The organism is Devosia sp., from assembly GCF_036406155.1.
Lineage (GTDB): Bacteria > Pseudomonadota > Alphaproteobacteria > Rhizobiales > Devosiaceae > Devosia_A.
The window spans coordinates 1-40719 of sequence record NZ_DASWVV010000028.1 but is presented as its reverse complement, the minus strand read 5'-3'; the positions used below and the strand labels follow the sequence as shown (position 1 = coordinate 40719).

The window sequence follows — 40719 nt, the reverse complement described above, 5'->3', positions numbered from 1 at the left end:
GAGCACGAGGCGACGACCTCGAAGATCTCCGAGGACCAGCTCTTCTACTGCCGGCAGCGCGGGCTCGATCCCGAGGAGGCGACGGCGCTCATCGTCAACGGCTTCGTCAAGGACGTGCTGCAGACGCTGCCGATGGAGTTCGCGGTCGAAGCGCAGAAGCTCATCTCGGTGAGCCTGGAAGGCAGCGTCGGGTAGGCGCGCGCCTAGGAAAAGGCGGGGCTTCCCGTCAACATCGAGTTTGTACGCTAACAAGGCTGAGAAGAAGAATGACCACCGCAATGCTTGAAATCCGCGATCTGCGTGTCCGCATCGGCGAGCGCGAGATCCTCAAGGGCGTCAACCTGACCGTGCCCAAGGGGCAGGTCCATGCCGTCATGGGCCGCAACGGCTCGGGCAAGTCGACGCTGAGCTACGTGCTCGCCGGCAAGGAAGACTACGAGATCATCAGCGGCGAAGTCCTGCTCGACGGCCAGAACATCCTCGAGATGGATCCGTCGGAGCGCGCCACTGCCGGGCTGTTTCTCGCCTTCCAGTATCCGATCGAAATCCCCGGCGTCGCCACCATGACCTTCCTCAAGGCGGCGATGAACGCGCAGCGCAAGGCGAACGGCCTGGCCGAGCTGTCGACGCCCGATTTCATGCGCGAGGTGCGCGAAGCCGGCAAGACGCTGCAGATCGACTCCGAGATGCTCAAGCGCGCGCTCAATGTCGGCTTCTCGGGCGGCGAGAAGAAGCGGGCGGAAATCCTGCAGATGGCGCTGCTCAAGCCCAAGATGTGCATCCTCGACGAGACCGACAGCGGGCTCGACATCGACGCGCTGAAGATCGTGGCCGAAGGCGTCAATGCGCTGCGTGGCCCGGAGCGCTCGATGCTGGTCATCACCCACTACCAGCGCCTGTTGAACCATATCGTCCCCGACGTGGTGCACGTGTTCTCCGACGGCCGGATCGTCGAGAGCGGGGGCAAGGAACTGGCCCTCGAGCTCGAGGCCAAGGGCTACGCCGGCTTCGACGAAGCCGCCGCCTAGAGCCGCTGCCCGATGCCGTCGGCACCGCCGTTCCCGCGGCGGTGCCTGCCCTGGAAACGTCCCGCCCTGGCGGGGCAAGCCAACCGGCCCCAGCGACCGGTCTATTGAGGATGACGAAATGAATGTCCCTGTCCGGCTCGGCCCGGCCGAACTGAAGCTCATCGAGCAGCTCAATGCCGTCGGCGCCCGCGCCGAGGCCGAACGGCTGGGCGGCGCCGGGCTGCCGACCCGCCGGGTCGAGAGCTACCACTACACCGACCTCAAGATGCTGCTGCGCAACCTGCCCGACCTGGCCGAGACGCCGCAGGCGGCCAGCGCCCCGGCGTTGCGCGTGGCCGGCGCCTACCAGGTGATGATCGCCAACGGCAAGGTGCAGGACGCCGGCACCGCGCCGGCGGGGGTCATCGTGGGCAAGGCCGACGGCAGCGCCCTCAGCCAGCGCGACGACGTCCTCGTCCGGCTCAATTCGGCGCTGGCCAGGGAGAGCCTCGTGCTCACGCTCGAGGGGTCTGTGGACCCGGTCATCCAGATCGACCGGCGCACCGAGGGCGGGGCGGCCCATGCCGCAAGTTCGGCGCGCATCTTCGTCGCCGACGGCGGCAGCGCCACCATCCTCGAGACCTATTCGGGCAGCGAGGAGGCGCACGTCTCCAACCACGGCACCTACCTGGCGCTGGGCAAGGGGGCGAAGGTCACGCACATCACCGTCAATCTCGCGAGCGCCAAGGCAACGCATTTCGCCACCAACGAGTACCTGCTGGCGGACGGCGCGCAGCTGCGGACGCTGATCATCCACGCTGGCGCGGCGCTGAGCCGCACGCAACTGTTCCCCAACTTCGCCGGGCCGGGCGCCCATGCCGACCTAACCGGGCTCAACCTGGTCAATGACGGCCAGCACTCGGACATCACCATGGACGCCAACCACGCGGTTCCGCATACTTCGAGCACGCCGCTGTTCAAGGCGGTGGCGCGCGGGCGCTCCAAGGCCGTCTTCCAGGGCCGGCTGGTGGTGGCGCGCGACGCCCAGAAGACCGACGCCAAGCTGATGAGCCAGGGGCTGATGCTGTCGGACGAGGCGGAGATCCTGTCCAAGCCCGAACTCGAGATCTACGCCGACGACGTGGTGTGCGGGCACGGCTCGACCTGCGGGGCCATCGACGAGGAGTCGCTGTTCTATCTGGAGACGCGCGGCATTCCGCGCCCGGAGGCCGAAACCATGCTGGTCCGGGCGTTCCTGGCCGAATTGATCGACCCGATCGAGGACGAGGCGCTGCATGAGGCGCTGGAGGCGGTGATCGAGGACTGGCTGAAGGCGGAGTCTGAATGACGCCCTCGGCTTCCCCCCTCGCAACCTCCCCCGCAAGGGGGGAGGTGACGCTCAGTGCATCTGGCCCGGCTGGCGGCATCATGGCTTTTTCAACGCCCCCCTCCCCAACCCTCCCCGCAAGGGGGAGGGCGTACCTCAGTGGGTCTGGCGGGATAGGGCCACGGGAACTGGACGACACCTCCCCCCGTGCGGGGGAGGGTGGGAGGGGGGCGGAATGAGTTTCGACCTCGCCAAGGTTCGCGCCGATTTCCCGATCCTGGCCGAGCCGATCCACGGCCACCGGCTGGTCTATCTCGACTCCGGCGCCTCGGCCCAGAAGCCGGAGGCAGTGCTCGCCCGCATGGAGCACGCGCACCGGCACGAATATGCCAACGTGCATCGCGGCCTGCATACGCTCGCCAACCGCGCCACCGAAGCCTATGAGGGCGCGCGCGAGCGGGTGCGGCACTTCCTCAATGCCGGGCGCATCGACGAGATCGTGTTCACCAAGTCGGCGACGGAGGCGATCAACCTCGTCGCCGCCTCGTTTGCCGGCCCGCGCCTCGGGGAGGGCGACGAGATCGTCCTCACCATCATGGAGCATCACTCCAACATCGTTCCCTGGCACTTCCTGCGCGAACGGCAGGGCGCGGTGCTCAAATGGGTGGACGTACGCGACGACGGCAGCTTCGACCTCGACGCCTTCGAGGCGGCCCTGTCGCCGCGTACCCGCATGGTCGCCGTGACGCACATGTCTAACGTGCTGGGCACGGTGACGCCGATCGACAAGGTGGTCGAGATCGCCCATGCGAGGGGCATCCCGGTCCTGATCGACGGCAGCCAGGGCGCGGTGCACCGCAAGGTCGACGTGCAGGCGCTCGGTGTCGATTTCTACGTCTTCACCGGCCACAAGCTGTACGGCCCCACCGGTATCGGCGCACTCTACGGCAAGTACGAGCACCTCGCGCAGATGCGCCCCTACCAGGGCGGCGGCGAGATGATCGAGACGGTGACGATGGACGCGATCACCTACAACACGCCGCCGCACCGGTTCGAAGCGGGGACGCCGCCGATCGTGCCGGCGATCGGACTGGGCGCGGCCATCGACTATGTCGACGGGCTGGGGCGGGAGGCGGTCGCCGCGCACGAGACCGAAGTGACAGCCTATGCCAGCGAGCAGTTGGGCCGGATCAACGCGCTCAAGCTGCTCGGCACGGCACCGGGCAAGGGCGGCATCTTCTCCTTCGAGATCGCCGGGGCGCACGCCCACGACGTCTCCACCATCCTCGACCGCTACGGCATCGCCGTCAGGGCCGGTACCCATTGCGCCATGCCGCTGCTGACACGATTCGGCGTGACCTCTACCTGCCGGGCGTCGCTGGGCCTATATAGCGGCAAGGACGATATCGATGCGCTGGTGGAGGGCATCGCAAAAGCAAGGACGTTCTTCTCATGAGCGACGACACCACCCAGGAGACTGCAGCAGCTTCGGCCCCGGCCGATGGCGCGCGGATCACCCCGACGCACAGCGGCACCCTGCCGGAGGCCGAGGTCGAGCGCATCACGCAGGACCTGATCGGCGTGCTGAAGACCGTCTACGACCCGGAGATCCCGGTCGACATCTACGAACTGGGGCTGATCTACAAGGTCGACCTCGATGACGACCGCAACCTGAAGATCGAAATGACGCTGACGGCGCCCGGCTGCCCGGTGGCGGGCGAGATGCCCGGCTGGGTGGAAAACGCCGCGCGCTCGGTCGAGGGCATCCAGGATGTTACCGTCAACATGGTGTTCGATCCCCCCTGGGACCCCAGCCGCATGTCCGAGGAAGCGCAGATCGCGCTGAACTGGTGGTAAGTCGGGCCGGGTCGGTCTATATATCGGTGACCAACGATAGAGTGGTTGAAAGATGTCCGTGAAGATCATGAGCCTCACCGATGCCGCCGTCGCGCGCATCAACGAGATCATCGAGGAGAGCGGCAAGCCGGTCGTGGGCGTCCGCGTCGGCGTCAGGAACGCCGGCTGTGCCGGCATGGCCTACACGCTCGACTACGTGAGCGAGCCGGTGCCCGGCGACGACCACGTCGAGGAGAAGGGCGTCAACGTCTATATCGAGCCCAAGGCGACGCTGTTCCTGCTCGGTACGGTCATGGACCACGAGGAATCGATGCTGTCCGCGGGCTTCACCTTCAAGAACCCCAACCAGACCGGCGCCTGCGGCTGTGGCGACAGCGTGCAGCTGCAGCCGGCCGACCTCAAGGCGCTGGCCGAGGCAAGGGCGCACGCCCATCCCTGAGGCCCGCGCCCCGGCGGGCATGCCGCCGCCGCCCTTGTGTTTGTGACCGGGCCATGCCATCGCACAGCCCATGCACGCGCCAATGACATCGCTGACCATAACCCCGCCTGGGCATCCGCTCACCGGCTCGGTGACGCCGCCCGGCTCGAAATCCATTACCAACCGGGCGCTGCTCTTGGCGGCGCTGGCGAGGGGGACGAGCCGGCTGACGGGGGCGCTGAAGAGCAAGGACACGGCGCTGATGGCGACGGCGCTCCAGCAGATGGGCGTGGTTGTCGAGGAGCCGGATGCGACGAGTTTCGTCGTTACCTCCGACGGCACGTTCAAGGCGCCGGCCGGGCCGCTCATGCTGGGCAATGCCGGCACGGCGACGCGGTTCCTGACCGCCGCGGCGGCGCTGGTCGAGGGGCGGGTCGTGGTGGACGGCGACGAGGACATGCGTCGGCGTCCCATCGCGCCGCTGGTCGACGCCCTGCGCTCCCTGGGCATTGCGGCGACCACCGCGACCGGCTGCCCGCCCGTGGTGATCGAGGGCAGCGGCCGCTTCGGGCGCGGGCGCGTCGCCATCGACGGCGGCTTGTCCAGCCAGTATGTGTCGGCGTTGCTGATGGCAGCGGCCTTTGGCGACGGCCCCATCGAGGTAGCACTGACCGGGCGCGAGATCGGGGCGAGGGGCTATGTCGACCTCACCGTGGCCGCCATGCGCGCCTTCGGAGGGAAGGTGGAGCAGCTCGACGAACGGAGCTGGCGGGTCGAGCCGACGGGCTACCGCGCCACCGACTACCGCATCGAGCCGGACGCCTCGGCGGCGACCTACCTGTGGGCGGCCGCGGCGCTGACTGGAGGCAATATCGACCTCGGCGTGCCGATGTCAGCGTTCACCCAACCCGACGCCGCCGCAGCCAGGTTCATCCGGATGTTCCCCGACCTGCCGGCCGTGATCGACGGCGCGCAGATGCAGGACGCGGTGCCGACGCTGGCGGTGCTCGCCGCGTTCAACCGGACGCCGGTGCGCTTCGTTGGCATCGCCAATCTCAGGGTCGAGGAGTGCGACCGCGTGTCGGCGCTGTCGACCGAGCTCAACCGCATAAGGCCAGGGCTGGCGCGGGAGGAGGGCGACGACCTCGTGGTCGAGGCCGATCCGGGCCTCGCGGGACAGACTCTGCCCACCGCCATCGAGACCTACGCCGACCACCGCATTGCCATGAGCTTTGCGCTGGCGGGGCTCAGGATCGCCGGCATCACCATTCTCGACCCCGACTGCGTCGGCAAGACCTACCCAGGCTACTGGGACGCGCTGGCTTCGCTCGGCGTCGAATTCAAGCGGAACGGGGCGTGAGGCCTCAGGCGGCGGCAATCTCCTGGGGCTTGAGATCGCTCTCCGGCAGGACCCGGTTGCGGCCGCCGTTCTTGGCGGCGTAGAGGCAGCGGTCGGCGCGCTCGATCAGCGTCGAGGGCGTGTCGCCGGCGCGGAAGCTGGCAACCCCGAAGGAAGCAGTGATGCGCCCCAGCTTCTCGTTGGTCGAACGCTTCAGCAACTCCTTGGACTGGATAGCCTTGCGGATGTTGTCGGCGACGATGACGGCCCCCTCCAGATCCGTCTGCGGCAGGATGGCGGCGAATTCCTCGCCGCCGTAGCGGGCGGCGATGTCGCGCCCCTTGATGTTGGATTTCAGCGTCATGGCGACGAGCCGGAGCACCTGGTCGCCGGTCTGGTGGCCCCACGTGTCGTTGAAGCGCTTGAACTCGTCGATGTCGAGCAGGATCAGCGACAGCGGGCCGCCGCCGTCGGCGGCGCGGACGATGGCCTTGACCAGGCCCTCGTCGAAATACTTGCGGTTGAAGAGCTTGGTCAGCGGGTCGAGCATCGCCTCGCGCCGTACGTCGTCGAGGTCGCGCTGCAAGGCCGCGACGTCCTCCCGCGAGGCAACGAGCTTTTGCTCCAGCTTGTGGTTGGCGTCCTGCATGCGGCGCGTTTCGGCGAGCAGGCGCTGCGCCATCGCCTTCACCGCATCGGAATCCATCTCTCCGGAAAGCCCGGCGTCCGCGTGCTGCAGCACGCCGGAAAAGTCGCTCGCCGTGGCCAGTGCCGTGTCGATTGCCTGATGCACCGATTCGATGCGGGCGGACATGCGTTCGGAGACGCTGGAGATGCGTTCGGTCGCATCCTGCGCGCGCAGGAACTCGTTGTAGAGCCGCTCGGCAAGGTCGATGGTCGGATCGCCCTCGCGGAAGATGGCATTGATGCGCGCGTTCAACCCCGGATTGACGCCGGTCGCGTAGGTGTACAGCAATTCATAGAATTGCGGGTAGGGCGGTATCGTCGCCCGCTTGAGTAGATCAATCGCAGCGTTGGCATAGCCAAGCGCGCGTTTGAATTCCTGCTCTGACACGGCGCCCCCTCCCCGTCCGAGTGTACTATTGTCTCCGGTATCCAATTAATAGGTGGTTAAGGCGCGCCCTTCGGCACAATAAAACAAGGATAGAACCGGCTATATTGGCAATTGCCGGGCACGCTGGACGATGTCAGCCGGGCCGCGCCGGGCGCAGCAGGAAGGCCGGGATCGGGCCGTCGGTCCCGAACGGCGAGTCCTCGACGATCCCGATGTCGTCATCGTGCCGTGGCTTGGGCGCCTGTTGCGGCCTGGCTTTCGTCCGCGCCGGGCGCTGCTCTTCGGCCGCCGCTGCGGGTGCTTCGGCCGCCTCCTCGCGGGGGCGGCGCTCGCTGCGGGTGCGCGAGCGACGCTCGGTTCCGCCAGTCCCGGCCGGGGCGGGGTGCGTACCGCCGCCGTCGACCGACAGCTCGGGAATGTCCCGCTGGATCAACTTCACGATGGCGTCGATGTACTTCCCGTCGGCCGGCGTCGCCAAAGTAATCGACGTGCCGGCGCGCCCGGCGCGCCCGGTGCGGCCGATGCGGTGCACATAGTCCTCCGCGTGGGTCGGGGCGTCGAAGTTGAAGACGTGGCTCACCGCCGGAATGTCGAGCCCGCGTGCGGCAACGTCGCTGGCCACCAGCAGCGTGAGCTTGTCGGACTTGAACGCATCGAGCGTCTCCATCCGGCTCTTCTGGTCCATATCGCCGTGCAGCGCGCCGGCCCGGAAGCCATGGCGCTGCAGCGAGCGCGCGAGCGTGGCGACGTCGCGCTTGCGGTTGCAGAAGATGATGGCGTTGGTCAGCGAGTCCTGGCTGCGGATCAGCTGGCGCAGCACGGCGCGCTTTTCATCCGGCTTGTTGGACACTCGCACCAGCTTCTGGTCGATCGTCTCGGCCGTGGAACTGCGACGCGCCACCTCGATGCGGACGGGATCGCGCAGGAAGCGGCTGGTGAGCTTCTGGATCTCGGGCGGCATGGTGGCGGAGAAGAACAGCGTCTGCCGGCGCGCAGGCAACAGCGAACAGATGCGTTCGATATCCGGGATGAATCCCATGTCCAGCATGCGGTCGGCCTCGTCGATGACGAGGATGTCCACTCCGGAGAGCAGGATGCGGCCGCGCTCGAACTGGTCGAGCATCCGGCCCGGCGTGGCGATCAGCACGTCGGCGCCCCGGTCGAGGATCTTGTTCTGCTCGTCGAAGGACACACCGCCGATGAGCAGCGCGACGCTCAGCTTGTGGTTCTTGCCGTATTTCTCGAAATTCTCGTGTACTTGGGCCGCCAGCTCGCGCGTCGGCTCGAGGATCAGCGTGCGCGGCATGCGCGCCCGCGCCCGGCCGCTTTCGAGAAGCGTGAGCATGGGCAGCACGAAAGAGGCCGTTTTCCCCGTGCCGGTCTGCGCAATGCCGATGATGTCCTTCTTTTCAAGGACATGGGGGATGGCCTGGGCCTGTATTTCGGTGGGCTTGGTGTATCCGGCGGCCGCAACCGCGTCGATCACCTTTGCGCTGAGGCCAAGCCCGGAGAAGTCATTGGTCAAATCTTTTAGTCCACTCAGGTTACGTGGCGGGAAGTCGCCGGGCTGCTCATCTGGCCGCAAGTCTGGGAGTGGTCCGTGACGGGGCGGAACATAGAGGAAACACCTTCCGAGTCAACGGGTTTCCCGCCGGCAGGCCGAATGCGGCGCCATCGGCCGGAAAATCGCCGGCCAGCATGGCCCGGCAACGATATCAAACGTCGAGGCCGGTGACGAATTCGGCGTTCGCCTGAATGAACTCGAAACGCGCCTCGGGCCGGTTGCCCATGAGCCGGTCGACGCTCGACATCGTGTCGGCGCGGTCCTGCAGGACACGGACCTGGAGCAGGGTCCTCGTCCTCGGATCCATGGTGGTTTCACGCAGATGCGCGTGCGGCATCTCGCCGAGACCCTTGAAGCGGGTGATGTCGACCTTGCCCTTGCCGGTGAACTCCGTGGCGAGGAGCGCGTCCTTGTGGGCGTCGTCCATGGCATAAAGGGTCTTGGCGCCCTGGCTGATGCGGTAGAGCGGCGGCTGGGCGAGATAGAGGTGGCCGGCGTCGATCAGCTTCGGCATTTCCTGGAAGAAGAAGGTCATCAACAGCGAGGCGATGTGCGCGCCGTCGACGTCGGCGTCTGTCATCAGGATGATCTTGTCGTAGCGCAGATCCTCCGCGCGGTAGCGGTCGCGGGTGCCGCAGCCCAGGGCCTGGATGAGGTCGGCGATGGCCTGGCTCGACTGCACCTTGTCGCGGCTGGCACCGGCGACGTTGAGGATCTTGCCGCGCAGCGGCAGCACTGCCTGGCTGGCCCGGTTGCGCGCCTGCTTGGCGCTGCCGCCGGCGGAATCCCCTTCGACGATGAAGATCTCGGCGCCATCCCGGGCCGTCTGCGAGCAATCGGCCAGCTTGCCGGGAAGCCTGAGCTTGCGGGTCGCGCTCGCCCGGTCGACTTCCTTCTCCTTGCGGCGCTGCAGGCGGTCCTCGGCGCGCTCGATGGCCCAGTCGAGAAGCTTGCCCGCCTGGTTGGGCGAGGCGGCGAGCCAGTGGTCGAAGGCGTCGCGCAGCGCCGTGTCGACGATGCGGGTCGCCTCTGGCGAGGACAGCCTGCCCTTGGTCTGGCCGACGAACTCGGGCTCACGCACGAACACCGACAGCATGGCGCTGCACGAGCCGAGCACGTCATCGGCGGTCAGCGCCGAGGCGCGCTTGTTGCCGGTGAGGTCGGCATAGTTGCGCAGGCCGCGGAGCAGGGCGGTGCGCAGGCCCTGCTCGTGCGTGCCGCCGTCGGGGGTGGGGACGGTGTTGCAGTACGAGGTGACGAAGCCGTCGCCCACGCACCAGGCGATGGCCCATTCGGTGGCGCCGTGGGCGCCCGGCTTGCCCGAACGGCCCGAGAAAATCTCCTCGACGACCCGTGTCTCGCCCTCGATGCGTGAAGCGAGGAAGTCGCGCAGGCCGCCCGGGAAGTGGAACGTCGCCTTGGTCGGGACCTCGTCGGTGGCGTGCACCTCGTCGCAGGACCAGCGCAACTCGACCCCGCCGAACAGATAGGCCTTGGCGCGGGTCATCCGGAACAGCCGGGCCGGGGAGAACTCGGCCTTGCCGCCGAAAATCTCGGGATCGGGGTGGAAACGCTGCGTGGTACCGCGGCGGTTCTGCACCTTGCCGACCACTTCGACCCCGCCCAGCGGCTTGCCACGGCTGAAGCTCTGGCGATAGAGGACCTGGTCGCGGGCCACCTCGGTGACGAGGGAGTCGGAGAGTGCGTTCACCACCGAGACGCCCACGCCATGCAGCCCGCCCGACGTCTCGTAGGCCTTGGAATCGAACTTGCCGCCGGCGTGCAGCGTGGTCATGACGATTTCGAGGGTGGAACGGCCCGGGAAGCGGGGATGGTTCTCGACCGGGATGCCGCGGCCGTTGTCGGTCACCGTCAGGTAGCCGTCGGCGGAATAATGCACCTCGATGCGGTTGGCATGACCCGCGATCGCCTCGTCCATCGAGTTGTCCAGCACTTCGGCGAACAGATGGTGCAGCGCATTGGAGTCGGTGCCGCCGATATACATGCCGGGCCGGCGACGAACCGGCTCGAGGCCTTCGAGGACCTCGATGTCGGCGGCCGAATAGGATGGCTGGGCTGCCGCGTCGGCCGGGCTCTCGTCGAGCCTGCCCTTGCTTCTGGGCGCGCTGGTGGCCCGGGCCGAGGTGGTGTCGCCGAAGAGATCGTCAGTCGCCATTGGTATCCTGTCACCCGCCGAATCGGGTTGCGTGCAAGCACTAGCATAATCGCGAAGCCGCGTGGTCGCGGCGCATTTGCGCCCGAGGAGCGGGCAAATCAAGGGCCTGAACGCCGGCTGAACATGCGGTTCGGAGCCGGTTCAACGCGGATCGGGCAGAGGCGGGGCGAGACTGCCGGGCGCGCCGCGCCGGATCAGTAGGCAGCATCCGGCCCGGGTCCCGGCAGTCTCGCCCGGCAACCATCTTTGTCGCGACCCGTCGCGGGTGTTGGCTCCCCAACATGAACCGCAGATGAACGGGCAGTTCCGCATGCGTTCACGGGGGAACCTTTAGGGAGCAAGCACGCTTCTAATCCGGCGGCGCAAGAAGACCCAAGGAGACTTCCATGACCCAGATCCTGTCAAAGCTGAAAAAGAGCGGCAAGGCCGCCGCGCTGGCCCTCGCGCTCGGCACCGCCGCCATGTCCGCCGTGCCCACGCCGGTGCTGGCGCAATCGGCGCCGTCGTTCGATTTCCGGCTCGACCTCGGCGGCAATGACCGCGGCCTGACCCTGCGTTTCGGCAACGACGATCGCCGCGTCCGGCACTGCCTGACCAACGCCGAGGTCCGTCGCGGCCTGCGCGTACATGGCTTCCGCAACATCGACATCGTGCGCGAGCGCAACCGCAACCGCGTCGAGGTGGTGGCGTCCTACGGCAACCGCTGGTACCGCCTGGTCGTCAACAAGTGCACCGGCCGCGTTCAGGTCCTCGAGCGCATTCGCCGCGGCGTTCCGGGCGGCTTCGGCCTGCAGTTCAACTTCGGCATGTGACCCGACCCGGTCGGCAAGCGCCTCCACTTGCCGCGCGTCCCGGCCCCGAGCACCGTCTCGGGCCGGGTCGTCCTGTTCCCTTGGGGATGAAAGGAGTCCGACCATGGCAGGGCAGAAACACAAGGCCTGGCTGCTCGCGCTGACGGCGGCGCTGTTCCTCGGGGCCATGCCGCAGGCGGCCCAGGCGCAGGGCTTCGTGTTCGGCTTCGGCCCCGAAGGCCATTTCCGCCGGCTGCCGCCGCGGCTGTGCATCATGACCGACAGCCAGATCCGGCAAGCGGTGCGCCAGCGGGGCTATCACGACATCTACCTCAACGTCGCCATCGACAACCGCATCCAGGTCCGCGCCACGCGCGGGGAGTGGGTCTACCTGCTTCGGGTCAGCACCTGTACCGGGCGCATCCTCGAGCGGGAACGGCTGCGGCCGAGCTGAACGGGCGGCAGCCAGAGTGCCCGCGGCCGCTCCGTTTTGGGGCGGCCGGTTTACACATCGTTTGCTTCTCGGAAGCACTTTCTTAAGCCGGCGCTGCTAGAAGACATTCATACGGTCGTTGTTTGGAGTAGCCGTATGCGCGACTTGCCGGCCAACAGTATTGCGTCCAGCCCGGCAAAATTGTCGCAAGTCCTGAAGTATTGGTGGCTGCAGGCCGGGTTTCCAAGTTCTGCGTACCGGCTTGCCCATCTCACCCTGCCGCGCCCTGTGGCCGGGCTTCTGCTTCTCGCCATATTCTACCTGGCCTGACCACCGCCGCGTCCCGCACGCGCCGGGCAGCGCTGGTTTCGCCGTGGGCGCGAAGGGGCGCGCGGCCCCTTCGCTCGGTTGTGGCGCCCACCCGTCAGGCGGAGTAGTACATCTCGTACTCGACCGGGTGCGGGGTGTGCTCGAACTTGATGACCTCGGTCATCTTGAGGTCGATATAGCTGTCGATCTGGTCGTCGTCGAACACGCCGCCCGCCTTGAGGAAGGCGCGGTCCTTGTCGAGATTTTCCAGCGCCTCGCGCAGCGACGCCGACACGGTCGGGATCTGCTTCAGTTCCTCGGCCGGCAATTCGTACAGGTCCTTGTCCATCGGATCGCCGGGGTGGATCTTGTTCTTGATGCCGTCGACGCCTGCCATCAGCATCGCCGCGAAGGCGAGGTAGGGGTTGGCGAGCGGATCGGGGAAGCGGACCTCGATGCGCTTGGCCTTGGGCGACTGGCCGAACGGGATACGGCAGGACGCCGAGCGGTTGCGGGCGGAATAGGCCAGCAGCACCGGAGCCTCGAAGCCGGGGACCAGGCGCTTGTAGCTGTTGGTCGTCGGGTTGGAGAAGGCGTTGATGGCCTTGGCGTGCTTGATGATGCCGCCGATGTAATAGAGGGCCTCCATGGACAGGCCCGCATACTGGTCGCCGGCGAACAGCGGCTTGCCGTCCTTCCAGATCGACTGGTGGCAGTGCATGCCCGAGCCGTTGTCGCCGTAGACGGGCTTGGGCATGAAGGTCACGGTCTTGCCGTAAGCGTTGGCGACCTGCTGAATGACGTATTTGTAGATCTGCACGTCGTCGGCCGACTTGATGATCGGGGCGAACTTGATGCCGAGCTCGTGCTGGGCCGAGGCCACCTCGTGATGGTGCTTCTCGACCACGACGCCCATCGCGGCCATGGCCGCCAGCATCTCGCCGCGCATGTCCTGGGCGCTGTCCAGCGGCGGCACCGGGAAGTAGCCCTTCTTGAGCCCGATATGGTGGCCGGTATTGCCGGACTCGTATTCGGTGTCGTTGTTGATCGGCAGTTCGGAGTGGTTCACCGCGAAGCCGACCTTGTAGGGCGTGTTGGAATAGCGCACGTCGTCGAAGATGAAGAATTCGGGCTCTGGGCCGAAATAGACGGAGTCTCCGAGGCCAAGCTCCTTCACGTATTTTTCGGCCTTCTTGGCCGTGGTGCGCGGGTCGCGGCTGTAGGGCTGGTAGGTCAGCGGCTCGAGGATGTCGCAGTTGATGGCGAGGGTGGAGGCGCTGAAGAACGGGTCCATATAGGACGAGTCCGGATCGGGCATCAGCACCATGTCGCTCTCGTTGATGGCCTTCCAGCCGGCAATCGAGGAGCCGTCGAACATTGTCCCCTCTTCGAAGAGGTCGTCATCGACGACGCTGGCGTCGAGCGTCACGTGCTGCAGCTTGCCGCGCGGGTCAGTGAAGCGCAGGTCGACATACTTGATGTCCTCTTCCTTGATCTTCTTGAGGATATCGCTTCCGGTGGTCATCTGGTTCCCCTGTTGAAAACTGTGTGGTGTGTGGCGGCGGGCGCGGCGCTAGAGCGCGGCGTCGCCGGATTCGCCGGTGCGGATGCGGATGGCCTGCTCGATCGAGTAGACGAAGATCTTGCCGTCGCCGATGCGGCCGGTCTGCGCCGCGGTGCGGATCGCCTCGATGGCCTTCTCGGCCAGATCGTCGGGGCAGACCACCTCGACCTTCACCTTGGGCAGGAAGTCGACGACGTATTCGGCCCCGCGGTATAGCTCGGTATGTCCCTTTTGCCGGCCGAAGCCCTTGGCTTCCGTCACCGTGATGCCCTGCAGGCCGACCTCCTGCAGCGCTTCCTTGACTTCGTCGAGCTTGAACGGCTTCACGATAGCCTCGATCTTCTTCATATGGCCTCCAAACCGGCGCTGCGGGCCGAACCCCAGCATCCTGTCATTTCCGTTGGGACGCGACCGCGTCCTTCGCCGCAGCGGGCGTCGCAAACGTGGATGCAGGCGGCGTGCCACCCGGAGAGCCGGGCGGAAACGATCAACAGAATAAAGACTTGCGTGGCGGAGTTCATGAACATGATGATGTCGCACCCAGGCGGGCTGCCCAAATCATAGGCAGACTGGCGCGACAATGACCTGTAGGCGGTCCACGTTGCCCCGTGCCTGCTGCGCGAATGGGCGCGGGCCCGCGGCCGCCGCTCCGGCCGGGCGGCCAACAAGGCTTTGACTGCCTCCTCAACATGCGTTAGATGCACGCGACCCGGCCGACGGGACGCCTTTGCGGGTGTGGCGGAACTGGTAGACGCACTGGATTTAGGTTCCAGCGCCGCAAGGCGTGGAGGTTCGAGCCCTCTCACCCGCACCAGCCAGAGGATCACCAGCAGCGGCGGGGAGTGGACCCAGGCCAACGAGACAGTTCAAACACGGGATACCCCAATGCAGGTCACCGAAACCCTCAACGAGGGCCTCAAGCGCAAACTCGCCGTGGTCATCCCGGCCAAGGACCTCAACGAGCGGCTCGACGCCAAGCTCGACGAACTCAAGGGGCAGGCGAACCTCAAGGGCTTCCGCCCCGGCAAGGTGCCGGTCGCCCACCTCAAGCGGATCTATGGCCGCTCGGCCATGTCTGAAGTGATGACCGACGCGATCAATTCGTCCGTCACCAGGACGCTGGAGGAGCGCGCCGAGCGCGCCGCCGCGCAGCCCAAGGTCGACCTGACCGAAGACCAGGCGGAGATCAACCGCGTGCTGCAGGGCGAGGCCGACCTAGCGTTCGACGTCAGCTACGAGGTGCTGCCCCCGGTCACCCTGATGGACTTCTCCACCATCAAGATCGAAAAGCCGGTGGTCGAGGTCGCCGAGGACGAGGTAGATGCCGAGGTCAAGCGGGTGTTCCTGCAGAACCGCGGTTACGAGGACAAGGGCGATGACGGCGTCGTCGCCGACGGCGACCGGCTGGGGCTCTCCTTCACCGGCAAGATCAAGGGCAAGCCGTTCGAGGGCGGCAGCGCCGACCATGCGCACGTGACGGTCGGCTCGGGTGAGTTCATCCCCGGCTTCGAAGAGCAGCTCATCGGCATGAAGAAGGGCGAGACCCGGGAGATCGAGGTCACCTTCCCGAAGGACTACGGCAAGGAAGAACTGGCGGGCGAGAAGGCCACTTTCGAGGTCACCATCCTGCACGTCGACGGCCCCAAGGCCGGCGAACTGGACGACGAGTTCGCCCAGAAACTGGGCCTCGAGAACGTCGCCGCGCTGCGCGATGCGGTCCGCGAGCAGATGGTGGCGGCGCTCGCCCAGATGAGCCGGCAGGCGGTCAAACGGCAGATCCTCGACGCCCTCGACGACAACCACAAGTTCGACGTGCCCGAGCAGCTGGTCGAGGCCGAGTTCAACACCATCTGGGAGCGCGTGAAGCACGAAGTCGAGCATCACGGCCGCACCTTCGAGGACGAGGGCACGACCGAAGAGGAAGCGCGCGAGCAGTATCGCAAGATCGCCGAGCGTCGCGTCCGCCTCGGGCTCGTCGTCGCCGAGGTCGGCAACATCAACAAGATCGAAGTGACCGACGAGGAGCACCAGCAGGCGCTGATCGCCGAGGTGCGGCGCTTCCCGGGCCAGGAGCAGCAGGTCTACGACTACTATCGCAAGAACCCGCAGGCGCTGGCCTCGTTGCGCGCCCCGGTGTTCGAGAACAAGGTGGTGGACTTCGTCACCGAACTGGCCAAGTCGACCGACAAGCCCATGACGCGCGCCGAGCTCGCCAAGATCATCGCGGCGGACGACGACGAGGTTCCGGAAGAGCATCACCACTAGGCGCTGCCGGAGTGGAATCAGGAGGGCCGCCGCTGCGCGGCCCTTTTTGTTTCCGCAGGGCGGCGTTAGGCTGCATGCATGACAGGATCGAACGGCGCCGAACTGCTGACGCCCGCCGAGATGGCCCGCGCCGACGCCCTTGCGGTTGCGGCTGGGGTCGCCTCGCGCACGCTCATGGAGAATGCGGGGCGGGCGGTGGCCGACGCGATCGGCGGCCGCTACGGCCCGTGCGCCACGCTGGTGCTGTGCGGTCCGGGCAATAACGGCGGCGACGGCTTCGTCGTGGCGCGGCTGCTCAAGGAACGCGGCTGGCCGGTCCGCGTCGCGCTGTTCGGCGAGCGCGGCAAGCTCAAGGGGGACGCCGCCTTCCATGCCGGCCTGTGGAAGGGCGACGTCGAACGCGCCGGACCGGCGGCGCTGGCCGGTGCCGAACTGCTCGTCGACGCCTTGCTCGGGGCCGGCCTCGACCGCGATCTTGGCGGGGATCTGGCGGCACTGGTCGAGGCCATCAATGCGGGCGGCCGCCCGGTGGTGGCGGTCGACGTGCCGAGTGGCGTCGACGGGGCCAGCGGCACCGTGCGCGGCGCCTCCCCGCGGGCGGCGCTGACCGTCACCTTCTTCCGCAAGAAGCCCGGACACCTGCTGTATCCGGGCCGGGCGCGATGCGGGGAACTGGTACTGGCCGACATCGGCATTCCGGAACGCGCACTCGCGGAGATCGAAGTCCGGACGTTCGAAAACCGTCCGTCCCTGTGGACCTTGCCGCGGCCGCAGCCGGAGGGGCACAAATACAGCCGCGGCCACTGCATCGTGGTCTCGGGCGGGCCCTTGCAGACCGGCGCCAGCCGGCTCGCCGCGACCGCCGCCCTGCGCAGCGGGGCCGGGCTGGTGACGCTGGTGGGGGCACACAACGCCCTTCTCATCCAGGCACCGCACGTCACCTCGATCATGCTCAAGCCCATCGACGGCATCGCCGGGCTGGCCCTGCTGCTGGAGGACCGGCGCATCACGGCGGCGGTCATCGGCCCGGCAGCGGGCGTCGACGAACGGACCCGCGCCAATGTCCTGGCGCTCCTCGCCAGCGACGCGGCGGCCGTGCTGGATGCCGACGCGCTTACCGTCTTCAAGGACGATCCCGACGCGCTGTTCGGCGCCATTGCGGCGCGGCCGAACCGCCCGGTGGTGCTGACGCCGCACGAGGGCGAATTCGTGCGCCTGTTCGGGCCGCTCGCCGGCTCCAAGCTGGAGCGGGCCCGCGCCGGCGCCCACCGCTCGGGCGCGGTGGTGATCATCAAGGGCGGCGACACGGTGGTGGCGGCCCCCGACGGCCGGGCGGCGATCAATGCCAATGCGCCGGCCAGCCTGGCGACCGCGGGAGCCGGCGATGTGCTGGCGGGGATCATCGGCGGGTTGCTGGCGCAGGGGATGCAAGGTTTTCCGGCCGCCGCGGCCGGGGTGTGGATCCACGCCGAGTGCGCCAACCGCTTCGGTGGGCCGGGGCTGATCGCCGAGGACTTGCCGAATCTGCTGCCGCAGGTGCTTCATGACCTGCCGCCGGCCGGGAGCCCTCGCGAAACGGCGGTCGCTCCGGGGGAATAGACATGCGCACGATGCTCGCACTTGCCACGCTGCTGGCGGCCACGCCGGCGGTCGCCGACGACGGCTGCATCGCGGACTATGAGAGCGTGGCCATCCGGCCGATTGCGGCAAGCGACCAGGCCTCTACGCTGAGCGCGCAGTCGCTCAAGTCCTACGAATGGGGCGACGGGCGCGACCTGCAGGTGGGCGAGCACGTCTATCAGAGGTTCGCCCTTCCCAGGGTGTTGTTCCCGGCAGAAATGAGCCTGTACGGCCACATGGACACGGTCCCGTTCGTGCGCGAAATCGGCACGACAGACGAGCCCCCGTACATGCTCTACGTCATGACGGATGCCCTCGAGTGCGAGTTCCAGCCCTACGCCCTAAAAGGCATGTAGCGCGGAAAGGTCGCAAGACTTCCGCAGCGCCGGAACCGCCACCCGCCGGCGGGGAGCGCGGGGTGTGGAATTATGCTTGCCCGGCGGGAAAACTCCGCTAGTGAATGGCCCTTCGACGACAGCCGGAGCGTAACACCGTGAGCGACCTCACCCTGACCGAAGCCGTGAACAACATCTACGCCTCGCTGCGGGCCGACAATGCCGACCTCGACACCCATATCGCGGCCCTCAAGGCAGCCATGGCGAGGGAAGGGGTGAAGGAGGCCGTCTTCGAGCCGGCACGCCTCGCGCAGAACAACCGGCAGGGGCGCAAGCTCATGCAGTCGTACTTTCGCAAGCGCGGGGTGGCGGTCAGTTTCGCTTCCTCGTCGGGGCCGGACGAAGGGGCGATTTGACCGCCCGGTCAAAAGCTCGTACATGCGGCGCCCGACCGGCCGTTGACCGGCTGCGCCCGGCAGGACGGGCCGCGCCGGCGCCGTCTTATTGAAGGACGCCCCGCGCGCGCCTATGTCTCGCTTTACCGGCCATTAAGGCCACACCAGATGCAATCGGCCATTCGTGCTGATTCGTTTCCAACAGGGGCAACCGGATGAGAGATCCGATCGATACCTACAACATGCTCGTGCCGATGGTGGTCGAACAGACCAATCGCGGCGAGCGCGCCTTCGACATCTATTCGCGGTTGCTCAAGGAGCGGATCATCTTCGTGACGGGCGTCGTCGAGGACAACATGGCGTCGCTGATCGTGGCGCAGCTGCTGTTCCTCGAGTCCGAGAACCCCAAGAAGGAAATCAGCATGTACATCAACTCCCCCGGGGGAGTGGTGACAGCGGGGCTGGGCATTTACGACACCATGCAGTTCATCCGCCCGCCGGTGGCGACGCTGTGCGTGGGGCAGGCGGCCTCCATGGGCTCGCTGCTGCTCGCCGCGGGCGAGGCCGGCATGCGCGGGGCGCTGCCCAACGCCCGGGTGATGGTCCACCAGCCCTCCGGCGGGTTCCAGGGCCAGGTCACCGACATCCTGATCCACGCCAAGGAAGTGGAGGGGCTCAAGCGCCGTTTGAACCTCATCTACGAGCGGCACACCGGGCGCTCCTACGAGGAGATCGAAGAGGCACTGGAGCGCGACCGCTTCCTGTCGCCGGAGGAAGCCAAGAGCTTCGGGCTGATCGACAGCGTCTTCGAAAAGCGCGCCATCCCCGAGGCCTCCTAAGAAATTCCGGCGTTAAGGTGAATCGGCGAAATCGACACGGGAGTGTGACCCTAGTGTAATTGCGCGGCCTCGGATCGGCCATTAAGGTCGGTTCCCATAACAACTTGTTTAAGTCTCGTGCGTTAGCCTGTCAGCGAGCGCACGGTTTGGGAGCAATGCTCCCGGGAGTGACGGGATGTCCAAGGACACTACCAGCGGCGAATCCTCCAAGAACACGCTCTACTGCTCGTTCTGCGGGAAGTCTCAGCACGAAGTCAGAAAGCTGATCGCCGGGCCGACCGTATTCATCTGCGATGAATGCGTCGAACTCTGCATGGACATCATCCGCGAAGAGAACAAGACGTCGATGGTCAAATCCAGCGACGGCGTGCCCACGCCGGCGGAGATCTGCCGGGTTCTCGACGACTACGTGATCGGCCAGGCGCGGGCCAAGCGCGTGCTCTCGGTCGCCGTGCACAACCACTACAAGCGGCTGCACCACGCCACCAAGAACCAGGACGTGGAACTGAGCAAGTCCAATATCCTGCTGGTCGGCCCGACGGGCTGCGGCAAGACGCTGCTCGCGCAGACGCTGGCGCGCATCCTCGACGTGCCGTTCACGATGGCGGATGCCACGACGCTCACCGAGGCGGGCTATGTCGGCGAGGATGTCGAGAACATCATCCTCAAGCTCCTGCAGGCGGCCGACTACAACGTCGAGAAGGCGCAGCGCGGCATCGTCTATATCGACGAGGTCGACAAGATTTCCCGCAAGTCCGACAATCCGTCGATAACCCGCGACGTGTCGGGCGAGGGCGTCCAGCAGGCGCTCCTGAAGATCATGGAAGGCACCGTCGCGTCGGTGCCGCCGCAGGGGGGGCGCAAGCACCCGCAGCAGGAATTCCTGCAGGTGGACACGACCAATATCCTGTTCATCTGCGGCGGCGCCTTTGCCGGGCTCGAGAAGATCATCGCGGCCCGCGGCGAGGGCTCCGGCATCGGCTTCGCCGCCGTGGTCAAGGACCCGCGCGACCGCCGCGTCGGCGACATCCTCAAGGACGTCGCTCCCGAGGACCTGGTGAAGTTCGGCCTCATCCCCGAGTTCATCGGCCGCCTGCCGGTGATCGCGACGCTCGAGGACCTCGACGAGGCGGCGCTGATCGAGATCCTGACGCAACCCAAGAACGCCCTGGTGCGGCAGTACCAGCGCCTGTTCCAGATGGAAGAGGTGGAACTGACCTTCCACGAGGACGCCCTCAAGGCCATCGCCCGGCACGCCATCGAGCGCAAGACGGGCGCGCGCGGCCTGCGCTCGATCATGGAATCGATCCTGCTCGACACCATGTACGACCTGCCTTCGCTCGATGGGGTGGAGGAAGTGGTGATCAGCGAGGAAGTGGTGAACGGCAAGGACGCCCGGCCGCTCTACATCTATGCCGAGCGCGCCAAGGACGAGGTGCCGACCCGGGCCTGACCGCCCGGACCGTAGATTGCAGGCCCGCCCGGTCCGCCGGGCGGGCCTTTGCTTTGCCGATGGCCGATGCTCATATGGCGGTCGCGGCAGCAGGAGGGCACGGCTTTGGCACCGAGGATAGGCGTGGCGCTGGGCAGCGGCGGCGCCCGCGGACTGGCGCATATCTCCTATATCGAGGCGCTCGACGAAATGGGGCTGAGGCCGGCGGTTATTGCCGGGACGTCGATCGGGGCGCTGTTCGGCGCCGGCTGGGCGAGCGGCATGACGGGGGCCGAGCTGCGCGAGCACGCGTTGCGGGTGCTGACCAGTTTCCAGGAAACCGCCGGGCGGCTGTGGATGAGCAGCCGGCCGACGATCAAGGGCGTGATGGAGAACGGCATTTCCATCCAGGTCGACGCCGGCAACCTGACCGAGGCGTTCCTGCCGGAGGGATTCCCCGATGACTTCGCGGCCCTCGGCATCCCGCTCAAGGTGGTGGCGACGGATTTCTATGCGTGGCAGAGCGTGGTGTTCTGCGAGGGCAGGCTGCGCCAGGCCATCGCCGCGTCGCTCGCGATACCGGGTCTGCTGCGTCCGGTGCGAATGGAGCAGCAGCTGTTCATCGACGGTGGGGCGAGCAATCCGCTGCCGGTCGACCTGGTGCGGGCCGAGTGCGACATCGCGATCGGCATCGACGTCAACGGGCAGCCGGACCCGACCCCGGAAGCGCCCGAGCCGAGCCCGTTCGACGTCGGCTTCGTGGCCACTCAGATCATGACGGCCGCCATCGTCCGCGGCGCGCTGGCGTTGCATGCCCCCGACATCTATGTGCACGCCCCGGTCAGGGGCATCCGCACGCTCGAGTTCTGGCGCGTGCGCGAACTGCTGGAGCAGACCGACCAGGCCAAGGACGAATTCAAGCGCAGCGTCGAGGCAAGCCTGGCGGACGCCACCAGCGGCAGGGCGCCGTGAGCGAGTTGCCGGCCGAACTGCGGACGGCCCTCGGCACGTTGCTGGAGGGGCGGGGACGCGGCGAACTGGCACAGCGCGCCCGGCACATCTCGCAGCAATACCGCGCCAACACGCCGTCGGCGCGGGCGGTCGCGGGGAGCTCCGACGCCGTCGCCTATGCGCTGAGCCGCATGCCGGCGACCTTCGCAGCCACCGTCGCGGTGCTGAGCGAACTGGCGGCGCGGGCGCCGGGCTTCCGGGCCGGTACGCTGCTCGATGCCGGGTCCGGGCCGGGGACGGCGGCGTGGGCGGCATCGGAGGTCTTTGCGGATCTCGGGGCGGTCACTCTGCTCGACGGCAACCCCGCCTTCCTCGAACTCGCCGGGGTGCTTGGCGACGGCCACGCCGTGCTGGGGCGAGCGGAGCGCCGCGCCGGCGACATCACGAAGTTCGGCCTGGCCGGCCGCCGCTTCGATTTGGTGACCTGTGCCTATGCGCTGACCGAACTGGGCGACGCCGAGCTTGACGCCGCGACGGACCGGCTGTGGGCCCATTGCGGCGGGGCGCTCGCCATCATCGAGCCCGGGCGCCCCCGCGACTACCGGCGGCTGATGCTGGTGCGCGAGCGGCTGTTCGCTGCCGGGGCGCGAATCGTCGCGCCGTGCCCGCACCAGCGGCCGTGCCCGCTGGCGACGCCGGACTGGTGCCACTTCAGCGTCAGGCTGCCGCGCAGCCGCGAGCACATGCGCATGAAGGGTGCGACCCTGCCCTATGAAGACGAGAAGTTCAGCTATCTCGTCGTCGCCCGCGACACGGTGGCGGCCACGCCGGCGCACGGACGCATCATCGGGCCGCCGGAGGCGAGCAAGTTCGCGGTGACGCTGCCCACCTGCGGCCTCGAGGGAGTCGGCAAGGTGCTGATTTCGAAGCGCGATCCCGAGGCGTTCCGGCGTGCCCGGAGGCTGGACTGGGGCGACCCGCTTTAGGCGCGCCCGGCGCACTTGAGCAGGATCAAGACGCCGGCACCGGCCCGGCTCTTTATGGGCATAGACGTTCAATTCTCGCCGGGTCGCCTTGTGGTTTGTCGGGACGATCCTATTTAATCAGCAGAATCAGGCGGGCTGCCCAAGGCGGGGCCAGCCTGGTTGCTACAAGGGTGCGCGCCCCCAGTCCCTCCCACGCGTTCCAGCGCACCCCAGGAAAGGACCAAACTATGTCGGACGTCATCCCAGGCGCCGCTGAATTCGATCGGGACCGGGTCTACCCGGTCCTGCCGTTGCGCGACATCGTCGTCTTCCCAGGCATGATCGTGCCGCTGTTCGTCGGGCGCGAGAAGTCCGTCAAGGCGCTCGAAGAAGTCATGCGCGACGACAAGCACATCCTCGTCGTCACCCAGAAGAATGCCCAGGACGACGACCCGTCGCCCGACCAGATCTATGCGACCGGCACGATCGCCTCGGTGCTGCAGCTGCTGAAGCTCCCGGACGGCACCGTGAAGGTGCTGGTCGAGGGGCTGAGCCGCGCCTCCATCGAGCGCTACCTGCAGACGGTCGACTATTTCGAGGCGGAGGCCAGCGTCATGGCCGAACCCGCCAGCGACCCGGTCGAGGTCGAGGCGCTGGCCCGCTCGGCGCAGGCCGAGTTCGAGAATTACGTCAAGCTCAACAAGAAGATTTCCGCCGAGGTGGTGGCCGCCGTCGGGCAGATCGAGAACTACTCGAAGCTTGCCGACACCATCGCCAGCCACCTGGTGATCAAGATCGCCGAGAAGGAGGACCTGCTCGCGACGGTGTCGGTGACCGAGCGGCTGCAGAAGATCCTCGCCCTCATGGAGGGTGAGATCGGCGTGCTGCAGGTGGAAAAGCGCATCCGCTCGCGCGTCAAGCGCCAGATGGAGAAGACGCAGCGCGAGTACTACCTGAACGAGTAGATGAAGGCGATCCAGCGCGAGCTGGGCGACGGCGAGGAAGGTGCCAACGAGCTCACCGAGCTCGAGGAGCGCATCGCCAAGACCAAGCTCAGCAAGGAAGCGCGGACCAAGGCCGACGGCGAGCTCAAGAAGCTCAAGCAGATGAGCCCGATGTCCGCCGAGGCGACCGTCGTGCGCAACTACCTCGACTGGCTGCTGTCGCTGCCCTGGGGCAAGAAGAGCAAGGTCAAGCGCGACCTCAACTTCGCCCAGGAAGTGCTCGACGCCGATCACTACGGGCTGGAGAAGGTCAAGGAGCGCATCCTCGAGTACCTGGCCGTGCAGTCGCGCACGGGCAAGCTCAAGGGCCCGATCCTGTGCCTCGTCGGCCCACCGGGCGTCGGCAAGACGTCGCTGGGCAAGTCGATCGCCAAGGCGACCGGCCGCGAGTTCATCCGCATGTCGCTGGGTGGAGTGCGCGACGAGGCCGAGATTCGCGGGCACCGCCGCACCTATATCGGCTCCATGCCGGGCAAGGTCGTGCAGTCGCTGCGCAAGGCCGGCAAGTCCAACCCGCTCTTCCTGCTCGACGAGATCGACAAGATGGGCATGGACTTCCGCGGGGATCCGTCGTCGGCGCTGCTCGAGGTGCTCGATCCGGAGCAGAACAACACGTTCAACGACCACTACCTAGAGGTCGACTACGACCTCAGCGACGTGATGTTCGTCACCACCTCGAACACGCTCAACATCCCGGCCCCGCTGATGGACCGGATGGAGATCATCCGCCTCTCCGGCTACACCGAGGAGGAGAAGTTCGAGATCGCCCGGCGGCACCTGATCCCCGAGACGCTCAAGGAGAACGGGCTCGAGGCGAAGGAGTTCGTGCTCGGCGACGAGGAACTGAAGCTCATCATCCAGCGCTACACGCGCGAAGCCGGGGTGCGCAATCTCAAGCGCGAGATCTCCAAGCTGATGCGCAAGGCGGTGCGGGACATCCTCACCTCCAAGAAGAAGCAGATCAAGATCACCCCGGCCCTGGTCGAGGACTATCTCGGGCCGCCGATCTACCGGCACTCCGAGATCGATGCCGAGCCGCAGGTCGGCGTCGTCACCGGCCTCGCCTGGACGCCGGTGGGCGGGGAACTGCTCACCATCGAAGGCGTGATGACGCACGGCAAGGGGCGCATGACGGTCACCGGCAACCTCAAGGAGGTGATGAAGGAGTCGATCACCGCGGCCAACGGCTATGTCCGCTCGCGGGCCGTCGATTTCGGCATCAAGCCGCCACTGTTCGATACCCGCGACGTGCACGTGCACGTGCCCGAGGGAGCGACGCCCAAGGACGGCCCGTCCGCCGGCATCGCCATGGCGACCGCCATCGTCTCGCTGATGACGGGAATCCCGGTCAAGAACGACGTGGCAATGACCGGCGAGGTGACGCTGCGCGGGCGCGTGCTGCCCATCGGCGGCCTCAAGGAGAAGCTGCTGGCGGCGCTGCGCGGCGGCATCAAGACCGTCCTCATTCCCGAGGAGAATACCCGCGATCTCAAGGAAATCCCCGAGATCGTCACCAAGGGGATGGAGATCGTGCCGGTGAGCCGCATGGACGAGGTGCTGAAGCACGCCTTGGTCCGGCAGCCGGAGCCCATCGAGTGGAACTACGACGACGCCCCGGCGCCCGCGGCAGCCGTCGACCCCGTCGAGGAGGAAGCGGCAGCCGGGTTGCCGCACTAGGTCCCGATCGCCGGGCGGCGGTGCCGCCCGGCGGATCGGCCGGTAAAATTACCGGTTCGTTAACAGAAATGCAGCTTGCCCCGGGTGAAAATGCCCGGATTTCCTTGCGTTCCAGCCAGAATCGTCAAAGGGTGGCCGCGTTTCGGTTCGCCAGCGAGGGCGGGCATTCCACAATGAGGAAACGCGATGAACAAGAACGATCTGATCGGCGTGGTTGCCGAAGGCGCCAACCTGACCAAGGCGCAGGCGGGAGACGCCGTTGATGCCGTATTCGAAGCGATCACCGGCTCGCTGAAGAAGGGGGACGAGGTGCGCCTCGTCGGTTTCGGCACTTTCTCGGTGTCGAAGCGCAAGGCGAGCGTCGGCCGCAATCCGGCGACGGGTGCCGAGATCAAGATCGCGGCCTCCAACCAGGCCAAGTTCAAGCCCGGCAAGGGCCTGAAGGACGCGATCAACTAAGCGTTCGAGCAGTTCTGCAGGACATGGCCCCGTGCGCTCGCCGGGGCCATATGCTTTTGGGGTGGTTGACGGACCGGTGCCGAAACCCTAGTTAGGGCCACGCCACCGGCGGCCCCTCGCCGCCGCTGCCCCGGGCGGTTAGCTCAGTTGGTAGAGCATCTCGTTTACACCGAGAGGGTCGGCGGTTCGAGCCCGTCACCGCCCACCAGCCGGCCCGGAAAACGGGCACCGGAGCGGCAGTTTCCACGGTTCCGAACATCCAGGGCAGGGGACGAGCAATCCTCGCTTGACTTGTCGCGACCTGCCCTCTAAACGGACGCCAGTTTGCACGGCCGAGCCGCTGCGAGCGGGAGTAGCTCAGTTGGTTAGAGCGCCGGCCTGTCACGCCGGAGGTCGCGGGTTCGAGCCCCGTCTCTCGCGCCACTTTTTCCTTTGATCACTGTGGATGACGCGCCCCGCCACTGCCTTGGCGGACGGTGCCATGCTTCGGCCTTCACAGCGGCTCATTGCACACCTATCTGATGCTCAGGATCACCGCGCAGTCGAGCCCTGCCGGGTCGGGGGAACCGGGGCGAACGCGGCTGCGTTGCAGACGAGGTCGGAGGCCGCGATGGGCCCGTTCAGGACAATGATGGTCACGGCAGTGCTCTTGGTCGCGCCGCTCTCGGGTGCCGCCGCCGCCGACGCCTTCGCCGTGCCCGTGACGTCCTCCCCTGTCGGCATCCCCGTCGCCGACGCGACGGCGTTCGACTGGACCGGCTTCTACGCCGGCATCTTCGGCGTCGGGCAGACCGCCGAGGGGACGGGCCTGCAGCTCGGGGCAGGGCTCGACCTCGGCGTGAACGCCCAATTCGAATTCCTGCTGGTCGGCGCCGAGGTGGCCCTGCAGGGGCTCACCGGTGACGTCTTCGATACCGCCTACGGCCAGATCCTCGGCAAGGCCGGCGTCGTCATCACCGACGACGTGCTGCTCTATGCCGCGGCGGGCTACGGCATCGACCTGGGGGCTGCGGCGGCAAACGATGTGTTGCTGGGCGGCGGCGTCGAATACGCCGTGAACGAGGACTTCACGGTGCGTGCGCAGTACCTGCACGGCTTCGCCGTTACCGGTGGCGAACCCACCGAACAGATCACGCTGGGCACCAACTTCCACTTCTGACGAATGCCGTCCGCCGGCAGCGATTCTCACCGTCTCGCAGACGCGCCCGCGCGGCGTTCCCAGACCGCTGCGACATATGGGCCCGGAGCGCCTGCGGGCGCCGCTCGCAGCAGGTTTTGTAGAAGTGGAGGAAAGTACTCAGCTTTAGTTTCCCTTGAAACGGCAAGGGGGGTAGGCTAAGGGCTAGCCGCAACGCAAAAGCGCCGTCCAGCTCGCCCATAATTGCCTGCTGAACCGCGCGCCGGTCGCCGGACCGGGCTAAGAACAGGCTGCCGCATGACTGACTTGCTCAGCACCTACTTGCCGATCGTCATCTTCATCGGCTTGTGCGCCGTCATAGGCCTGGCGCTGATCGCCGCCCCCTTCCTCGTCGCCATCAAGCGCCCGGATCCTGAAAAGGTGTCGGCCTTCGAAGCCGGCTTCGAGGCCTTCGACGACGCGCGCATGAAATTCGACGTGCGCTTTTATCTCGTCTCCATCCTGTTCATCATCTTCGACCTCGAAGTGGCCTGGCTGTTTCCGTGGACGGTGGCGTTCCATGACGTCGGCTGGTTCGGTTTCTGGTCCGTACTGATCTTCCTCGGCGTGCTGACGATCGGCTTCATCTACGAGTGGCGCAAGGGAGCCTTGGAATGGGATTGAGTGGGCAGGGCGGTCCGCTGGTGGCCCCCGCACCGAAGGGGCTGGTCGACGCGCGTACTGGCAAGCCCGTCGGCGCCGACGATTCGTTCATGACCGGGGTCAATGACGAACTCGCCGACAAGGGTTTCCTGGTAACGACGCTGGCGCAACTGATCACCTGGGCGCGCACCGGCTCGCTGATGTGGATGCAGACCGGTCTCGCCTGCTGCGCCGTCGAAATGATGCAGATGTCGATGCCGCGATACGACATCGAGCGCTTCGGCACGGCGCCGCGGGCGTCGCCGCGCCAGTCCGACGTGCTGATCGTCGCCGGAACGCTGACCAACAAGATGGCGCCGGCCCTGCGCAAGGTCTACGACCAGATGCCGGAGCCGCGCTACGTCATCTCCATGGGCAGTTGCGCCAATGGCGGCGGCTACTACCACTATTCCTATTCGGTGGTGCGCGGCTGCGACCGCGTGCTGCCGGTCGACATCTACGTGCCCGGCTGCCCGCCCACGGCAGAGGCGCTGCTGTACGGCATCATGCTGCTGCAGAAGAAGATCCGGCGCGACGGCACCATCGAAAGGTAGGCACCATGGCTACGGATGAGCCCGTCGCTGCCGATCCGCTGGCGACGCTCGGCGCGCACATTGCCGGCTCGCTCGGCGCGGCCGTCGTTTCACAGACGGTGGCGCACGGCGAACTGACGCTGGTCGTGGAGCGCGACGCCATCGTCGAGGTCGCGACCTTCCTGCGGGACGACCCCGCCTGCCGCTTCGCGTGCATCGTCGATGTGTGCGGCGTCGACTATCCGGAACGCGAGCGGCGCTTCGACGTGGTCTATCACCTGCTGAGCCCGCACAAGAACCAGCGCATCCGCATCAAGCTCGAGGCCGACGACGTGGTGCCGGTCCCCAGCATCGCCCCGGTGTTTCCGGGCGCCGACTGGTTCGAGCGCGAGACCTACGATCTCTATGGCGTGCTGTTTTCCGGTCACCCGGACCTGCGCCGCATCCTCACCGACTACGGCTTCGACGGCCACCCGATGCGCAAGGATTTCCCGACCACGGGCTATGTCGAGGTCCGCTACGACGAGGAGCGCAAGCGCGTCGTCTACGAGCCGGTCAAGCTGCCGCAGGAATTCCGCCAGTTCGATTACCTCTCGCCCTGGGAGGGCACGGACTACGTGCTGCCGGGGGACGAGAAGCGGTCGTCGTAGTGGTGAATGGTAAGTGGTGAGTTGTGAGGGGGCTGGGAATGTTCCGGATCGTCGATCCGCAGCCTGCAGGACAAGCAATGAAGCCGTCTGTCGCTGTTCGTTTTTGCCTACTCACTTTCGCTGCAGGGCGGGGCTGACCAATGTCTGAAGTGGACGTCCGCAATTTCACCATCAACTTTGGTCCGGTGCACCCGTCGGCGCACGGCGTGCTGCGGCTGATCCTCGAGCTGGATGGCGAGATCGTCGAACGCGTCGATCCGCATATCGGGCTGCTGCACCGTGGCACCGAAAAGCTGATCGAGACCAAGACCTACCTGCAGGCGGTGCCGTATTTCGACCGGCTCGACTACGTCGCGCCGATGAACCAGGAGCACGCCTTCGCCCTTGCCGCCGAGCGCCTTCTCGGCATCGAGGTGCCGTTCCGCGGGCAGCTTATCCGGGTGCTCTATTGCGAGATCGGCAGGCTGCTCTCGCACCTGCTCAACGTGACCACCCAGGCAATGGACGTCGGCGCGCTCACTCCGCCGCTGTGGGGCTTCGAGGAGCGCGAGAAGCTGATGGGCTTCTACGAGCGGGCTTCCGGCGCGCGCATGCACGCGGCCTATTTCCGGCCCGGCGGGGTGCACCAGGACCTGCCGCAGGACCTGGTCGACGACATCGAGGCCTTCTGCGACCCGTTCCTCAAGGTCTGCGACGACATCGAGGGCCTGCTCACGGGCAACCGCATCTACATGCAGCGCAACGTCGACATCGGCGTGGTTACGCTCGAGGACGCGTGGGCGTGGGGCTTTTCGGGCGTGATGGTGCGCGGCTCAGGCGCCGCCTGGGACCTGCGCAAGGCGCAACCCTACGAATGCTACGACCGCCTGGAGTTCGACATCCCGGTCGGCAAGAACGGCGACTGCTACGATCGCTATCTCGTCCGCATGGAGGAGATGCGCCAGTCCATCCGCATCATGCGCCAATGCATTGCGCTGCTGAACTCGCCGGAAGGCAAGGGCCCCGTGTCGTCGTCCGACGGCAAGGTGGTGCCGCCGAAGCGGGGCGAGATGAAGCGCTCGATGGAGGCCATGATCCATCACTTCAAGCTCTATACCGAGGGCTACAAGGTGCCCGAGGGCGAGGTCTATGCCGCGGTCGAAGCCCCCAAGGGCGAGTTCGGCGTCTACCTCGTGTCGGATGGCACCAACAAGCCGTATCGCTGCAAGATCCGGGCGCCGGGGTTCGCCCATCTCAGCGCCATGGACACCCTGTGCCGCGGGCACATGCTGGCGGACGTCTCGGCCATACTGGGTTCGCTCGATATCGTGTTTGGTGAGGTTGATCGCTGATGTCCGTTCGCCGTCTTGCAGATGAAGCGATCCAGCCGCCCTCGTTCGCTTTCACCCCCGAAAACCAGGCCTGGGCCAAGGCCAAGATCGCCGAGTATCCGGCCGGCCGCCAGCAATCGGCGGTGCTGCCGCTGCTGATGCGCGTCCAGGATCAGGAAGGCTGGCTCAGCCGCAAGGCGATCGAGTACGTCGCCGACATGATCCACATGCCCTATATCCGGGCGCTCGAGGTCGTGACCTTCTACACGCAGTTCCAGCTGCAGCCGGTGGGCACCCGCGCCCATATCCAGGTGTGCGGCACGACGCCGTGCATGCTGCGCGGGGCCGAAGGCCTGCGGGCGGTGTGCGAGCGCCGCATCCACCCCGAGCCGCACCACACCAATGAAGACGGCACGCTGAGCTGGGAAGAGGTGGAATGCCTCGGGGCCTGCGTCAACGCCCCGTTGGTCGCGATCGGCCATGACACCTACGAGGACCTCTCGGCCGAGCGCCTCGAGGAGATCATCGACGCCTTCGCCGCCGGCAAGGGCGGCTCGATCAAGCCGGGCCCGCAGATCGACCGGCAGTTCGCCGCTGCCGAAGGCGGCGCGACGACGCTGCTCGAGCCACCCACGGCGGAGCGCACGCGGATGGAGTTCCCGCCGCCGGCTCCGGCCGCCGCCGCACCGGCGGCAGCCCCGGCAGCATCGCCAGCCCCGACCACGGCCGGCCGCAAGCGCGACGTTTCGGAGGAAGCCGCCCCCGCCATCAAGGAGCCCAAGCGCGCCGCCAAGGTGTCGATGGAAAAGGCGGAGGCGGAGCGCCTCGCGGCGGGCGTCGCCGCCAAGGCCGACGGCACGCCGAACCGTGCCATGCGGGAGGACGCCACCGGCGCGGAGTCGCCCGCCGGCAAGCTCGCCGGCGGCGCCGCGGTCGGCAAGCCGGCCCGGGCCCGGCTGTTCGAGGCACCCAGCGGGCGCCGCGACGACCTCAAGCTGATCGCCGGCGTCGGGCCGGTGCTGGAACAGGCCCTCAACGAGATCGGCATCACCACCTGGTCGCAGCTGTCCGGGCTGACGCCGGAGCAGATCGCGGCGCTCGAAGGTGAACTCGGTTTCCCCGGGCGCGTGGGCCGCGACAACTGGCTCGAGCAGGCCGCGGTGCTGGCCCGCGGCGGCATCGAGGAATACCGCAAGGTCTTCGGGAAGGATCCGCGCTGATGCTCGCTGACAAGGATCGCATCTTCACCAATCTGTACGGCCAGGGCGACTGGGGGCTCGAAGGCGCGCGTGCACGCGGCGCCTGGCACGGGACCAAGGAGTTCATCGAGGCCGGGCGGGACTGGATCACCAACGAGGTCAAGGGCTCGGGCCTGCGCGGACGCGGCGGGGCAGGGTTCCCGACGGCGCTCAAGTGGACCTTCATGCCCAAGGTCAATGACGGTCGGCCGCACTATCTCGTCGTCAACGCCGACGAATCCGAACCCGGAACGTGCAAGGATCGCGAGATCCTCCGGCACGACCCGCACCACCTGGTCGAGGGTGCGCTGCTCGCCGGGCGCGCCATGGACGCGCATACCGCCATCATCTACATCCGCGGCGAGTTCATCCGCGAGCGCCAGCGGCTGGAGGCCGCCGTGCAGCAGGCGTATGACGCCAGGCTGATCGGCAAGAACAACATCCACGGCTGGGACTTCGACATCATCGTCCACCACGGCGCCGGGGCCTATATCTGCGGCGAGGAGACGGCACTGCTCGAAAGCCTCGAGGGCAAGAAGGGCCAGCCGCGGCTCAAGCCGCCGTTCCCCGCCGCCATGGGCGTGTGGGGCTGCCCGACCACCGTCAACAACGTCGAATCGATCGCCGTCGTGCCGGAAATCCTGCGCCGCGGCGGCGCCTGGTTCGCGGGCATCGGCCGGGCCAACAATACCGGCACCAAGCTGATGTGCGTCTCCGGCCACGTCAACAAGCCCGCGACCTTCGAGGAGGCGATGGGCGTGACCTTCGAGGAGATGATCGAGAAGCATTGCGGCGGCATCCGCGGCGGCTGGGACAACCTGCTGGCGGTGATTCCGGGCGGGGGCTCGGTGCCGTGCGTCCCGGCGGAGAAGATCCGCCACGCCATCATGGATTTCGACGGCCTGAGGGACGCCGGCTCGTCGCTCGGCACCGCGGCAGTGATCGTGATGGACAAGTCTACTGACATCATCAAGGCGATCTGGCGGCTCTCGGTCTTCTACAAGCACGAGAGCTGCGGCCAGTGCACGCCGTGCCGCGAAGGCACCGGCTGGATGATGCGGGTGATGGCCCGCATGGTCGAAGGCCGCGCCCAGAAGCGCGAGATCGATATGCTGTTCGAAGTGAGCAAGCAGGTCGAAGGCCACACCATCTGCGCTCTCGGCGACGCCGCGGCGTGGCCGGTCCAGGGCCTGATCCGCAACTTCCGCCACGTAATCGAAGAGCGGATCGACGCCTATACCTACAACTCGACCTCCGAGGGCGCCGTGCCCTCGATGGCGGCGGAGTAAGAGATGGCAAGCATCAAGGTTGACGGCCAGCTCATCGAGGTCCCCGACCACTTCACGCTGATGCAGGCGGCGGAAGCGGCCGGCGCCGAAATCCCGCGCTTCTGCTACCACGAGCGGCTTTCCGTGGCCGGCAACTGCCGCATGTGCCTCGTCGAGGTGAAGGGCGGCCCGCCGAAGCCGCAAGCGAGCTGCGCCATGGGCGTGAAGGACCTGCGTCCGGGCCCGAACGGCGAGCCACCGGAGTTCTTCACCAACACGCCGATGGTCAAGAAGGCGCGCGAAGGGGTGATGGAGTTCCTGCTCATCAACCACCCGCTGGATTGCCCGATCTGCGACCAGGGCGGCGAGTGCGACCTGCAGGACCAGGCGATGGCCTATGGCGTCGATTCGAGCCGCTTCGTCGAGAACAAGCGCGCCGTCGAAGACAAGTACATGGGGCCGCTGGTCAAGACGTCGATGAACCGGTGCATCCAGTGCACCCGCTGCATCCGCTTCACCACCGAGGTGGCGGGCGTCTCGGAGATGGGCGCCATCGGCCGCGGCGAGGACATGGAGATCGTCACCTACCTCGAAAAGGCGCTGTCGAGCGAACTGCAGGCCAACGTCATCGATCTGTGCCCGGTCGGGGCGCTGACCTCGAAGCCGTATGCGTTCGCGGCGCGCCCGTGGGAACTGACCAAGACGGAGTCCATCGACGTCATGGACGCGGTCGGCTCCAACATCCGCGTCGACAGCCGCGGCCGCGAGGTGATGCGCATTCAGCCCCGCGTCCACGACGCGGTCAACGAGGAGTGGATCTCGGACAAGACCCGCTACATCTGGGACGGGCTCAAGAGCCAGCGGCTCGACCGGCCGTATGTGCGCCGCGGCGGCAAACTGCAGCCGGCGACGTGGCAGGAGGCGTTCGCCGCCATTGCCAAGGCGATCAAGGCCTCGGGGGGCGGCAAGAAGGTCGGCGCCATCGCCGGCGACCTCGCCTCCGTCGAGGACATGTATGCGCTCAAGGCGCTGATGACCTCGCTCGGCTCGGGCATGACCGACTGCCGCCCGCCCATGAGCGGGATCGACCCGGGCATGCCGCGCGCCGCCTACATTCTCAACCCGACCATCGCCGGGATCGAGCAGGCAGACGCCATTCTCATCGTCGGCTCCAACCCGCGCCGGGAAGCGGCGGTGCTCAACACCCGCATCCTCAAGAACTGGCGCACGAAGAGTTCTCCGATCGCGGTCATCGGCGACAAGGCAGACCTCACCTATCCCTACGAGTATCTCGGCGACGGCTTCGACGCGCTGCTTGAAGTGGCGGCGGGCAGGGGATTCGGCGAGAAGCTCAAGGCGGCCTCGCGGCCGCTGGTCCTCGTCGGCGAGGGCGCGGTGTCGCACGGGGCCGCGCACAGCAAGCAGATCGGGCGTGACGTCATTGCGCTGGCGGCGCACATCGCGACCATGAGCGACAACCTGGCCGACGGCTGGAACGGCTTCGGCCTGCTGCACAATGCGGCGGGTCGTGTCGGCGGGCTGGATATCGGCTTCGTGCCCCATGCCGGGGGCGTATGCTCGGCCGACCAGATCGGCCTTGCGGGCAAGGGCGAGCTCGACGTGCTGTTCCTGCTCGGCGCCGACGAATACGACATGTCGGCGATGGGCAAGGCCTTCGTCGTCTATGTGGGCACCCACGGCGATGCCGGCGCCCACCGCGCCGACGTGATCCTGCCCGCAGCCACGTATACCGAAAAGAGCGGCACCTACGTCAACACCGAGGGCCGAGTGCAGATGGCCGAACGCGCCGTGTTCCCGCCGGGCGACGCCAAGGAGGACTGGGCCATCTTCAGGGCGCTGTCGGCCGTGCTCGGCGAGGCTCTGCCGTTCAACTCCCTGCGCGAACTGCGCCGCTCGCTCTACGCCGAATACCCGCACATGGCGCGCCTCGACCAGATCGCGGCCGGCACCGTCGCCGACATCAGGGGGCTGGCAAAGGAGTCGGTGAAGACCGGCTCCGCCCGCTTCACTTCGCCGGTCACCGACTTCTATATGACCAACCCGATCGCCCGCGCCTCGGCGGTGATGGGCGAATGCGCCGCGCAGGCGGCGGGGCTGCAGCAGCTGGCGGCAGAGTAGGAACGCGACATGGACTTCATTGCCGCAGCGGCCAACTATCTTTTGGGCATCCCCATCCTGGGGTGGGGCAGCGACGTCGGATTCGTCTGGAAGGCACTGCTCTTCCTCGTCTCGCTGCTGATCCTCACCGCCTATATCCTGCTGGCCGACCGCAAGATCTGGGCAGCGGTGCAGTTGCGCCGGGGCCCGAACGTGGTCGGCGCCTTCGGCCTGCTGCAGAGCTTCGCCGACCTGCTCAAGTTCGTGTTCAAGGAGCCGATCATCCCCGCCGGGGCCGACAAGATCGTGTTCATGCTGGCGCCGCTGGTGACGTCCATCCTGGCGCTCTCGGCCTATGCCGTGATCCCCATCGACTACGGTTGGGCGCTCGCCGACATCAATGTCGGCATCCTCTATATCCTCGCCATCTCGTCGCTGGGCGTCTACGGCATCATCATGGGCGGCTGGTCGTCCAACTCGAAATACCCCTTCCTGGGCTCGCTGCGGTCGGCGGCGCAGATGATCAGCTACGAGGTCTCGATCGGCTTCGTCATCGTCACCGTGCTGCTGTGCGTCGGCTCGCTCAACCTGACCGACATCGTGGTGGCACAGCAGGAGATGGGGCTCGCGCACGTGCTGGGCGTGCCGCAATTGAGCTTCCTCAACTGGTTCTGGCTGCCGCTGTTCCCGATGTTCATCGTCTTCTTCATCTCGGCGCTTGCCGAGACGAACCGGCCGCCCTTCGACCTGCCGGAAGCCGAAAGCGAGCTCGTGGCCGGCTACATGGTGGAATATTCCTCGACGCAGTATCTGCTGTTCATGCTCGGCGAGTACATCGCCATCATCCTGATGTGCTCGATGACCACCATCCTCTTCCTCGGCGGCTGGGCGGCTCCCATCGACCTGCCGCCCTTCACCTGGATCCCGGGAGCCGTGTGGTTCGTGCTCAAGCTGTCGGCGGTCTTCTTCTTCTTCGCCCTCGCCAAGGCCATCGTGCCCCGCTACCGCTATGACCAGCTCATGCGGATCGGCTGGAAGGTGTTCCTGCCCATCTCGCTGGCAATGGTTGTCGTGGTGGCGTTCGTGCTGCAGCTGACCGGCTGGGGCTGGCATGGAGGGACGGTCTGATGCGCCTCGGCCAGGTTGTAAATTCGCTGCTCATGCGGGAGTTCGTCAGCGCCGTGGGACTGACCATGCGCTACTTCTTCACGCCGAAAAAGACGATCAACTACCCCTTCGAGAAAGAGGCCTACAGCCCGCGCTTCCGCGGCGAGCACGCGCTGCGCCGCTATCCCAACGGGGAAGAGCGCTGCATCGCCTGCAAGCTGTGCGAGGCGATCTGCCCGGCCCAGGCCATCACCATCGAGGCCGGACCGCGCCAGAACGACGGCACGCGCCGGACGGTGCGCTACGACATCGACATGGTGAAGTGCATCTATTGCGGGTTCTGCCAGGAGGCCTGCCCGGTCGACGCCATCGTCGAGGGGCCGAACTTCGAGTTCGCCACCGAAACCCGCGAGGAGCTCTACTTCGACAAGGAAAAGCTGCTTGAAAACGGCGACCGTTGGGAGCGCGAGATCGCGCGCAACATGGTCGCCGACGCGCCGTACCGCTAAGGGGTCGAGATGACGCTGCCGCTGTTCTTCTTCTACGTCTTCTCGATCATCGCCGTGGCCTCGGCCATGATGGTGATCGCCTCGCGCAACCCGGTGCACTCGGTGCTGCTGCTGATCCTCACCTTCGTCAACGCCGCCGGGCTGTTCATGCTCGCCGGCGCCGAGTTCCTGGCCCTGATGCTGATCGTCGTCTATGTCGGGGCGGTTGCGGTGCTGTTCCTGTTCGTCGTGATGATGCTGGACGTCGACTTCGCCCGGTTGCGGCAGGGCATGCTGCAATATGCGCCGATCGGGGTGCTGGTCGGGCTCGTCATGCTCGTCGAACTGCTGCTGGTGGCTGGCAGCTTCGTGCTGTCGCCGGACGTCGCGGGCACCGCGGCGCTGCCGATCGACCAGGCCGTCGACAATACGCGCGCGCTCGGCCAGGTCCTGTACACGCGCTACGTCTTCCTGTTCCAGGCGGCCGGTGCCGTGCTGCTGGTGGCGATGATCGGGGCCATCGTGCTGACCCTGCACCACCGCCCCGGGGTCAAGCGCCAGGACGTGCTGAAGCAGACGGGGCGCCGGCGCCACGAGGGTGTCGAATTGGTCAAGGTCAAACCAGGGCAGGGGCTGTAACCATGCTGGAGGCAACGGGCATCGGTCTGGGTCATTTCCTCACGGTCGGGGCCCTGCTGTTCACCATCGGGGTGTTCGGCATCTTTCTCAACCGCAAGAACATCATCATCATCCTGATGTCGATCGAACTCATCCTGCTGGCGGTCAACATCAACTTCGTGGCGTTCTCGGCGCAACTGGGAGATCTCGCGGGGCAAGTGTTTGCCCTGCTGATCCTGACGGTGGCGGCGGCGGAGGCGGCCATCGGGCTGGCCATCCTCGTGACCTTCTTCCGCAACCGCGGCTCCATCGCGGTTGAAGACGTCAACATGATGAAGGGCTGACGCCGTGATCCAAGCCATTGTCTTCCTCCCGCTGATCGGGGCGCTGATCGCGGGTCTGCTCGGCCGGGTGATCGGACACAGGGTGTCGGAGTACATCACGACCGGCCTGCTGATCGTCGCCGCGGTGCTGAGCTGGGTGGTCTTCGTCGGCTACTGGTTCCCCCCCGAGGCCGCCGCGGGCGCCGCGGGTCACGCCGAGGCCACCAAGGTCGAGATCATGCGCTGGATCCAGTCCGGCGACCTCGACATGCGCTGGATCCTGCGCGTCGACACGCTGACGGCGGTGATGCTGGTGGTGGTCACCACGGTGTCGAGCCTGGTGCACGTCTATTCCATCGGCTACATGGCCGACGATCCGCATCGCGCGCGCTTCTTCAGCTACCTGTCGCTGTTCACCTTCGCCATGCTGATGCTGGTGACGGCCGACAATTTCCTGCAGATGTTCTTCGGCTGGGAGGGGGTGGGGCTGGCGTCCTACCTGCTCATCGGTTTCTGGTACACGCGGCCGTCGGCCAACGCCGCAGCGATCAAGGCCTTCGTCGTCAACCGCGTCGGCGACTTCGGCTTCGCCCTCGGCATTTTCGGCGCCTACCTGGTGCTCGGGCACCTGGATTTCGACGGGGCCTTCCATGCCGTCGCCGACCATGCCGACGACACCATGCGCTTCCTGAGCTGGGACCTGCACGCCCTGACGGTGGTGACCCTGCTGCTGTTCATGGGTGCGATGGGCAAGTCGGCGCAGTTCCTGCTGCACACCTGGCTGCCGGACGCGATGGAGGGCCCGACCCCGGTCTCCGCCCTCATCCACGCCGCGACCATGGTCACCGCCGGCGTGTTCATGGTGGCGCGGCTGTCGCCGCTGTTCGAGGCTTCGGGCTTCTCGATGACGGTCGTCCTGATGATCGGGGCCATCACCGCGTTCTTCGCAGCGACGGTGGGCCTCGTGCAGAACGACCTCAAGCGCGTGATCGCCTATTCGACCTGCTCGCAGCTCGGCTACATGTTCGTGGCGCTGGGGGCAGGGGTCTACTCGGCGGGCATCTTCCACCTGTTCACCCACGCCTTCTTCAAGGCACTGCTGTTCCTGGGCGCCGGCTCGGTCATCCACGCGATGCACCACGAGCAGGACATGCGCAACATGGGCGGCCTGGCGAGGAAGATCCCCGCCACCTACTGGCTGATGATCATCGGCACGCTCGCCCTGACGGGCGTCGGCATTCCCGGAACGCCGCTCGGCTTTGCCGGCTTCTTCTCCAAGGATTCGATCATCGAGTCGGCCTACGCGGTGGGCGGCGACGCCGGCAACCTCGCCTTCTGGCTGCTGGTCATCGCGGCGCTGTTCACGAGCTTCTATTCCTGGCGGCTGATCCACCTGACCTTCCACGGCGAGCCGCGCTGGGGGCACGGCCATGCGGACGCCGGGCATGGCGGGGCGCATGGGCACGAGCCCTTCGAGCCGCACGAGAGCCCGAACGTCATGCTGGTGCCGCTCTTCATCCTGGCCGCGGGATCGGTACTCGCCGGCGTGGTGTTCTACGACCAGTTCTTCGGCCACGCCGAACACGTCGAGCACTTCTTCCAGGGGTCGCTGGTGGTGAGTGCCGAGATGCTCGAGGCGGCGCACGCCGTGCCGCTGTGGGTCAAGTGGTCGGCCACGATTGCCATGGTGCTCGGCTTCGCCGCGGCCTGGCAGATGTACATCCGCGACCCGGCCATGCCGAAGCGGCTGGCGGCCGCCAATCCGGGCCTCTACCAATTCCTGGTGCACAAGTGGTACTTCGACGAGCTCTACGATTTCATCTTCGTGCGGCCGGCGAAGTGGATCGGGCGGGCGCTGTGGCGCGGCTTCGATGACTGGCTGGTCGACCAGACGCTCACCGAGGGGCTGGGCGAACGCGTCAAGGACGTCACCGCGCGCATGGTCCGGCTGCAGTCGGGCTACCTCTATCACTATGCCTTCGCCATGCTTATCGGGATTGCGGCGCTGCTCACCTGGGCCATTGCTGCTGGGGGACTTCTGGGATGAATCTGAGCGCCAACATCCTGACCGTCATCACCTTCCTGCCGGCGGTCGGCGCCCTCTTGGTGCTGCTCGTCCCGGGCCGGGACGAGGCATCCAACAACCTCGTGCGCTGGATCTCGCTGATCGTCACGACGGTCACCTTCGCGCTCAGCCTGTGGCTGTGGGCAAGGTTCGACCCGGCCAACCCGGGCTTCCAGTTCGAGGAAAACGTGCCGTGGATCGGCAATTCGATCGGCTACCGTATGGGCGTCGACGGCATCTCGATCCTGTTCATTCCGCTCACGGCGCTGCTGATGCCGCTGGTGGTGCTGCAGGCCTGGGGCTCGGTCACCGTGCGCGTGCGCGAGTACATGATCGTCTTCCTCGTACTCGAGACGATGATGATCGGGGTGTTCGCCACGCTCGACCTCGCGCTGTTCTACGTCTTCTTCGAGGGCACCCTGATCCCGATGTTCCTGATCATCGGCATCTGGGGCGGCAAGCGGCGCATCCAGGCGACCTACAAGTTCTTCCTCTACAGCTTCACCGGCACCGTGCTCATGCTGCTCGCCATTATGGCGATGTTCTGGCAGGCCGGCACGCTCGACATCGCCAAGCTGCTCACCTTCCGCTTCGCACCGGACCTGCAGATCTGGCTGTGGCTCGCCTTCTTCGCTTCCTTCGCCGTGAAGCTGCCGATGTGGCCTTTCCACCGCTGGCTGCCGGAAGCGCACGTCGAGGCGCCGACGGGCGGTTCGGTGCTGCTGGCGGCCGTCTTGCTGAAGCTCGGCGGCTACGGCTTCATCCGTTTCTCGCTGGCGATGTTCCCCGATGCCTCGGCGATGTTCGCCAACTTCGTCTTCGTCCTGTCGGTCGCCGCGATCATCATCACCTCGCTGGTGGCGCTGGTGCAGACCGACATGAAGAAGCTCATCGCCTATTCGTCGGTGGCGCACATGGGCTTCGTGACCATGGGCATCTTCACCGGCTCGGTCATGGGCGTGCAGGGCGCGCTGTTCCAGATGCTATCGCACGGCCTCATCTCGGCGGCGCTGTTCCTGTGCATCGGCGTGCTCTATGACCGCATGCACACGCGCGAGATCGACGCCTATGGCGGGCTGGTGGAACGCATGCCGCGCTACGCCCTGGTGTTCATGATCTTCACCATGGCCAATGTCGGCCTGCCGGGCACCTCGGGCTTCGTAGGTGAATTCCTCACGCTGCTCGGCACCTTCAAGGTGAGCATCCCGACCGCGACGGTGGCATCGCTGGGCGTCATCCTGTCGGCGGCTTATGCGCTGTGGCTCTATCGCAAGGTGGTGTTCGGCGTGCTCGACAAGCCGGCCTTGCAGGGCATCAAGGATCTGACGCTGCGGGAAGGGATCATTCTGGCGCCACTCGTGGTCCTCACCATTCTCTTTG

The 40719-nt window shown here is 66.6% G+C and carries 37 protein-coding genes, 3 tRNA genes and 1 pseudogene; 36 read left to right on the top strand and 5 right to left on the bottom strand.

Annotation, left to right across the window (positions count from 1 at the left end):
- The 7 genes from VGD93_RS01845 to VGD93_RS01815 form a co-directional block, all read left to right on the top strand.
- The coding region (locus tag VGD93_RS01845) for a SufD family Fe-S cluster assembly protein (protein ID WP_395008614.1) at nt 1-195 on the top strand (195 nt) is incomplete at its 5' end.
- 83 nt (nt 196-278) lie between these two features.
- Nucleotides 279-1028, top strand: a complete 750-nt coding sequence (gene sufC, locus VGD93_RS01840) for a Fe-S cluster assembly ATPase SufC (protein WP_395008616.1) — start codon at nt 279-281, stop codon at nt 1026-1028.
- 118 nt (nt 1029-1146) lie between these two features.
- Nucleotides 1147-2355 carry a Fe-S cluster assembly protein SufD gene (gene sufD, locus VGD93_RS01835; RefSeq protein ID WP_395008612.1) on the top strand — a complete coding sequence of 403 codons (1209 nt, stop codon included), beginning with the start codon at nt 1147-1149 and terminating at the stop codon, nt 2353-2355.
- 214 nt (nt 2356-2569) lie between these two features.
- A complete protein-coding gene (locus VGD93_RS01830) occupies nt 2570-3790 on the top strand; it encodes a cysteine desulfurase (protein ID WP_395008610.1) in 1221 nt (406 codons plus the stop codon).
- On the top strand, nt 3787-4191 hold the full coding sequence (locus VGD93_RS01825) for an SUF system Fe-S cluster assembly protein (RefSeq protein ID WP_395008608.1): 405 nt from the start codon (nt 3787-3789) through the stop codon (nt 4189-4191). The genes VGD93_RS01830 and VGD93_RS01825 overlap by 4 nt, the downstream gene beginning before the upstream one ends.
- 52 nt (nt 4192-4243) lie before the next feature.
- Complete coding sequence (locus tag VGD93_RS01820) at nt 4244-4630, top strand: HesB/IscA family protein (protein WP_395008606.1); 387 nt, start codon at nt 4244-4246, stop codon at nt 4628-4630.
- Nucleotides 4631-4712: 82 nt separating this feature from the next.
- Nucleotides 4713-5969: a 3-phosphoshikimate 1-carboxyvinyltransferase gene (locus VGD93_RS01815; RefSeq protein ID WP_395008604.1), complete on the top strand. Its 1257-nt coding sequence runs from the start codon at nt 4713-4715 to the stop codon at nt 5967-5969.
- A gap of 4 nt (nt 5970-5973) precedes the next feature.
- On the opposite strand, the gene VGD93_RS01810 is transcribed toward VGD93_RS01815, so the two are convergent.
- The 3 genes from VGD93_RS01810 to parE all read right to left on the bottom strand — a co-directional run bounded on the left by VGD93_RS01810 (nt 5974) and on the right by parE (nt 10763).
- Entirely contained in the window at nt 5974-7023 is a 1050-nt protein-coding gene (locus tag VGD93_RS01810; protein ID WP_395008602.1) for a GGDEF domain-containing protein, read from the bottom strand.
- A 133-nt stretch (nt 7024-7156) separates the two neighbouring features.
- Nucleotides 7157-8548, bottom strand: coding sequence for a DEAD/DEAH box helicase (locus tag VGD93_RS01805; protein WP_395008600.1), 1392 nt, complete (start codon nt 8546-8548; stop codon nt 7157-7159).
- 190 nt (nt 8549-8738) lie between these two features.
- Nucleotides 8739-10763, bottom strand: coding sequence for a DNA topoisomerase IV subunit B (gene parE / locus VGD93_RS01800; RefSeq protein WP_395008598.1), 2025 nt, complete (start codon nt 10761-10763; stop codon nt 8739-8741).
- Between the two features lie 386 nt (nt 10764-11149).
- Between parE and VGD93_RS01795 the strand changes: the two genes are divergently transcribed.
- Entirely contained in the window at nt 11150-11575 is a 426-nt protein-coding gene (locus tag VGD93_RS01795) for a hypothetical protein (protein WP_395008596.1), read from the top strand.
- A 103-nt stretch (nt 11576-11678) separates the two neighbouring features.
- Nucleotides 11679-12008, top strand: coding sequence for a hypothetical protein (locus VGD93_RS01790; RefSeq protein WP_395008594.1), 330 nt, complete (start codon nt 11679-11681; stop codon nt 12006-12008).
- A 403-nt stretch (nt 12009-12411) separates the two neighbouring features.
- On the opposite strand, the gene glnA is transcribed toward VGD93_RS01790, so the two are convergent.
- On the bottom strand, nt 12412-13821 hold the full coding sequence (glnA, locus tag VGD93_RS01785; protein ID WP_395008592.1) for a type I glutamate--ammonia ligase: 1410 nt from the start codon (nt 13819-13821) through the stop codon (nt 12412-12414).
- A 48-nt stretch (nt 13822-13869) separates the two neighbouring features.
- On the bottom strand, nt 13870-14208 hold the full coding sequence (locus VGD93_RS01780) for a P-II family nitrogen regulator (protein WP_395008590.1): 339 nt from the start codon (nt 14206-14208) through the stop codon (nt 13870-13872).
- Nucleotides 14209-14589: 381 nt separating this feature from the next.
- On the opposite strand from VGD93_RS01780, the gene VGD93_RS01775 reads away from it, so the two are divergent.
- The 27 genes and pseudogenes from VGD93_RS01775 to VGD93_RS01645 form a co-directional block, all read left to right on the top strand.
- Nucleotides 14590-14674 (top strand) — tRNA-Leu (locus VGD93_RS01775).
- Between the two features lie 71 nt (nt 14675-14745).
- A complete protein-coding gene (gene tig, locus VGD93_RS01770; protein WP_395008588.1) occupies nt 14746-16125 on the top strand; it encodes a trigger factor in 1380 nt (459 codons plus the stop codon).
- A gap of 78 nt (nt 16126-16203) precedes the next feature.
- Nucleotides 16204-17724, top strand: a complete 1521-nt coding sequence (locus VGD93_RS01765; protein ID WP_395008586.1) for an NAD(P)H-hydrate dehydratase — start codon at nt 16204-16206, stop codon at nt 17722-17724.
- Between the two features lie 2 nt (nt 17725-17726).
- Entirely contained in the window at nt 17727-18101 is a 375-nt protein-coding gene (locus VGD93_RS01760) for a hypothetical protein (protein WP_395008584.1), read from the top strand.
- A 104-nt stretch (nt 18102-18205) separates the two neighbouring features.
- Nucleotides 18206-18496, top strand: coding sequence for a hypothetical protein (locus VGD93_RS01755; RefSeq protein WP_395008582.1), 291 nt, complete (start codon nt 18206-18208; stop codon nt 18494-18496).
- Nucleotides 18497-18690: 194 nt separating this feature from the next.
- The gene (locus VGD93_RS01750; RefSeq protein ID WP_395008580.1) at nt 18691-19314 is read left to right on the top strand and encodes an ATP-dependent Clp protease proteolytic subunit; all 624 of its coding nucleotides are present in this window, start codon (nt 18691-18693) and stop codon (nt 19312-19314) included.
- Nucleotides 19315-19489: 175 nt separating this feature from the next.
- Complete coding sequence (gene clpX, locus VGD93_RS01745) at nt 19490-20767, top strand: ATP-dependent Clp protease ATP-binding subunit ClpX (protein ID WP_395008578.1); 1278 nt, start codon at nt 19490-19492, stop codon at nt 20765-20767.
- 105 nt (nt 20768-20872) lie between these two features.
- Nucleotides 20873-21718: a patatin-like phospholipase family protein gene (locus tag VGD93_RS01740; RefSeq protein ID WP_395008576.1), complete on the top strand. Its 846-nt coding sequence runs from the start codon at nt 20873-20875 to the stop codon at nt 21716-21718.
- Nucleotides 21715-22683, top strand: coding sequence for a small ribosomal subunit Rsm22 family protein (locus VGD93_RS01735; RefSeq protein ID WP_395008574.1), 969 nt, complete (start codon nt 21715-21717; stop codon nt 22681-22683). The genes VGD93_RS01740 and VGD93_RS01735 overlap by 4 nt, the downstream gene beginning before the upstream one ends.
- A 227-nt stretch (nt 22684-22910) precedes the next feature.
- Nucleotides 22911-25343: pseudogene (lon, locus tag VGD93_RS01730) on the top strand (endopeptidase La).
- Nucleotides 25344-25529: 186 nt separating this feature from the next.
- Nucleotides 25530-25802, top strand: a complete 273-nt coding sequence (locus VGD93_RS01725) for an HU family DNA-binding protein (protein ID WP_395008572.1) — start codon at nt 25530-25532, stop codon at nt 25800-25802.
- Between the two features lie 132 nt (nt 25803-25934).
- Nucleotides 25935-26010, top strand: a tRNA-Val gene (locus tag VGD93_RS01720).
- A gap of 138 nt (nt 26011-26148) precedes the next feature.
- Nucleotides 26149-26225 (top strand) — tRNA-Asp (locus VGD93_RS01715).
- Nucleotides 26226-26412: 187 nt separating this feature from the next.
- A complete protein-coding gene (locus tag VGD93_RS01710) occupies nt 26413-26961 on the top strand; it encodes an outer membrane protein (RefSeq protein ID WP_395008570.1) in 549 nt (182 codons plus the stop codon).
- Nucleotides 26962-27237: 276 nt separating this feature from the next.
- Complete coding sequence (locus VGD93_RS01705; RefSeq protein ID WP_395008568.1) at nt 27238-27603, top strand: NADH-quinone oxidoreductase subunit A; 366 nt, start codon at nt 27238-27240, stop codon at nt 27601-27603.
- Nucleotides 27594-28175 (top strand): NuoB/complex I 20 kDa subunit family protein, encoded by a 582-nt coding sequence (locus tag VGD93_RS01700; RefSeq protein ID WP_395008566.1) that lies wholly within the window; start codon nt 27594-27596, stop codon nt 28173-28175. The genes VGD93_RS01705 and VGD93_RS01700 overlap by 10 nt, the downstream gene beginning before the upstream one ends.
- A 5-nt stretch (nt 28176-28180) precedes the next feature.
- Complete coding sequence (locus VGD93_RS01695; protein ID WP_395008564.1) at nt 28181-28804, top strand: NADH-quinone oxidoreductase subunit C; 624 nt, start codon at nt 28181-28183, stop codon at nt 28802-28804.
- A 140-nt stretch (nt 28805-28944) separates the two neighbouring features.
- The gene (locus VGD93_RS01690; protein WP_395008562.1) at nt 28945-30135 is read left to right on the top strand and encodes an NADH-quinone oxidoreductase subunit D; all 1191 of its coding nucleotides are present in this window, start codon (nt 28945-28947) and stop codon (nt 30133-30135) included.
- Entirely contained in the window at nt 30135-31334 is a 1200-nt protein-coding gene (gene nuoE / locus VGD93_RS01685; protein WP_395008560.1) for an NADH-quinone oxidoreductase subunit NuoE, read from the top strand. Before VGD93_RS01690 ends, nuoE begins: the two co-directional genes overlap by 1 nt.
- On the top strand, nt 31334-32641 hold the full coding sequence (gene nuoF / locus VGD93_RS01680; RefSeq protein ID WP_395008558.1) for an NADH-quinone oxidoreductase subunit NuoF: 1308 nt from the start codon (nt 31334-31336) through the stop codon (nt 32639-32641). The genes nuoE and nuoF overlap by 1 nt, the downstream gene beginning before the upstream one ends.
- A 3-nt stretch (nt 32642-32644) precedes the next feature.
- Complete coding sequence (nuoG, locus tag VGD93_RS01675; protein ID WP_395008556.1) at nt 32645-34759, top strand: NADH-quinone oxidoreductase subunit NuoG; 2115 nt, start codon at nt 32645-32647, stop codon at nt 34757-34759.
- A 9-nt stretch (nt 34760-34768) separates the two neighbouring features.
- Complete coding sequence (gene nuoH, locus VGD93_RS01670; protein WP_395008554.1) at nt 34769-35866, top strand: NADH-quinone oxidoreductase subunit NuoH; 1098 nt, start codon at nt 34769-34771, stop codon at nt 35864-35866.
- Nucleotides 35866-36354 carry an NADH-quinone oxidoreductase subunit NuoI gene (nuoI, locus tag VGD93_RS01665; protein ID WP_395008552.1) on the top strand — a complete coding sequence of 163 codons (489 nt, stop codon included), beginning with the start codon at nt 35866-35868 and terminating at the stop codon, nt 36352-36354. The genes nuoH and nuoI overlap by 1 nt, the downstream gene beginning before the upstream one ends.
- Before the next feature lie 9 nt (nt 36355-36363).
- A complete protein-coding gene (locus tag VGD93_RS01660) occupies nt 36364-36972 on the top strand; it encodes an NADH-quinone oxidoreductase subunit J (RefSeq protein ID WP_395008550.1) in 609 nt (202 codons plus the stop codon).
- Between the two features lie 2 nt (nt 36973-36974).
- On the top strand, nt 36975-37295 hold the full coding sequence (gene nuoK, locus VGD93_RS01655; RefSeq protein ID WP_395008548.1) for an NADH-quinone oxidoreductase subunit NuoK: 321 nt from the start codon (nt 36975-36977) through the stop codon (nt 37293-37295).
- A gap of 4 nt (nt 37296-37299) precedes the next feature.
- The gene (nuoL, locus tag VGD93_RS01650; RefSeq protein ID WP_395008546.1) at nt 37300-39321 is read left to right on the top strand and encodes an NADH-quinone oxidoreductase subunit L; all 2022 of its coding nucleotides are present in this window, start codon (nt 37300-37302) and stop codon (nt 39319-39321) included.
- Nucleotides 39318-40719: NADH-quinone oxidoreductase subunit M (locus VGD93_RS01645; protein WP_395008544.1), on the top strand; the 1402-nt coding region annotated here is incomplete at its 3' end. The genes nuoL and VGD93_RS01645, both read left to right, overlap by 4 nt.

Excerpts from the sequence above, each read along its gene's own strand:
- sufC (WP_395008616.1), top strand. The coding sequence starts at position 279 with ATGCTTGAAATCCGCGATCTGCGTGTCCGCATCGGCGAGCGCGAGATC.
- sufD (WP_395008612.1), top strand. The coding sequence starts at position 1,147 with ATGAATGTCCCTGTCCGGCTCGGCCCGGCCGAACTGAAGCTCATCGAG.
- VGD93_RS01830 (WP_395008610.1), top strand. The coding sequence starts at position 2,570 with ATGAGTTTCGACCTCGCCAAGGTTCGCGCCGATTTCCCGATCCTGGCC.
- VGD93_RS01825 (WP_395008608.1), top strand. The coding sequence starts at position 3,787 with ATGAGCGACGACACCACCCAGGAGACTGCAGCAGCTTCGGCCCCGGCC.
- VGD93_RS01820 (WP_395008606.1), top strand. The coding sequence starts at position 4,244 with ATGTCCGTGAAGATCATGAGCCTCACCGATGCCGCCGTCGCGCGCATC.
- VGD93_RS01815 (WP_395008604.1), top strand. The coding sequence starts at position 4,713 with ATGACATCGCTGACCATAACCCCGCCTGGGCATCCGCTCACCGGCTCG.
- parE (WP_395008598.1), bottom strand. The coding sequence starts at position 10,763 with ATGGCGACTGACGATCTCTTCGGCGACACCACCTCGGCCCGGGCCACC.
- VGD93_RS01795 (WP_395008596.1), top strand. The coding sequence starts at position 11,150 with ATGACCCAGATCCTGTCAAAGCTGAAAAAGAGCGGCAAGGCCGCCGCG.
- VGD93_RS01790 (WP_395008594.1), top strand. The coding sequence starts at position 11,679 with ATGGCAGGGCAGAAACACAAGGCCTGGCTGCTCGCGCTGACGGCGGCG.
- glnA (WP_395008592.1), bottom strand. The coding sequence starts at position 13,821 with ATGACCACCGGAAGCGATATCCTCAAGAAGATCAAGGAAGAGGACATC.
- VGD93_RS01780 (WP_395008590.1), bottom strand. The coding sequence starts at position 14,208 with ATGAAGAAGATCGAGGCTATCGTGAAGCCGTTCAAGCTCGACGAAGTC.
- tig (WP_395008588.1), top strand. The coding sequence starts at position 14,746 with ATGCAGGTCACCGAAACCCTCAACGAGGGCCTCAAGCGCAAACTCGCC.
- VGD93_RS01765 (WP_395008586.1), top strand. The coding sequence starts at position 16,204 with ATGACAGGATCGAACGGCGCCGAACTGCTGACGCCCGCCGAGATGGCC.
- VGD93_RS01760 (WP_395008584.1), top strand. The coding sequence starts at position 17,727 with ATGCGCACGATGCTCGCACTTGCCACGCTGCTGGCGGCCACGCCGGCG.
- VGD93_RS01755 (WP_395008582.1), top strand. The coding sequence starts at position 18,206 with ATGGCCCTTCGACGACAGCCGGAGCGTAACACCGTGAGCGACCTCACC.
- VGD93_RS01750 (WP_395008580.1), top strand. The coding sequence starts at position 18,691 with ATGAGAGATCCGATCGATACCTACAACATGCTCGTGCCGATGGTGGTC.
- clpX (WP_395008578.1), top strand. The coding sequence starts at position 19,490 with ATGTCCAAGGACACTACCAGCGGCGAATCCTCCAAGAACACGCTCTAC.
- VGD93_RS01725 (WP_395008572.1), top strand. The coding sequence starts at position 25,530 with ATGAACAAGAACGATCTGATCGGCGTGGTTGCCGAAGGCGCCAACCTG.
- VGD93_RS01710 (WP_395008570.1), top strand. The coding sequence starts at position 26,413 with ATGGGCCCGTTCAGGACAATGATGGTCACGGCAGTGCTCTTGGTCGCG.
- VGD93_RS01705 (WP_395008568.1), top strand. The coding sequence starts at position 27,238 with ATGACTGACTTGCTCAGCACCTACTTGCCGATCGTCATCTTCATCGGC.
- VGD93_RS01700 (WP_395008566.1), top strand. The coding sequence starts at position 27,594 with ATGGGATTGAGTGGGCAGGGCGGTCCGCTGGTGGCCCCCGCACCGAAG.
- VGD93_RS01695 (WP_395008564.1), top strand. The coding sequence starts at position 28,181 with ATGGCTACGGATGAGCCCGTCGCTGCCGATCCGCTGGCGACGCTCGGC.
- VGD93_RS01690 (WP_395008562.1), top strand. The coding sequence starts at position 28,945 with ATGTCTGAAGTGGACGTCCGCAATTTCACCATCAACTTTGGTCCGGTG.
- nuoE (WP_395008560.1), top strand. The coding sequence starts at position 30,135 with ATGTCCGTTCGCCGTCTTGCAGATGAAGCGATCCAGCCGCCCTCGTTC.
- nuoF (WP_395008558.1), top strand. The coding sequence starts at position 31,334 with ATGCTCGCTGACAAGGATCGCATCTTCACCAATCTGTACGGCCAGGGC.
- nuoG (WP_395008556.1), top strand. The coding sequence starts at position 32,645 with ATGGCAAGCATCAAGGTTGACGGCCAGCTCATCGAGGTCCCCGACCAC.
- nuoH (WP_395008554.1), top strand. The coding sequence starts at position 34,769 with ATGGACTTCATTGCCGCAGCGGCCAACTATCTTTTGGGCATCCCCATC.
- nuoI (WP_395008552.1), top strand. The coding sequence starts at position 35,866 with ATGCGCCTCGGCCAGGTTGTAAATTCGCTGCTCATGCGGGAGTTCGTC.
- VGD93_RS01660 (WP_395008550.1), top strand. The coding sequence starts at position 36,364 with ATGACGCTGCCGCTGTTCTTCTTCTACGTCTTCTCGATCATCGCCGTG.
- nuoK (WP_395008548.1), top strand. The coding sequence starts at position 36,975 with ATGCTGGAGGCAACGGGCATCGGTCTGGGTCATTTCCTCACGGTCGGG.